Annotated in this window: 48 protein-coding genes (2 of these 48 cut by a window edge); 27 read left to right on the top strand and 21 right to left on the bottom strand. The window is 71.6% G+C overall.

Features of this window, described 5'->3' with window-relative positions; all coding sequences use genetic code 11:
- The 4 genes from B5D66_RS18210 to B5D66_RS18195 form a co-directional block, all read left to right on the top strand.
- On the top strand, positions 1-887 hold the 3' portion of the coding sequence (locus tag B5D66_RS18210; RefSeq protein ID WP_078762969.1) for a SpoIIE family protein phosphatase. It extends 1,210 nt beyond the left edge of the window; 887 of the gene's 2,097 nt are visible here — the last part of the coding sequence; the start codon falls outside the window, past its left edge; its stop codon occupies positions 885-887.
- 422 nt (positions 888-1,309) lie between these two features.
- Complete coding sequence (locus B5D66_RS18205; protein ID WP_235001100.1) at positions 1,310-2,872, top strand: RNA polymerase sigma factor; 1,563 nt, start codon at positions 1,310-1,312, stop codon at positions 2,870-2,872.
- A 350-nt stretch (positions 2,873-3,222) separates the two neighbouring features.
- Positions 3,223-4,242: a hypothetical protein gene (locus B5D66_RS18200; protein WP_078762967.1), complete on the top strand. Its 1,020-nt coding sequence runs from the start codon at positions 3,223-3,225 to the stop codon at positions 4,240-4,242.
- A gap of 111 nt (positions 4,243-4,353) precedes the next feature.
- Positions 4,354-5,331: a hypothetical protein gene (locus B5D66_RS18195; protein ID WP_200813700.1), complete on the top strand. Its 978-nt coding sequence runs from the start codon at positions 4,354-4,356 to the stop codon at positions 5,329-5,331.
- 6 nt (positions 5,332-5,337) lie between these two features.
- On the opposite strand, the gene B5D66_RS25530 is transcribed toward B5D66_RS18195, so the two are convergent.
- The 3 genes from B5D66_RS25530 to B5D66_RS18180 form a co-directional block, all read right to left on the bottom strand.
- A complete protein-coding gene (locus tag B5D66_RS25530) occupies positions 5,338-5,661 on the bottom strand; it encodes a hypothetical protein (protein ID WP_159457288.1) in 324 nt (107 codons plus the stop codon).
- 53 nt (positions 5,662-5,714) lie between these two features.
- Positions 5,715-6,515 (bottom strand): peroxide stress protein YaaA, encoded by an 801-nt coding sequence (gene yaaA, locus B5D66_RS18185; protein ID WP_078762965.1) that lies wholly within the window; start codon positions 6,513-6,515, stop codon positions 5,715-5,717.
- A 198-nt stretch (positions 6,516-6,713) separates the two neighbouring features.
- Complete coding sequence (locus B5D66_RS18180; protein ID WP_078762964.1) at positions 6,714-6,944, bottom strand: DUF7455 domain-containing protein; 231 nt, start codon at positions 6,942-6,944, stop codon at positions 6,714-6,716.
- A gap of 361 nt (positions 6,945-7,305) precedes the next feature.
- On the opposite strand from B5D66_RS18180, the gene B5D66_RS18175 reads away from it, so the two are divergent.
- On the top strand, positions 7,306-9,411 hold the full coding sequence (locus B5D66_RS18175; RefSeq protein ID WP_078762963.1) for a DNA gyrase/topoisomerase IV subunit B: 2,106 nt from the start codon (positions 7,306-7,308) through the stop codon (positions 9,409-9,411).
- 64 nt (positions 9,412-9,475) lie between these two features.
- Here B5D66_RS18175 and cds1 read toward each other — a convergent pair whose 3' ends face one another.
- The 3 genes from cds1 to B5D66_RS18160 form a co-directional block, all read right to left on the bottom strand.
- Positions 9,476-10,594, bottom strand: a complete 1,119-nt coding sequence (cds1, locus tag B5D66_RS18170) for an L-cysteine desulfhydrase Cds1 (protein WP_078762962.1) — start codon at positions 10,592-10,594, stop codon at positions 9,476-9,478.
- Positions 10,595-10,663: 69 nt separating this feature from the next.
- Positions 10,664-10,990 (bottom strand): tetratricopeptide repeat protein, encoded by a 327-nt coding sequence (locus B5D66_RS18165; protein WP_078762961.1) that lies wholly within the window; start codon positions 10,988-10,990, stop codon positions 10,664-10,666.
- A gap of 128 nt (positions 10,991-11,118) precedes the next feature.
- Complete coding sequence (locus tag B5D66_RS18160; RefSeq protein ID WP_078762960.1) at positions 11,119-13,602, bottom strand: DNA gyrase/topoisomerase IV subunit A; 2,484 nt, start codon at positions 13,600-13,602, stop codon at positions 11,119-11,121.
- Between the two features lie 516 nt (positions 13,603-14,118).
- On the opposite strand from B5D66_RS18160, the gene mbhE reads away from it, so the two are divergent.
- The 8 genes from mbhE to B5D66_RS18120 all read left to right on the top strand — a co-directional run bounded on the left by mbhE (position 14,119) and on the right by B5D66_RS18120 (position 22,593).
- Complete coding sequence (mbhE, locus tag B5D66_RS18155; protein WP_078762959.1) at positions 14,119-16,614, top strand: hydrogen gas-evolving membrane-bound hydrogenase subunit E; 2,496 nt, start codon at positions 14,119-14,121, stop codon at positions 16,612-16,614.
- A gap of 2 nt (positions 16,615-16,616) precedes the next feature.
- Entirely contained in the window at positions 16,617-17,243 is a 627-nt protein-coding gene (locus B5D66_RS18150; protein ID WP_078762958.1) for an MnhB domain-containing protein, read from the top strand.
- Positions 17,240-17,614: an NADH-quinone oxidoreductase subunit K gene (locus B5D66_RS18145; protein ID WP_078762957.1), complete on the top strand. Its 375-nt coding sequence runs from the start codon at positions 17,240-17,242 to the stop codon at positions 17,612-17,614. The genes B5D66_RS18150 and B5D66_RS18145 overlap by 4 nt, the downstream gene beginning before the upstream one ends.
- On the top strand, positions 17,611-19,137 hold the full coding sequence (locus B5D66_RS18140; protein WP_144390197.1) for a Na+/H+ antiporter subunit D: 1,527 nt from the start codon (positions 17,611-17,613) through the stop codon (positions 19,135-19,137). The genes B5D66_RS18145 and B5D66_RS18140 overlap by 4 nt, the downstream gene beginning before the upstream one ends.
- Positions 19,134-19,763, top strand: coding sequence for a Na+/H+ antiporter subunit E (locus B5D66_RS18135; protein WP_078762956.1), 630 nt, complete (start codon positions 19,134-19,136; stop codon positions 19,761-19,763). The genes B5D66_RS18140 and B5D66_RS18135 overlap by 4 nt, the downstream gene beginning before the upstream one ends.
- Entirely contained in the window at positions 19,760-20,038 is a 279-nt protein-coding gene (locus B5D66_RS18130) for an MrpF/PhaF family protein (protein ID WP_078762955.1), read from the top strand. The genes B5D66_RS18135 and B5D66_RS18130 overlap by 4 nt, the downstream gene beginning before the upstream one ends.
- Positions 20,025-20,378 carry a monovalent cation/H(+) antiporter subunit G gene (gene mnhG / locus B5D66_RS18125; RefSeq protein WP_078762954.1) on the top strand — a complete coding sequence of 118 codons (354 nt, stop codon included), beginning with the start codon at positions 20,025-20,027 and terminating at the stop codon, positions 20,376-20,378. Before B5D66_RS18130 ends, mnhG begins: the two co-directional genes overlap by 14 nt.
- A 61-nt stretch (positions 20,379-20,439) precedes the next feature.
- On the top strand, positions 20,440-22,593 hold the full coding sequence (locus B5D66_RS18120) for a RecQ family ATP-dependent DNA helicase (RefSeq protein WP_078762953.1): 2,154 nt from the start codon (positions 20,440-20,442) through the stop codon (positions 22,591-22,593).
- A gap of 547 nt (positions 22,594-23,140) precedes the next feature.
- Here B5D66_RS18120 and B5D66_RS18115 read toward each other — a convergent pair.
- A complete protein-coding gene (locus B5D66_RS18115; RefSeq protein ID WP_078762952.1) occupies positions 23,141-24,028 on the bottom strand; it encodes a sugar kinase in 888 nt (295 codons plus the stop codon).
- A gap of 226 nt (positions 24,029-24,254) precedes the next feature.
- On the opposite strand from B5D66_RS18115, the gene B5D66_RS18110 reads away from it, so the two are divergent.
- From B5D66_RS18110 to B5D66_RS18085, 6 genes are all read left to right on the top strand, one after another.
- Positions 24,255-26,981, top strand: coding sequence for a bifunctional acetate--CoA ligase family protein/GNAT family N-acetyltransferase (locus tag B5D66_RS18110; protein ID WP_078762951.1), 2,727 nt, complete (start codon positions 24,255-24,257; stop codon positions 26,979-26,981).
- A 327-nt stretch (positions 26,982-27,308) separates the two neighbouring features.
- On the top strand, positions 27,309-27,884 hold the full coding sequence (locus B5D66_RS18105) for a DUF5998 family protein (RefSeq protein WP_235001083.1): 576 nt from the start codon (positions 27,309-27,311) through the stop codon (positions 27,882-27,884).
- Positions 27,885-27,919: 35 nt separating this feature from the next.
- Entirely contained in the window at positions 27,920-29,059 is a 1,140-nt protein-coding gene (locus B5D66_RS18100; protein ID WP_235001082.1) for an alkaline phosphatase family protein, read from the top strand.
- A 37-nt stretch (positions 29,060-29,096) separates the two neighbouring features.
- The gene (locus B5D66_RS18095; RefSeq protein ID WP_078762948.1) at positions 29,097-29,567 is read left to right on the top strand and encodes a peroxiredoxin; all 471 of its coding nucleotides are present in this window, start codon (positions 29,097-29,099) and stop codon (positions 29,565-29,567) included.
- A gap of 96 nt (positions 29,568-29,663) precedes the next feature.
- Positions 29,664-30,449: an enoyl-CoA hydratase-related protein gene (locus B5D66_RS18090; RefSeq protein ID WP_078762947.1), complete on the top strand. Its 786-nt coding sequence runs from the start codon at positions 29,664-29,666 to the stop codon at positions 30,447-30,449.
- A 79-nt stretch (positions 30,450-30,528) separates the two neighbouring features.
- Complete coding sequence (locus B5D66_RS18085) at positions 30,529-31,182, top strand: MBL fold metallo-hydrolase (RefSeq protein ID WP_078763060.1); 654 nt, start codon at positions 30,529-30,531, stop codon at positions 31,180-31,182.
- Between the two features lie 42 nt (positions 31,183-31,224).
- On the opposite strand, the gene B5D66_RS18080 is transcribed toward B5D66_RS18085, so the two are convergent.
- From B5D66_RS18080 to B5D66_RS18055, 6 genes are all read right to left on the bottom strand, one after another.
- Positions 31,225-31,851: a DUF4291 domain-containing protein gene (locus tag B5D66_RS18080; RefSeq protein WP_078763059.1), complete on the bottom strand. Its 627-nt coding sequence runs from the start codon at positions 31,849-31,851 to the stop codon at positions 31,225-31,227.
- Between the two features lie 35 nt (positions 31,852-31,886).
- Positions 31,887-32,294 carry a DUF5709 domain-containing protein gene (locus tag B5D66_RS18075; protein ID WP_078762946.1) on the bottom strand — a complete coding sequence of 136 codons (408 nt, stop codon included), beginning with the start codon at positions 32,292-32,294 and terminating at the stop codon, positions 31,887-31,889.
- 51 nt (positions 32,295-32,345) lie between these two features.
- On the bottom strand, positions 32,346-32,798 hold the full coding sequence (locus B5D66_RS18070; protein WP_078762945.1) for a DUF2203 domain-containing protein: 453 nt from the start codon (positions 32,796-32,798) through the stop codon (positions 32,346-32,348).
- 56 nt (positions 32,799-32,854) lie between these two features.
- Positions 32,855-35,461: a CHAT domain-containing protein gene (locus B5D66_RS26350; protein WP_078762944.1), complete on the bottom strand. Its 2,607-nt coding sequence runs from the start codon at positions 35,459-35,461 to the stop codon at positions 32,855-32,857.
- A gap of 171 nt (positions 35,462-35,632) precedes the next feature.
- Positions 35,633-36,106, bottom strand: coding sequence for a hypothetical protein (locus tag B5D66_RS18060; RefSeq protein ID WP_078762943.1), 474 nt, complete (start codon positions 36,104-36,106; stop codon positions 35,633-35,635).
- An 87-nt stretch (positions 36,107-36,193) separates the two neighbouring features.
- On the bottom strand, positions 36,194-36,751 hold the full coding sequence (locus B5D66_RS18055; protein ID WP_235001081.1) for an RNA polymerase sigma factor: 558 nt from the start codon (positions 36,749-36,751) through the stop codon (positions 36,194-36,196).
- A gap of 219 nt (positions 36,752-36,970) precedes the next feature.
- Between B5D66_RS18055 and B5D66_RS18050 the strand changes: the two genes are divergently transcribed.
- Complete coding sequence (locus B5D66_RS18050) at positions 36,971-37,465, top strand: DUF3145 domain-containing protein (protein WP_200813699.1); 495 nt, start codon at positions 36,971-36,973, stop codon at positions 37,463-37,465.
- A 30-nt stretch (positions 37,466-37,495) separates the two neighbouring features.
- Here the strand turns inward: B5D66_RS18050 and B5D66_RS18045 are convergent, their stop codons facing one another.
- From B5D66_RS18045 to B5D66_RS18010, 7 genes are all read right to left on the bottom strand, one after another.
- A complete protein-coding gene (locus B5D66_RS18045) occupies positions 37,496-37,930 on the bottom strand; it encodes a DUF1707 SHOCT-like domain-containing protein (RefSeq protein WP_235001080.1) in 435 nt (144 codons plus the stop codon).
- A 98-nt stretch (positions 37,931-38,028) separates the two neighbouring features.
- Positions 38,029-38,847 carry an inositol monophosphatase family protein gene (locus B5D66_RS18040; RefSeq protein WP_078762941.1) on the bottom strand — a complete coding sequence of 273 codons (819 nt, stop codon included), beginning with the start codon at positions 38,845-38,847 and terminating at the stop codon, positions 38,029-38,031.
- A complete protein-coding gene (locus B5D66_RS18035; protein ID WP_235001079.1) occupies positions 38,844-39,884 on the bottom strand; it encodes an ATP-grasp domain-containing protein in 1,041 nt (346 codons plus the stop codon). The genes B5D66_RS18040 and B5D66_RS18035 overlap by 4 nt, the downstream gene beginning before the upstream one ends.
- Before the next feature lie 189 nt (positions 39,885-40,073).
- Positions 40,074-40,703, bottom strand: a complete 630-nt coding sequence (locus B5D66_RS18030; protein ID WP_078762940.1) for an HAD family hydrolase — start codon at positions 40,701-40,703, stop codon at positions 40,074-40,076.
- 106 nt (positions 40,704-40,809) lie between these two features.
- Positions 40,810-41,346 carry a YbhB/YbcL family Raf kinase inhibitor-like protein gene (locus B5D66_RS18025; protein ID WP_078762939.1) on the bottom strand — a complete coding sequence of 179 codons (537 nt, stop codon included), beginning with the start codon at positions 41,344-41,346 and terminating at the stop codon, positions 40,810-40,812.
- A 52-nt stretch (positions 41,347-41,398) separates the two neighbouring features.
- Positions 41,399-42,325, bottom strand: coding sequence for an oxygenase MpaB family protein (locus B5D66_RS18020; protein ID WP_078762938.1), 927 nt, complete (start codon positions 42,323-42,325; stop codon positions 41,399-41,401).
- 736 nt (positions 42,326-43,061) lie between these two features.
- Positions 43,062-44,276, bottom strand: a complete 1,215-nt coding sequence (locus tag B5D66_RS18010; protein ID WP_078762936.1) for an MFS transporter — start codon at positions 44,274-44,276, stop codon at positions 43,062-43,064.
- A 191-nt stretch (positions 44,277-44,467) separates the two neighbouring features.
- On the opposite strand from B5D66_RS18010, the gene B5D66_RS18005 reads away from it, so the two are divergent.
- From B5D66_RS18005 to B5D66_RS17985, 5 genes are all read left to right on the top strand, one after another.
- Positions 44,468-48,211: a nitrate reductase subunit alpha gene (locus B5D66_RS18005; protein WP_078762935.1), complete on the top strand. Its 3,744-nt coding sequence runs from the start codon at positions 44,468-44,470 to the stop codon at positions 48,209-48,211.
- Positions 48,212-48,357: 146 nt separating this feature from the next.
- Positions 48,358-50,079, top strand: coding sequence for a nitrate reductase subunit beta (gene narH / locus B5D66_RS18000; RefSeq protein WP_235001078.1), 1,722 nt, complete (start codon positions 48,358-48,360; stop codon positions 50,077-50,079).
- Positions 50,080-50,122: 43 nt separating this feature from the next.
- On the top strand, positions 50,123-50,794 hold the full coding sequence (gene narJ / locus B5D66_RS17995) for a nitrate reductase molybdenum cofactor assembly chaperone (protein WP_078762934.1): 672 nt from the start codon (positions 50,123-50,125) through the stop codon (positions 50,792-50,794).
- Positions 50,791-51,531: a respiratory nitrate reductase subunit gamma gene (narI, locus tag B5D66_RS17990; protein ID WP_078762933.1), complete on the top strand. Its 741-nt coding sequence runs from the start codon at positions 50,791-50,793 to the stop codon at positions 51,529-51,531. Before narJ ends, narI begins: the two co-directional genes overlap by 4 nt.
- Before the next feature lie 261 nt (positions 51,532-51,792).
- Positions 51,793-53,241, top strand: coding sequence for a phytoene desaturase family protein (locus B5D66_RS17985; RefSeq protein ID WP_078762932.1), 1,449 nt, complete (start codon positions 51,793-51,795; stop codon positions 53,239-53,241).
- Positions 53,242-53,293: 52 nt separating this feature from the next.
- On the opposite strand, the gene B5D66_RS17980 is transcribed toward B5D66_RS17985, so the two are convergent.
- On the bottom strand, positions 53,294-55,231 hold the full coding sequence (locus tag B5D66_RS17980; RefSeq protein ID WP_144390196.1) for a serine hydrolase domain-containing protein: 1,938 nt from the start codon (positions 55,229-55,231) through the stop codon (positions 53,294-53,296).
- Positions 55,232-55,308: 77 nt separating this feature from the next.
- Between B5D66_RS17980 and B5D66_RS17975 the strand changes: the two genes are divergently transcribed.
- Both B5D66_RS17975 and B5D66_RS17970 read left to right on the top strand, forming a co-directional pair.
- Positions 55,309-56,010 carry a TetR/AcrR family transcriptional regulator gene (locus B5D66_RS17975; protein ID WP_078762930.1) on the top strand — a complete coding sequence of 234 codons (702 nt, stop codon included), beginning with the start codon at positions 55,309-55,311 and terminating at the stop codon, positions 56,008-56,010.
- Between the two features lie 349 nt (positions 56,011-56,359).
- Positions 56,360-57,671: the 5' portion of a class I adenylate-forming enzyme family protein gene (locus tag B5D66_RS17970; RefSeq protein WP_144390195.1), read on the top strand. The gene runs 176 nt beyond the window's last position; only the first 1,312 of its 1,488 coding nucleotides appear in the window; it begins with the start codon at positions 56,360-56,362; its stop codon lies off the right edge, out of view.

The following is a 57,671-nucleotide window of genomic DNA, read 5'->3' as shown; positions in this document are numbered from 1 at the left end:
CCCTGATGAGCGCGGGCCGGGCCATCGGGGCGCTGCGTTTCGCCTTCAACGGAACCCGCGACGTCTCCGACGAGGAACGGATCTTCCTTGAGGCGCTGGCCGGCCAGTGCGCGCTCGCGTTGGAGCGGGCAACGCTCTACGAGCGCGAACACCGCACCGCCGAGGCGCTCCAGCAGAGCCTGCTGCCCGAGGACCTTCCCGAGGTGCGCGGCATCCGCTTCGCCTCCCTGTACAACCCCGGCACCAAGTACGTCCAGGTCGGCGGCGACTGGTACGACGCCTTCGAATTGAGCGACGGCAGGGTGGCCGGTGTCCTGGGCGACGTGATGGGCAAGGGCATCAAGGCCGCCACCGGTATGAGCCGGGTGCGCAACGCGCTGCGGGCGCTGGCCTTCAGCATGCCCGAACCCGCCGACGTGCTCACCGGGCTGGACCGGATGTTCGACGCGACCGAACGCGACGACCAGATCACCACACTGGCCTATTTCGTCCTGGAGCCCGGCACGGGACACGGCTACCTCGGCAACGCCGGGCACCTTCCGCCCCTGGTGGTGGCGCCCGACGCCGAGCCGCGGCTGCTCGAGACCGAGCCCGCGACGCCCCTGGGGATGCCCTTCGAACGGGCCCACCACAAAATTTTCGTCCAGCCCGGTAACACCGTGGTGCTCTATTCCGATGGACTAGTAGAGAACCGTAGGCGCTCGGTCGCCTCGGGTCTCGACGAACTCGTAACCGTCGCGTCCCAGGCGCCAGCGGAGGTGGTCGGCGACCCGCAGAAGATGCTCGAATACCTTGTTGAGAACATGCTCGCGGGGTATGAGCAGGACGACGATGTCACGTTGCTCGCCGTCCATGTTCCGGCGATCGAGGCCGAGCCGGAAGATTGAGACTGTACGAAGAACTCTCCGACCTTGCCTAAGGTGGGATGAGGATCCACCGTGGTGGTCTCCGCGCACGCGGGGATGATCCGATGAGGACCCGAACCACTGGATTGAATCCGCGTAGCTGCGGTGAAAATCCTACTGGGCGGGCGTGCCCGAACGCCAGGGACGGCACGTACGCTCGACAGAAAACAACGCCCTCCGCACAAGCGAGGGGCGTCCCGGGCTTGAGTGAGGAAAAGAGCACCACCTTGCCTCCTGACTCTTCGGGCCGCCGGGTCCAGCAATCTCGCCACACGTCCGTTCGAGAGGTGTTTGTGTCACCTGCCAGTTCGACCCGCTCCAAGCAGCAGGAGTCGCTGCACGAGCCTGTCATCCAGCAGCTGATCGAGCGTGGGCGGTCCCAGGGGTACCTTGAGCCCGAGGACGTGCGCCGTGCCTTTGAAGAGGCCGACATTCCCATGTCGAAGGCTCAGGCCGTGCTCCGCAGCCTGACGAAGGAGGGGGTCACCCTCGTCGTCGGCGCGGCGGAGTCCGCACCGACGCGGCGCAAGTCCACACGTCGCAAGACGACCGCTCCCAAGACCACCACGACCAGGGTGAAGCGTGCCGCGGCGGCTCAGGAGCAGCCCGACAGCGTGACCGCCGTGGTCGAGACCGCCAAGGCCGCCACTCCCGCCAAGAAGCGGGCCACGGGTGCCGCCACGGGCGAGGGGGGAACCAAGCGGACGGCGAAGGCCGCGACCGCCAAGAGCGCGCCGGCCAAGCGCACCACGGCCAAGAAGGCGGCCGTCAAGACCACGACGAAGAAGACCGACGAGGTCAACCTCGAGGACGAGGAGATCGATCTCGAGGTCACCGACTTCGACGACGCCGAGGAGACCGGCGCCGAGCTGGAGCTGGTCGAGGACACCGACGACGAGGTCGAGGTCGTCGACGGTCCGGTGGCCGGGTCGGGGCTCAAGCCCGAGACCGCGGGCATCCCGGAGAAGGCCACCGCCAACACCTCCGAGGACGAGGCGTTCGTCCTCTACGACGATGACGACGACGCCCCCGCGGCGCAGGTCGTCGCCGCGGGCGCCACCGCCGACCCGGTCAAGGACTACCTCAAGCAGATCGGCAAGGTTCCGCTGCTCAACGCGGAGCAGGAGGTCGAGCTCGCCAAGCGTATCGAGGCGGGGTTGTTCGCCGAGGAGAAGCTGGCCGAAGAGGGCGACTCGCTGCCGTTCGAGTTCCGCGACGAGCTCGAGTGGATCGCCGAGGACGGCAGCCGGGCCAAGAAGCACCTGCTCGAGGCGAACCTGCGCCTGGTGGTCTCGCTGGCCAAGCGCTACACCGGACGCGGCATGCTCTTCCTGGACCTCATCCAGGAGGGCAACCTGGGTCTGATCCGCGCGGTCGAGAAGTTCGACTACACCAAGGGTTACAAGTTCTCCACCTACGCCACCTGGTGGATCCGTCAGGCGATCACCCGGGCGATGGCCGACCAGGCCCGGACCATCCGCATCCCGGTGCACATGGTCGAGGTCATCAACAAGCTGGCCCGCGTCCAGCGGCAGATGTTGCAGGACCTCGGTCGCGAGCCCACTCCCGAAGAGCTCGCCAAGGAACTCGACATGACCCCCGAGAAGGTCGTCGAGGTTCAAAAGTACGGCCGTGAGCCGATCTCGCTGCACACCCCGTTGGGCGAGGACGGAGACAGCGAGTTCGGCGACCTCATCGAGGACTCCGAGGCGATCCAGCCGGGCGAGGCGGTCAGCTTCACGCTCCTGCAGGAGCAGCTGCACTCGGTCCTCGACACGCTGTCGGAGCGCGAGGCGGGTGTGGTCTCGATGCGTTTCGGGCTCACCGACGGTCAGCCCAAGACGCTGGACGAGATCGGCAAGGTCTACGGTGTGACCCGCGAGCGGATCCGTCAGATAGAGAGCAAGACGATGTCGAAGCTTCGGCATCCGTCGCGCTCCCAGGTTCTCCGCGACTACCTGGACTGACCCGTCTTCGTGCCGGCCGCCCCGAGAGGCCGGGCCGAAGAGGCGGGCCGACGGGCTGCCACCCCGAGCAGGGGCGGCAGCCCGTCGGCATCGCCGGCGTTCTCTACCACGGCGGTTCGCTCCACGGATGTGGCGAGGTCCGTGCAGCGTCGTGGCGAGGGTGCTTGCGATGACTCCCTCCATCCGGTATGCCGATCATCCCGCGGGCGATGTATGGGCGAGATAAAAAACCGAGACCGGTTTGTTATCTCGAATCACAGTTGATCACACCATTTACGGCGATAAGGCCGGTTTGCCGCTTGTGGCGGAAAAGAGGTGTTCGTGTTCTTAGGAGCCGCTAATCTCGCTCCATGAGGCTCTTCGGGCGCCGTAAGCGCGTCGACCATGGCAAACCCCAGGTCACCTACATCCCCGGCCGTTGCTGGAAGGATCCCGCCCTGGACGCGGGCGTCGACGCGGTCGAGGAGGGGCACCTCCTGGCCGGAACGGCGCTGTTGCGGGAGTGCCGCGACGATCCGGAAAAGCGCGCCCAGCGGGTCGAGGCCCTGGGAGGAGCCGCGGTCGGGCACAGCGGGCACATCGCCGGTCTCCTGGAGGAGGAGACCGATCCCCGGGACGCGGCCGACATCCTGCTGTGGTTGGGGTCCACCCTCATCAGGGAGGCGTGGAAGATCCGTGGTGGCGGCTGGGCCGAAACCGTGGGCCGTGACCGGTTCAAACTGTTCTTCGCCACCCTCGCCGAGGCGCGGGAACCCCTCCTGGCCTCCGCGCACCTGTTCCCCGAGGACCCGGTGCCCTGGGTGTGCCTCCAGTCCTTCGCGATGGGCTCTCAGCTCGACCGGGCGGACAAGGACGAGATCTGGCGCAACATCATCGAGCGCTGCCCGACGATCTTCCCCGGGCACTGGGGGCGTCTCCAGATCCTCTCCGACAAGTGGGGCGGCTCCCATGAGGAGATGTTCGACTTCGCCCGGACCACGGCGCGTACGGCGCCTTCGGGGCATCCCCTCGTCGCGATGCTGCCGCTGGCCCACGCCGAGTACCTGCTGCGTGAGCGCATGCCCCTGCTGGACGAGGGAAGCTACAAGGCGTTCGTGCGCTTCTCCGTCGACCATTACTCGGTGGAGACGGTTGCGGAGCTGAAGGAGGCGTCGGAGCGATGGCTCTCGGGGGGAGAGGAGCACCCGCGTGACATCGAGGCCCACCATCTCTTCGGTGGGGTCTTCGCCGACTGCGGGGACGACGACGCCGCCCGTCTCCACCTGGGCCGGATCGGGGACCGCTTCATGGCGGTCCCCTGGGACTACTTCGGTACGGGAACCGCGATGGAGGAGTTCCGCGAGACGATGGAACGCCTTGAGCTGGGCTGAGCGGGCTTAGAAAGTTATCTCAACCCCGCTTTCGGGCTATTTCGGCGCTATCCTCCCATGCTCATGGGCTTGTTCGGAGGGGGCCACAGGGCCGGTCGGGTGGAAACGGTCATGAGCGGGATCGTCGCCGACCGTTGTTGGAACGATCCCGCCCTGGATGCGGGCGTCGACGCGGTGCGAGAGGGCCATCTGCGGGCGGGGTTGGTCCTCCTGGCGGAGACACGAGGGAATCCGGAGACGCGCGCGCTGCGCGTCGACGCGCTCGGCGCCGCCGCGGTCGGCCTCAGCCGTGAGATCCACGCTCTGCTCACCCGGGAGACGCCTCCGCAGGAAGCCGCCGACATCCTGGTGTGGCTGGGACGGACGCTGATCGTCGAGGCGTGGCGGATCCGAGGCGGCGGTTTCGCGGACACCGTCGGCACGGACCGCTTCAAACTGTTCCACCGCACCCTCGCCGACGCGCGAGACCCCCTCCTGGCCGCCGCCGAGCTCTTCCCCGACGACCCGGTGCCCTGGTCGTGCCTCCAATGGGTGGGGCTCGGTCTGCAGTTCGACCGGAACGACAGCGACACGATCTGGCAGCGGGTCGTCGAACGCTGCCCCACCCTCTTCTCCGGTCACTGGGCGCGGTTGCAGCTCCTCTCGGAGAAGTGGGGCGGCAGCCACGAGGAGATGATGGACTTCGCCCGTGCGACGGTGGCCAACGCCCCACACGGCCATCCGGTGGTCTCGATGATCGCGTTGGCCCACATCGAGCGGTTCCTCGGACGGCAGCGCGGGCTGCTGAAGTCCAAGAGGTACCTCGCCGCGATGAGGCAGGAGGTCACCTACTTCAACGGGAGGACCCTGGACGAGGTCGCCGCCGCAGCGGACAAGTGGTGCATGAGCGCCTTACCGCATCCGCGCGACCTCGAAGCCCACCACCTCATGGGGTGGGTGTTCCACGCGGGGGAGGAGAAGGTCCGCGCGCGGTGGCACTTCTACCAGGTGGGGCACCGTCTGCACAGGGCACCATGGTCCTACACGGCGGGGGACGAGGAGGGGAAGCGGGCCTTCGCCAACGCCCTGATCGAGCTGCACCTGGCGTGAGAGGGCTCAGCCCCAGGGCAGGGCGGTGAGCATCCCGCCCAGCGAGCCGGCCACCAGCCCCCACCCCAGGGCGCGCAGGGCGCGGGGACGGCGCGGCGGCGCGAGGTAGCCGCCGACGCCCAGCAGGGCGTAGAACACCACCTGGAAGGGGGCCGCGTCCTGAGCCCCGGTCGCCGTCACCAGCAGGGTGGCGAGGAACCACACCGAGAACAGGCCGACGCAGAAGTACAGGGGCGAGGTGCCGGCCGTGACCGCGGTGCCGGTCGCGGGGGCGGACGGGCGGACCGGGCCGGGGGAGGGGCGGGAGGCGGGCAGGCGAGACGAGGACATGGGCACCACCAACGAGGACGGGGCGTGGAGCACGTCGTGTCGCGTGTCACATCCTAGTCTCGCACGACCACGTCCATCCGATAGGGCTGTCCCGTCCGCGCGGGCGGGGCGAGTTCGACGTCGTGGTCGAGGTCGCGCAGCGCTTCGCGCAGTTCGTGAGGGGTCCGCGCGGTGACGCGCGCGCTCAAGAGCGCGTGCGCGATCACTCCGCGGGTGGCCTTGGCCATGTGGCTGACGACGGTGCGCCGCGGTTCACCGGCCACGATGGTCTCGCGCAGGACCCGAAGGGTGACGGTGCGTTCGGCGGTCGCGCCCGTGGGACGGAACGCCGCCGCGTAGGTCGCGGAGCGGCAGTCCACGACGAGCCGCTCCTCCGCCCGTTTGGTCAGCAGGTCCGTCAGGTGGGCGCGCCAGAACGCGCCGAGCGCTCCCAGCGCCGGCAGCCGCACCCCCATCGACAGACGGTACGGGGGGATCGGGTCATCGGGGCCGACCACGCCCCACAGGCCCGAGAAGATCAGGACGGAGTCTCGGGTGAGCTGCGCGGAGTCGCCCGTGAGCAGGTCGGGCAGGCGCAGGGCGTCGTAGAGGACGCCCGTGTAGAGGTCGGCGGCGCGCAGAGTCGGAGCGGTGCGCAGCGCGCGGTTGCGTTCGAGCGCGGTGGCGGCCTGTCCCGGGGACAGGTCCAGCGCCTTGCGCGCCTCCTCGGCGGGGCCCGCGCACACCCGCTCCAGCTCCGCCAGCACGCTCTCGCGGGCGGAGCTCACCTCGGGCAGGGTGAGCGCGCCGAGGTCGAGCAGGGCGCCGCGCCCCTCGTCGGCCTTGCCCTCCGATGGCGGCAGCAGGATGAGCATGGGTCCTCCACTCCCGGGTCGTGCGACCGTGGCGCCGACCGCGGGCCGCGGTGGCCGCCTCCCAAGCTACCCAGGGTGGAAAGTCGGGGGGCCCGTTCGGGCACGTGTCCACGATCACTCGGCCGCGCAAAGGGGGCCGGAAAAGACTTCGGCGGCGGCCTCCGGGTGAGGAGGCCGCCGCCGCACGTCTCTTGTGGGTCAGCGCTCGCCGTCGGACGCGGCGGCGGGGGTGGAGTGGAGCCGGTCGGTCTCGTCCTGGATGTCCGACGCGATCTTGCGGATCGATTCGTCGTGCTTACGCATGTGGTGGGCGCAGAACAGCAGTTCGCCACCGGAGTTGAGAACCACTCGGACATACGCCTGCGCGCCGCAACGGTCGCAACGGTCAGCAGCCGTCAGCGGCTGGGTGGGGGCAAGAGTTCCAGTCACTTCGCCTTCCTCAATACTCGGCGCTAGTCACTCAGGACAACATCTAACCGGACGCAGACCTTCCCAACCAGGTCTGTTGTACGCCGACAGCGGAATCCGCCCGGTTTGTGACCTACCTCTCCGGTTCGGCGGAACATCCTGTCCGTGTCATACCCGGCGACACGCTCCGCTACGCGGATGTCGTAGGGTGCCGCTACCCTGCAATTCGAACTACTGTGCCTATGGCACGAAGATGACGAGCACGCACGGACGGCTTCGACGGCAGACGGGCGCGCTCGTCCAGTGCCCGCCCCTGTACCTCCGCGCCCCGGTCCGCCGGCCGCGGCGCGCTCGAAAACCCTCGATTCGCAGGAGAGTCCACGTGACCGCCCTCACCGCAGCCGTCCATGACCCCGAGGATTATTCCGCGCGGCACCTTTCGGTCTTGGAAGGTCTTGAGGCGGTCCGCAAGCGGCCCGGCATGTACATCGGCTCCACCGACAGCCGGGGCCTGACCCACTGCATGTGGGAGATCATCGACAACGCCGTCGACGAGGCGCTCGGCGGCTTCTGCACACGTATCGACGTGGTGCTGCACGCCGACGGGTCGGTCGAGGTGCGCGACAACGGACGCGGCATCCCGGTCGACGTCGAACCGAAGAGCGGCCTGTCCGGCGTCGAGCTGGTCATGACCAAACTGCACGCCGGAGGCAAGTTCGGCACCGGCTCCTACACCGCCTCGGGTGGTCTGCACGGTGTCGGCGCCTCCGTCGTCAACGCCCTGTCGGCGCGTCTGGACGTCGAGGTCGACCGCGAGGGACACACCAACGCCATCAGCTTCCGGCGCGGCATTCCCGGACGCTTCGACGCCGCCGGCCCCGACGCGGGCTTCACCCCCGAGTCCGGCCTCGTCCGCACCCGCAGAGTGGCCCGCAAGGTCACCGGTACCCGGGTGCGGTTCTGGGCCGACCGTCAGATCTTCCTGAAGGACGCCGACATCGCCCGCGAGGCGCTCCTCGAACGCGCCCGTCAGACGGCCTTCCTCATTCCGGGACTGACGATCTCGGTGCGTGATGAGCGGACCGAGGGCGAGGAGCCCTACGAGGAGGAGTTCCGCTTCGACGGCGGGATCGGCGAGTTCTGCACCTTCCTCGCCCCCGACGAGCCCGTCAGCGACGTGCTGCGCATCCAGGGCACCGGCCAGTTCAAGGAGACCGTCCCGGTCCTCGACGAGAACGGCCACATGACGCCGACCGAGGTCGAGCGCCAGCTGGAGGTCGACGTCGCCCTGCGCTGGGGCACGGGGTACGACACCACGGTGCGGTCCTTCGTCAACGTCATCGCCACCCCCAAGGGGGGCACCCACCTCGCCGGTTTCGACCGGGCCCTGGTGCGCGTGATCAACGACCAGCTGCGCAGCACGAAGCTGCTCAAGGCCAGTGACGACCCGGTCGTCAAGGAGGACGTGCTGGAGGGCCTCACCGCGGTGGTGACGGTCCGGCTTCCCGAACCGCAGTTCGAGGGCCAGACCAAGGAGATCCTGGGCACCTCGGCCGCCAGCCGCATCGTCTCCCAGGTGGTGGGCAAGGAGCTACGGCACTTCCTGACCTCCACCAAGCGGGCCGAGAAGCAGCAGGCGCGCGCCGTCTTGGAGAAGGTCGCCAACGCGGCCAAGGCGCGCCTTGCGGCCCGGCAGCAGCGCGAGACCCAGCGCCGCAAGAACGCCCTGGAGAACTCCGCGCTGCCCGCCAAGCTGGTCGACTGCCGCAGCGAGGGGCTGGAGCGCAGCGAGCTGTTCATCGTGGAGGGCGACTCCGCCCTGGGAACCGCCAAGCTCGCCCGCGACTCCGAGTTCCAGGCCCTGCTGCCCATCCGCGGCAAGATCCTCAACGTCCAGAAGTCGTCCGTGGCCGACATGCTGAAGAACGCCGAGTGCGCCGCGATCATCCAGGTCATCGGGGCCGGGTCGGGACGCACCTTCGACGTCGAGGCGGCGCGTTATGGCCGGGTCATCCTCATGGCCGACGCCGACGTCGACGGCGCGCACATCCGCTGCCTGCTGCTGACGCTGTTCTACCGCTACATGCGGCCCATGCTGGAGGCCGGCCGGGTCTACGCGGCCGTGCCCCCGCTGCACCGCATCGAGCTGACCAACGTCCGCAAGAAGCGCGGGGCCCGTCCCGAGGACAAGTACATCTACACCTACTCCGACGCCGAGCTGCACCGCACGCTCGCCGAGTTGGAGAAGAAGGGCAAGACCTGGAAGGAACCGGTCCAGCGCTACAAGGGCCTGGGCGAGATGGACGCCGACCAGCTCGCCGAGACCACCATGGACCCGCGTTACCGCACGCTGCGCCGGATCCGGGTGGAGCAGGCCGAGGAGGCCGCGGCGGTGTTCAGCCTCCTCATGGGCAACGAGGTCGCGCCTCGACGCGAGTTCATCGCCAAGGGCGCCCGCGAGCTCGACCTCTCCAGGATCGACGCCTAAGACGCGGACGGTCCCGGCCGCCACGTTCCCACGGGACCGCGGCGGCCGGGACCGGGCCCGCCGGCTATTCCTCCACCCACGCGCCGGTGGCGAGGAAGCGCTCCAGCGTGGCGGTGTAGGGGCGCAGGTCCAAGCCCTGGGCGGCGACCCACTCGTCGTCGTAGTAGCTGTGCCGGTACCGTTCGCCGCCGTCGCAGATCAGCGTGACGACACTGCCACGCCGTCCGCTCTCGAGCATCCGCGCCACGAGCCGCCACACCCCCCACAGGTTCGTACCGGTGGAACCGCCCGCGCACAGCCCGGTGACGTCGTTGAGATGGCGCATCGCGGCGATGCTCGCCGCGTCCGGCACCGGGATCATCACGTCGATGACCGAGGGGACGAAGCTGGGCTCCACGCGAGGACGGCCGATGCCCTCGATACGCGAGGGCATGCCGGTGGCGTAGTCGGGCGCGCCGGTGACCCAACTGGGAAAGAACGCGGAGTTCTCCGGGTCCACGACGGCCAGCCGGGTGTGGTGGCGACGGTAACGCAGGTAACGGCCGATCGTGGCCGAGGTCCCGCCGGTGCCCGCGCCCACCACGATCCAGTCGGGGATCGGGTGCCGTTCCAGGGTGAGCTGGGAGAAGATCGATTCGGCGATGTTGTTGTTACCGCGCCAGTCCGTGGCCCGCTCGGCGTAGGTGAACTGGTCCATGTAGTGACCGCCGCTCTCGGCGGCGAGCCGCTCGGCCTCGGTGTACATCTCGGCGGGGACGTCCACGAAGTGGCAGCGACCGCCGTAACGCTCGATCAGCGCGATCTTCTCCGGGCTGGTCCGGCGTGGTACGACGGTGATGAATTCCAGGCCGAGCAGCCGCGCGAAGTAGGCCTCGGAGACCGCGGTCGACCCGGAGCTCGCCTCGACGATCGTGGTCCCCTCGTCGATCCAGCCGTTGGCCAGCCCGTACAGGAACAGCGACCGGGCCAGCCGGTGCTTGAGACTGCCGGTGGGGTGGACCGACTCGTCCTTGAGGTACAGGTCGATGCCCCACTCCTCGGGCAGGGGGAAGACGTGCAGGTGGGTGTCTGCGGAGCGGGCGGCGTCGGCGGTGATCCTGCGGACGGCCTCGTCACTCCAGGAGCGGTTGCGGGAGCACGAGCGGTCGATCCACGGGTCGGGGGTGTCTGGCGAGGCTGACATGGGACGAAGCGTATACGCGGGCGGGCCGCCCCCAAGGGGAGCGGCCCGTCGCCGTCGTCGTCGCCCGGGTCAGTCGAGGGAACCTCCGGACATCACCCCGTGCATCCGGCGGTGCGGGGCGGCCTCGGATTCGCGGTTCTGCCGTTCCAGGGTCCGGGCGAGCGCGATGTGCGCCCACGCGTCACAGGGGTCGAGTTCGACCAGCCGGCGGAACGTCTCCTCCGCCTTGGCGAGCTGGGCCGAATGGAAGTAGGACCGGCCGAGGAGCTCCAGGACCGAGCGGCTGTTGGGCTCGGCCTCCGCCAGCGGGGCCAGGACCCGGGCCGCGCCGATCGGATCGCCGAGGTTGAAGAAGCGGCGGCCACGGGCAAAGGTGTCGTACGACGTCTCCGCCATGCGTACTCCTTTCGTCGGGCGTTCCAACAGAGGGGAAGCCGTGAGCATTCCCGTTCCAGCGGCCGGGTGCGGTCGCCGCGAACCCCGCCCCGTTCCCGGAAGGGCGGGGTGCCCCGCCGCCCCGGGGATCAGGAGCCCGAGGCCGGTGCGGTCACCCCGGTGTCGGTCTGGCCGCTTCCGACGAAGGCGATGGGGCGGGGAAGCGCCTCACCGGAGCCGTCGCGACGTCCGTCCAGGTCGGGCAGGCGGACCGGTCCGCCGTCCGCGCGCGAGGCCCGCGCCGGGGCGCGGCCCACCCAGGCGAAGAGCAAGGTGTCCTCGCCCTTGAGGAACCGGTGGCAGCGAACACCCCCGGTCGCGCGCCCCTTGACCGGATAGACCTCGAAGGGGGTCACCTTCGCCGCGCCGGCCTGGGATCCGGGCAGCGCGGCGGAGGTTCCGGCCACGGTGAGCACGACGGAGTCCTCGGGGACGGGAACCGCCCCGAACCACAGGGCGCGGGCGCCCTCGCCCAGCCGGACACCGGCCACGCCACCGGCCGGACGCCCCTGGGGACGCACCGACGAGGCGGGGAAGCGCAGCAGCTGGGCCTCGGAGGTGATGAAGACCAGGTCCTCCTCGCCGGTCGACAGCTGTGTCGCGCCGACGAGCCGGTCGCCCTCCTTGAGGCCGATGACCTCGAAGTCGTCCTTGTTCTGCGGATAGTCGGTGACCCGCTTGACCACGCCCTGCTCGGTGCCCACGACCAGCCCCGGTCCGTCGCCTGCGAGGCTGGCCAGCGAGATCACCCGCTCGCCGTCGGCCAGCTCCACGAACTCCGTCACCGGGGAGCCGGAGGCCAGCGGCGGCACGTCCGCCCCCTCGTCGGGCACCTCGGGCAGCTCCAGCACCGGGATCCGGATCAACCGGCCCAGGTCGGTGACGATCGCGATCTCACCGCGCACCGTCGCCGGGACCGAGGCGGTGATCGCGTCGTGGCGGACCCGCAGCCCCTCGAACATCCGCGGAAGCCGGGCCCCCACGCTGCGGCCGAGCATCCCGCTGGAGCTCAGCAGGACGTGGCAGGGGTCGTCGCCGACCTCCAGCGGGACCGCGGCGGTGCGGGTGGCGCCGGAGCTCTCCTTGAGGACGGTGCGGCGCGGCGTGGCGTACTGCTTGGCGACCTCGGCGAGCTCCTTGGAGACGACCCGGCGCAGTTTGGCGTCGGACTCCAGGATCGCGGTGAGCTCGGCGATCTCGGAGTCGAGGCGGTCACGCTCGCCCTCCAGCTCCAGCCGGTCGTACTTGGTGAGCCGGCGCAGCGGCGTGTCCAGGATGTAGCGGGCCTGGACGTCGGAGAGCCCGAAGCGGTCCATGAGACGCTCCCGCGCCTGCCCGGAGTCCTCGGATTCGCGGATCAACGCGATGACCTCGTCGATACCGAGCAGCGCGACCAGCAGGCCCGCGACCAGGTGCAGGCGCTCCTGCCGCTTGGCCCTGCGGAACTCGCAGCGACGCCGGACCACCTCGAGGCGGTGGTCGACGTAGACCGAGAGGAGCTCGCGCAGGCCCAGCGTCTGCGGCTGTCCGTCGACCAGGGCCACGTTGTTGATGCCGAAGGACTCCTCCATCGGCGTGAGGCGGTACAGCTCCTCCAGGACGGCCTCGGGGTTGAAGCCGTTCTTCAGCTCGATCACCAGCCGCAGGCCCTGGTTGCGGTCGGTGAGGTCCTTCAGGTCGGAGATGCCCTGGATCTTCTTGGCCTGCACCAGTTCCTTGATGCGGCTGACGACCTTCTCGGGGCCGACGTTGTAGGGCAGCTCGGTGACGACCAGGCCGGTGCGCCGCGGGGTGACCTTCTCGATCGACACGGTGGCGCGGGTGCGGAAGGTGCCGCGGCCCTTCACATAGGCGTCGCGGATGCCGTCGAGGCCCACGATGGTGCCGCCGGTGGGCAGGTCGGGGCCGGGGACGAACTCCATGAGGTCGTCCAGGGTGGCGTCGGGGTGTGCGATGAGGTGACGCGCGGCGGAGATGACCTCACCGAGGTTGTGCGGCGCCATGTTGGTCGCCATGCCCACCGCGATACCGGAGGCCCCGTTGACCAGCAGGTTGGGGAACGCGGCCGGCAGGACCTCGGGTTCCTGCTCCTGGCCGTCGTAGTTGGGGCGGAAGTCCACGACGTTCTCGTCGATGGAGGCGACCATCAGCTCGGCGGGGGAGGCCAGGCGCGCCTCGGTGTAGCGCATGGCCGCGGGTGCGTCGTCGCCGCCCAGAGAACCGAAGTTGCCGTGTCCGTCGACGAGCGGGACGCGCATGGCGAAGGGCTGGCTGAGCCGGACCAGCGCGTCGTAGATGGAGCCGTCGCCGTGCGGGTGCAGCTTTCCCATGACCTCGCCGACCACGCGGGCGCACTTGACGTGCGCGCGGTCGGGCCGCAGGCCCATTTCGTTCATCTGGTAGAGGATGCGCCGCTGAACGGGCTTGAGCCCGTCGCGGGCGTCCGGCAGCGCGCGCTGGTAGATGACCGAGTAGGCGTACTCCAGGAAGCTGCCGCGCATTTCCTCGGAGACGTCGATGTCGATGATCTTCTCAGCGAGTTCCGCCGGAGGTTGGGACGTAGTTCGGGCCATGACCGTAATTCTGGCCCGACCCAGTGACCACCGCGAACCGGATCGCGGGGTGAAATACCGTGCCGTCCCCGTGCCGCCGGCCGTCTCCGGCCGGAGACGGGGAGTGAGGCGTTTCATGTCATCCCCGAGAACAGGCCATACGAGGGGTGGAGACGCTGCGTAACCGGACACGGTGCTTCGGGCGGCCCGTGACGACGCGCTGTAAGTGGGACGCCGTGTCTCATCTTTCTTGTTGTATGAGATCAAACACGGTGAAATTGGGAATTCGAGCCGGTGGCGTTCCGGAGAAGGACCTGATTTTCCCGCCCTACCAGTATAAATACGGAGAGTGACGATCGTCCGTGGTCGGTCGGGGGGCGGCAAATAGTACACCTCGGCGCGGTGACGTCAAGATGGGAAGGAGGAGTGCGGTTACCCTTTGGGGTGTTCCGTCCGTTCGACACCTCGCCCCGCCCGCCCGCCGTCCGGTGGTGAGAAAGGTTGCGCCTCCGGTCCTGACCATCGATAACGTCACTTATGCTGCTGCCCTTCATCATCGCGATCCACGCCCTGGCTGCGGTCGCGATACCGCCGTTGGTACGGCTCCTGGGACCTCGCGCCTTCCTGGTGGCGAGCCTGCCGCCGATCCTGTCCGCGGTCTGGGCGCTCTCCCAGGCACCGGAGATCGTCGCCGGCCGGGCCGTTTCCGCGTCCATCCCCTGGGTGCCCGCCCTCGACATCAACCTCGACTTCCGGCTCGACGCGCTCGCCCTCGCGATGGTGCTGCTGGTCTCCGGCGTGGGCGCCGTCATCTTCTGCTACAGCGCCGCCTACTTCTCCTCCGGCGAGCGCGCGCTCGGTCGACTCGCCTCGGTGATGGTGCTGTTCGCCGGATCGATGCTCGGGGTCGTCACCACCGACAACCTGTTCGCGCTCTATGTCTTCTGGGAACTGACCTCGGTCACCTCGTTCCTGCTCGTCGGCCATGACGACCGCAAGGAGAACTCCCGGCGCGCGGCCACCCAGGCCCTGGTCACCACCGCGGGCTTCGGCCTGCTCATGCTCATCGGCTTCATCATCCTGGGCACCATCGGCGGGACCTACAGCATCTCCGCCCTGCTGGCCGACCCGCCCACCGACAGCCCCTGGTTGCCGGCGGCCCTGGTCCTCATCCTGGCCGGCGCCTTCGCCAAGTCCGCCCAGGCCCCCCTGCACTACTGGCTCCCGGGCGCGATGGTCGCCCCGACCCCGGTCAGCGGCTACCTGCACGCGGCGGCGATGGTCAAGGGCGGCGTCTACCTCATCGCCCGGCTGTCCCCCGGTTTCGCCGACGTCGATCCCTGGCGCGTCCTCGTGCTCGGCTTCGGTCTGGCCACGATGGTCGTCGGCGGGTGGCGAGCACTGCGCCAAGACGACCTGAAACTCCTCCTCGCCTACGGCACCGTCAGCCAGCTCGGTTTCCTCACCCTGCTGGCCGGGGCGGGCACCCACACCGCCGCGATCGCCACCATCGGGGTGCTGCTGTCCCACGGCCTGTTCAAGTCCACGCTGTTTTTGACCGTGGGGATCGTCGACCACCAGACGGGGACGCGCAGCATCAGCCGGCTCAGCGGCCTGGGGCGGCGGATGCCGGTGCTCGCGGTGGCGGCCGGTCTCGCGGCGGCCTCCATGGCGGGCCTGCCGCCGTTGCTCGGCTTCGTCGGCAAGGAGGCGGCGCTGGAGGCGTTCGTCCCCGGCCACGCCGGCGAACTCCCCCAGGGGGTCGCCTGGACCGTGCTGGTCGGCCTGGTGTTCGGCTCGGTGCTCACCTTCGCCTACAGCGCCAGGTTCGTCTGGGGGGCCTTCGCGGACAAGGCCACCGTCTCCGCGCGCCGCTTCAAAGCGCCCTCGGCCCCGTTCGTGGCGGCCCCGGTCCTGCTGTCGGCGGCCGGCCTGGTCCTGGGGGTCGCCTCGCCCCTCCTCGACCCGATCGCCCAGTCCTACGCCGCCGCCTACGACGACGGCGGGTACCCCTACCACCTCGCCCTGTGGCACGGCCTCACCCCGGCGCTCGGACTGTCGGCGCTGGTCATCGTCTTGGGCGCGGCGATGTTCTGGTGGCGTCGCCCCGTCGCCAGGCTGCAGAACTCGATGCCGCGCTGGCCGGACGCCGACGCGGGCTACCACCTGTTCATCCACACCGTCTACTCCAGCGCGCTGAGCGTCACGCGCCGCTCGCAGAGCGGCTCCCTGCCGGTCTACCTCGGCATCATCCTGGCCACGATGCTCGCGCTGCCGGGACTGCGCATGCTCGCGGCCCTGATCACCGGTGAGCTGGCGCTACCCCTGGGCGGAGAGCACCTGCGCCTGTGGGACAGCCCCCTTGAGGCGGTCGTCGCCCTGGTCATCATCGTCACCGCGGTCGCGACCGTGCGCGAACACCGCAGGTTCCCCGCCCTCATCCTCCTCAGCGCGATGGGATTCGGCATCGCGGGTCTGTTCGTCCTGCACGGGGCGCCCGACCTGGCGCTCACGCTGGTGCTCGTCGAAACGCTGACGACCATCATCCTGGTGTTCGTCCTGCGCCTGCTGCCGACGACCTTCCACACCCGGCCCAACGGGTGGGCCAAACGACTGACCCTCCTCCTGTGCTCGGCCGCGGGCACCTTCATCGCGGTGGCGCTGTGGCTGACGACGAGCGCGCGCACCGCCGAACCCATCTCGCGTGAGTTCGCCGGCTACGCCGAGCAGGCCGGGGGGCACAACCTCGTCAACGTGATCCTCGCCGACTTCCGCGCGCTGGACACCTTCGGTGAGGTCGTCGTCCTGGCCACCGCGGCCGTCGCGGTCGCCTCGCTGGTCCTGCTCAACCGCCGTGACCGGATCGTGGACGAGCCCGACGTCGACATCAACGAGGAGGAGATCGAACTGGCGATGCGCGCCCCCGGATCCCCCGTCAGCGAGAACGCCGACCTCGGCACGCGCGGCGAGGAGGGGGCCGACCTGCGAATCTCCCGTTCCCGAACCGGCGACAAGCCCAAGGAGGGAAGCTGACCATGGCCCTCGAAGGCAGTGGCGCCCCGCGCCCTCGTGCCACGGCCGGCGGGAGCTCCGCGGGACCGCCCGAAGGCTGGGAGGCACCGCGTGAACGGTGGCTGAGCACGGTCGTCCGTCCCGCGTTCGGTCCTCGCTCGGTCCTGCTGGAGGTCGCGGCGCGGCTGCTGATCCCCGCCATCCTCACCCTGTCGGTCTTCCTCCTGGTGTCCGGACACGACCGTCCCGGCGGAGGGTTCGCCGGAGGGCTCGTGGCGAGCATGGCCTACGTGCTGCGCTACATCGCGGGCGGTCGCCATGAACTCGCCGCGGGACTGCCGATGCGGCCCAACACCCTGCTCGCGCTGGGCATGATCGTCGCCTGCGGCGCGGCCGGTGTTCCGCTGCTGTTCGGCCGGCCCATCCTCGACACCGTCAAGTGGGAGTTCACCCTCCCGGTCTTCGGTGACGTCAAACTGCTCAGTGCGCTGATCTTCGAAACGGGGGTCTTCCTGATCGTCGTCGGTCTCGTCCTGTCCGTTGTCGCCGCGCTCGGCGCCCGCATGGAGGCGGAGGAGGCGGAGGCCCGCCAGGAGCGGGCCGCAGAGCAGGCGCGCGCCGCCCGCAGGCGAGGGGGTGAGAAGGCGTGAACACGCCCGGACTCATCCTCGTCGTGTGCGTCGCGGTCCTCTACTCCAGCGGCTTCTACCTGCTCCTCCAGCGCTCCCTGATGCGCGTCGTGTTCGGCATCCTCATCCTGGGCCACGCCGCGAACCTGTCCCTGCTCCTGACCGACGAGGCCATCACCCTGCCCCCGCTGCTGGGCGGCCCGTCGGGGGAGATGTCGGACCCGCTGCCCCACGCCATGGCGCTGACCGCGATCGTCATCACCTTCGGTGTCACCACCTTCCTGCTCGCACTCGCCTACCGGGTGTGGCTGGGAGACGAGAACGACGAAGTCCCCGACGACGTCGAGGACCGCCGCATCAGCCGGCTGACCGAGCCGGAGGACTCCTCGTGAACATGCTGCTCGCCATCCCCCTCGTGGTGCCGTTGCTGGGCGCCGCCGTGACGCTGCTGCTGCGCGGCGTTCCCCGGGCCCAGCAGATCGTCGGCGCGCTGACCCTGTCGGTGGTCATCGTCGACGCAGCGCTGCTGCTGGCGCGCACCGCCGACGGCACGGTCGTGACCACCCAGGCCGGGGCCTGGGCGGCGCCGCTGGGGATCACCCTGGTCGCCGACCCCATGGCCGCGCTGCTCCTGCTCGTCTCCTCGGTGGTCCTGCTGATCGTCCTGCTCTACGCGATCGGGCAGGACATCGGCGGGCTCAGCCGGGCCACGCCGCAGGTGTTCCACCCGACCTACCTCGTGCTGACCGCGGGCGTGTGCCTCAGCTTCATCGCCGGCGACCTGTTCAACCTGTTCGTCGGGTTCGAGATCATGCTGACCGCGAGCTACGCCCTCATCACCCAGGCGCCCACCAGGGCGCGGGTCCGCGCGAGCATGATCTACACCGTCGTCAGCCTGACCTCATCGATCCTCTTCCTCACCGGGATCGCCCTGGTCTACGCCCTGACGGGCACCGTCAACATGGCCGACATCGCCGAGAAGCTCGGTGCCGCCCCTCCGGAGCTGCGGATGGTGCTGGCCCTGCTGTTCTTCGTGGTGTTCGGGATCAAGGCCGCCATCGTGCCCATGCACTTCTGGCTGCCCGACAGCTATCCGGTGGCCCTCACCCGCATCTCGGCGATCTTCGCCGCGCTGCTGACCAAGGTCGCGGTGTATGCGATCATCCGCACCCAGACGCTGCTGTTCTTCCGCGACGACATCTCCGACGTACTGCTGTGGGTGGCGATCGCGACCATGGTCGTGGGGATCCTCGGCGCCCTGGTCCAAGACGACGTCAACCGGGTCATGTCCTTCGCCCTGGTCAGCCACATCGGTTTCATGATCTTCGGGCTGGGCGTGGGAACGGCCGCGGGTCTGGCCGGGGCGGTGTTCTACCTCGTGCACCACATCATCGTCCAGGCCACGCTCTTCCTGGTGAACGGGCTGATGCGGCAGTACGTGGGGCACACCTCGCTGCGCGCCATCCGCGGGCTGACCACGGTGTCCCCGGCGCTGGCGCTCTTCTTCTTCCTGCCGGCGCTCAGCCTGGCCGGGCTGCCGCCGATGTCGGGCTTCGTCGCCAAGGTCGCGCTGTTCGAGGCTGGTTTCGCCGAGGGAAGCCCGCTCGTCCTGGCCGGCATCGTCGCGGGTCTGTTGACCAGCCTGCTCACGCTGATCGCGGTCTTTCGGATCTGGACCCGGGCGTTTTGGGGCACTCCGCTGCCGGACATGGTCGAGGCGAAGGAGCGGCTGCGCAACGGCGCCAACCTCGGCGGTCTGCGTTTCATGACCACGATGACCGGGGTCATGGTCGCCGTCGGGCTGTTCGTGGCGGTCGCGGCCGGACCGTTGGCCTCGATCGGCTTCACCGCGGCCGAGGGGCTGGTCAACGGCGACGCCTACATCGAGGCCGTACTGGGAGAGGGGGCGCGATGACCGCGGCGGACGAGAGCGGCGCGGTGCGTCCCGTGGAGGCGCCCGCCGACGAGCGGAGCTGGCTCCAGCGTCTCCTGGGGCGCCTGCCCACGGTCGTCTGGCTCACGGTGATGTGGGTCATCCTGTGGGGGGACCCGTCCCCGGGAACGATCCTGGCCGGTCTGCTCGTGGCCTCGCTGGGCTACTCGGCCGCGCGTCTCCCGCACCTGCCGGTCCGGCTGGGATTTCACCCGATCGCGGTGTTGCGGCTGGCCTCGCGCATCGGCTACGACCTTTTCGCCTCCAGCGTCAGAGTGGCCTTCCACGTTCTGTGGCGGCCGGAGCGGACCCGCGGCGCGATCGTCGCGGTCCCCATGCGCACCGACTCCGACTTCCTGCTCGCCCTGGTCAGCGGAGGTCTGTCCCTGGTCACCGGGAGCCTGGTGATCGAACTCAACCGTGACCAAGGGGTCATCTACGTGCACGGTATCCCCGTGGCCTCGCCCGAGGCGGTGGAGGGGCTGCGCCGCCAGGTGCGCCGTACCGAGGAACTGATCGTCCGCGCGTTCGGCAACGCCGAGGACATCGCGGAGTTCGAACGCGCCGAACGCGAGTACGCCACGACCACGCGGAAGGAGACGTCGTGAACGTCTTGGAACACGTCTACACCGCGACGTTCGCCATGCTGGGCGCGGGCGTGCTGTTCACGCTCGTCCGCCTGGTGCGCGGGCCGTCGGTGCTCGACCGCATCATCTGCCTCAACGCGCTGTCGGTGCTGGTGGTCAGCTCGATCGCGGTGGAGGTCGCGGTCCGCGGCGACACCGCCTACATCGGCCTCATGGTGACGATCGCGCTGCTGGGCTTCGTCGGCACGTTGACGGCGGCCCGGTTCGCGGAGAGGCGGGCCCATGACCGTGGCTGACTGGGCGACCGCGGTGCTGCTGCCGCTCGGTGCGCTGTTCGCGCTCATCGGCACCTTCGGCCTGGTGCGGTTCCCCACGCTGTTGGGGCGCCTGCACGCGGCGACCAAGCCGGACACGGTGGGGCTGGTCCTGCTCCTACTCGGAGCCGCGTTCCAGCTGCCCGACGTCGGTTCGGCCGTGCCGCTGGCCCTGGTGGGCCTGTTCCAGTTCCTGACGGTCCCGGTTCTGGCCCAGACGATCGGGCGTGTCGCCTACAGCCGTGGCGAGAGCGACCGCGCCCACCTGGTGACCGACGAACTGCGGCAGGCGCTGCGCGAATCGCGCGACGACGGGGAGTGACCCGCGGCCGGTTGCCGGGACCGGGCGGCGCCGCGGCGCGGGCTCTGATAGCAAGGAGGACATGGTGACTTCAGCACCGTCCGAAACCGCGGCCCCGGCCTCGGACGAATCGGCCCTGCGCGAGGCGGCCGAGCGCCACCTCCGCGCGCTCGCCGGCCCGTCCGCCCGGCTGCGCGAGGACCAGTGGCGGGCCATCCACGCCCTTGTCGCCGAACGGCGCCGGGCCCTCGTCGTGCAGCGCACCGGGTGGGGCAAGTCGGCGGTCTACTTCGTGGCCACCGCGCTGCGCCGGGCCGAGGGGGCGGGCCCGACCGTCATCATCTCGCCGTTGCTCGCCCTGATGCGCAACCAGATCGCCGCGGCCGAACGGGCCGGGATCTCGGCCCGTACCATCAACAGCGCCAACCTCGACGAGTGGGAGCGGATCTACGCCGACATCGCGGCCGGCTCCGTGGACGTGCTGCTGGTCAGTCCCGAGCGGCTCAACAACCCCGACTTCCGCGACCAGGTCCTCCCCCGTCTCGCCGAGGGCGCCGGCCTGGTCGTCGTGGACGAGGCCCACTGCGTCTCCGACTGGGGGCACGACTTCCGCCCCGACTACCGGCGCATCCGCACGCTGCTGGCCGGGCTTCCGCGGGGCGTTCCGGTCCTCGCCACCACGGCCACGGCCAACGAGCGCGTCACCCGCGACGTCGCCGAACAGCTCGACATCGGCGACGGCGCGGGGACCCTGGTGCTGCGCGGCGCCCTCGACCGCGAGAGCCTGCGGCTGGCGGTGGTACGGCTTCCCGACAGCACCGCGCGGCTGAGCTGGCTGGCCCAGCACCTGGGCGAACTGCCCGGCTCCGGCATCGTCTACACGCTGACCGTCGCCGCGGCCGTGGAGACCGCGGCCTTCCTTGGTGAACGCGGTTACGACGTGCGCGCCTACACCGGGCAGACCGACCCCGAGGAACGCCGCAGGGCCGAGGACGACCTGCTCGCCAACCGCACCAAGGCGCTGGTGGCCACCAGCGCCCTGGGGATGGGGTTCGACAAACCCGACCTCGGATTCGTCGTCCACCTCGGCGCGCCCCAGTCGCCCATCTCCTACTACCAGCAGGTGGGCCGGGCGGGCCGTGGCGTCGAGCGCGCCGAGGCCATCCTGCTCCCCGGCCGCGAGGACCGCGAGATCTGGGCCTATTTCGCCAGTCTCGCCTTCCCGCCGGAGGAGATCGTGCGCCGCACCCTCGACGCCCTCGCCGAGGCGGACGGCCCGGTGTCGTTGCCGCGGCTGGAGGCCCGCGTCGACCTGGGCCGCAGCCGGCTGGAGCAGATGCTCAAGGTGCTCGACGTCGACGGCGCGGTGCGCCGGGTCCGTGGTGGCTGGACCGCCACCGGACGTCCCTGGAGCTACGACGCCGACCGTTACGCCGCGGTCGCCGCGGCGCGCGAGATCGAGCAGCGGGCGATGCTCGACTACGCCGACACCACCGGGTGCCGGATGGAGTTCCTGCGCCGTCAGCTCGACGACGCCGACGCGGGGCCCTGCGGCCGGTGCGACAACTGCACGGGGGGCCGCTGGCCCGTGGACGTCGATCCCGCGCAGCGGCAGGCCGCGGCCGAGCATCTGGATCGTCCCGGTACCGTCATCTCCCCCCGCAAGCAGTGGCCCACCGGCATGGACGCGCTGGGGGTCGGCCTTTCCGGCAACATCCGCCCCGAGCACCGAGCGGAGGAGGGACGCGCCCTCGCCCGCCTGACCGACATCGGCTGGGGGACCACCCTGCGCCGTCTCCTCGCCGAGGAGGCCCCAGACGAACCGGTCGCGGATCGGGTGTTCCAGGGGCTCGTCCGGGTTCTGGCGGCCTGGCCGTGGCAACAGCGGCCGGTCGGCGTCGTCGCCATGCCCTCACGCGGCAGGCCGGTCATGATCACCGACCTCGCCGCGCGGATCGCGCGGGTCGGCCGGCTGGCCCCGCTGGGGACGCTCGCATACACCGGGCCCGACGGCCCCGGGGCGCGCCGTCACAACAGCGCCCAGCGGCTCGCCTCGGTGTGGCACGCGCTCACCGTGCCCGACCCCCTGCGCGCGGCCCTGGCCGGGGTCGACGGGCCGGTTCTGCTGGTCGACGACTTCACCGACACCGGGTGGAGCCTGACCGTGGCGGCCCGGCTGCTGCGTGAGGCCGGCTCGGGCCCGGTCCTGCCCCTGACCCTGGCCTCCCGGTCCTGAGCCGTCAGGGCGCGTTCTCCGGCCGGGAGGGCGCCGAGTGAGGATGTTCGACGGCCCCCTCCGGTGACCTCGTGTGGCCCGCATCGATGGGCGGCGCGGGAGGAGATCGGGAGGGGCCTTCCCGGTTCGCGTCCGCCACCGCCTCGTCTCGCGCAAGGCGAGGCGGCGTCGCCTCGTGGCCCCGGCCGCCGGCGCGTGGTCGCGGGAGGCGCCGGATGGGTGGTCTGGGGGGCGATCGGTGTCCGCGCGCCGAAGGGCGCGCCCGGCCGCTCCCTCGGACGTCGGCCGACCGGCGTGTTCGCCCGACCGCGCGGAGCAGCGGGGACGGGGATGGGAACGTCGGGCGGCGCGCGGGATCCCGGTCCGGGGGAGCTCGGCGAGGCCGCTGCCATCGTCCCGCCGAGGAGGAGGCGCGGACCCGCGGGGCCGAGCCCGTCCGGAGGTCCCGAACCTGAGGAGGGGCACGACCGGAGGGTCCGCCCCGGACCCGTGGCGGGTTTCGGGGCCCACGGAGGGGAGGCGGACCCCGCGCCGGTCCGCGACGGGGTCAGCCGAGGTCGGGGCGGGCTCCCGGCTGGTGGAGGGCACGCGCGGCCAGGCGCTGCGCGGAGGCCAGCGCGTCCCTGGGGTGCTTGCCGGCCAGCCACGGTGGGAGGAAGCCGGCGATGAAGGCGTCGCCCGCGCCGATCGACCCGGGAGAGGGCTCGACGGGCTCGGCGGGGAGCACGATGATGTCGTCCCGGTTCCGCGACGCCCACAGGGCGCCCGCGTCACCGAGCTTGATCACCACGTTGGGGTACCAGGCGATGAGGACCTTGGCCGCGGCCTCGGCCTCCTCCCGCCCGGTGAGCACGGTGGCCTGCTCCTTGTTGGCGAACAGCAGCCGCGCGTCCGTGGTCCACTCCAGGAAGTCCTCGGCGCCGGCGCGCTCCAGCGGGGCGTGGGAGCCGCCGTCCACCGAGATGGACATGCCCGTGGACCTGGCCATGCGCAGCGCCGCGCGCGCGGCGCGCCGGGACCCCTCGTTGAGGAGGGTGTAGCCGGACAGGTGCAGATGACCGTCGGGCCCGAACACGTCGCGGGGGAGGTCCTCGGGCTGGAGCGCGGCGTTGGCGCCGGGGTCGCTCAGCATCGTGCGGTCGCCGCGGTGGGTGATCATCACCACGCAGGTGCCGGTGGGACGCTCGGGGTCCATGACCATGCGCGCGTCGATGCCGTACCCCATGAGCTCCATCTCGCGGGTACGGCCGGTGATGTCGGAGCCGCGCCGGCCGACGAGCGTGGTGTCGGTCCCCTCGACGGCGAGCCAGGCGGCCACGTTGGCGCCGGATCCGCCGCCGTACATGATCACCGAGGCGGGGGTGTCACTTCCTCTGGCCAATGGGTGGAAAGCCCGCGCGACAGCGTCGGTCATCAGATCGCCGATCACGACCACTCGCGTCATACCGTCACCGCCTTGCCGACCGAGCTGCGAGCCTGCCCCGCCCTGTTTTTCGAATGCGCTCCTGACGTTAACAGGTCCTGGGGAGACCGTGGGTAACGAAGTGACGGAGGGGAAGGTGAGATCGGTCCAACGGAAGCGTCACTACTTCTGTCCGAAACGCCCGAATCGCCGGCGTGCTGCCTCCAGCGCGTAGGAAAACTCGTTTACTCTCAAAACCGTGCAGCCTTACCCGAAACACTGGGAAGCCGACGTCGTCCTCACCGATGGCGGTACCGCGCATATCCGTCCCATCACCCCCCAGGACGCCGGCCTGCTCCAGGAGTTCCACTCCCGCCTGTCACCCGAGACCATCTACTACCGGTTTTTCGCGCCCTATCCGAAACTGTCGCGACGCGATGTCGAACGGTTCACCACGGTGGACTACGAGGACCGGGTGGCCCTGATCGCGACCATCGGCGATCCCATGGTCGCGGTGGTCCGCTACGACAAGGTGGGGCCCGACGAGGCGGAGGTCGCCTTCGTCGTCGAGGACGCCCACCAGGGGCGCGGTCTGGCCTCGGTACTGCTGGAGCACATCGGTGAGGCCGCGCGCGAGCGCGGGGTGCGCCGCTTCATCGCCGATGTCCTCCCGGAGAACCGGCGCATGATCAACGTCTTCCGGGAAGCCGGATACACGGCCCAGCAGACCTTCGACGAAGGCGTCATCCGGCTCACCCTCGACCTGGAGCCCACCGAGGAGTCCCGCGAGGTCATGCGCGCGAGGGAACAGCGCGCGGAGTCCCGGTCCATCGCACGGCTGCTCTTCCCGGAGTCGGTCGCGGTGATCGGCGCCAGCCGTACCGCCCACACCATCGGGCAGACCGCCCTGCGCAACCTCATCGCCGGCGACTTCCGCGGCCCGGTCTTCCCCGTGCACCCCGAGGCCAAGGCCGTGGCGGGCGTGCGCGCCTACCCCAGTGTCCTCGACATCCCCGACCCGGTGGACCTCGCGGTCGTCGCGGTACGCGCCGACATGGTCGCCGACGTCGTGGACCAGTGCGCCCGCAAGGGGGTGCACGGTCTGGTCGTGGTCAGCTCCGGCTTCGGCGAGGCCGGACCCGAGGGACGGGCCCGCCAGGACGAACTGGTGCTGACCGCGCGTGCCGCGGGGATGCGCGTCGTCGGCCCCAACTGCCTGGGGATCGCCAACACCGACCCCGCGGTCTCGCTCAACGCCACGCTCTCACCCGACGTGCCCCCGCGCGGCCCCATCGGCTTCTTCTCCCAGTCGGGCGCGCTCGGCCGGGCGATCCTGCAACGGGTGGCCCAGCGTGGCATGGGCCTGTCGACCTTCGTCTCCGCGGGCAACCGCGCCGACGTCTCGGGCAACGACCTCATGCAGTACTGGGAGGAGGATCCCGCCACCGAGGTGGTCCTCCAGTACCTGGAGTCGCTGGGCAACCCGCGCAAGTTCACCCGGCTGGCCCGCCGGCTGGCCCGGCACAAACCGGTCGTCGCCGTGCGCAGTGGCGGATCCTCCCAGGGGGTTCCCACCGGGCACGCCGCCAACGCCCTCGCGCTGCCGGACTACGCGGTCACCTCTCTGTTCCAGCAGGCCGGCGTGGTGCGGGTCGACGACATCACGCAGATGTTCGACGTCGCCCAACTGTTCGCCTACCAGCCGCTTCCCGCGGGGCCGCGGGTCGGCATCCTCGGTAACTCCGACTCCCTCGGCCTGCTCGTCAAGGACGCCTGCGTACGCTCCGGCCTGCGCCCCCACGATCCGGTCGACCTCGGCCCGACCGCCACCGCCGAGGACTTCGACGCGGCGCTCGGCGCCGCGCTGGCCGACGATTCGGTCCACTCGGTCGTGGTGGTGTTCATCCCCGCCCTGAACCCGATCTCCGACGACGTGGCCGAGGTCCTGCGGACCCGGGCGGCCACCGCGTCCAAGCCGATCGTGACCACCTACCTGGGCTACCAGGGGCTGCCCGAAGAGCTGCGTCGGGTCGGTCCCGACGGGGAGACCATCCGCGGGTCGATCCCCTCCTACCCGGCGCCCGAGGACGCGGTGCGCGCGCTGGCCCACGCCACCCGCTACGCGATGTGGCGCGAACGCGACCTCGGCCGCCACCCGGAGCTGGCCGACATCGACCGGGCCGCGGCGCGGGAACTGATCAGCGAGGCGCTGGCCGACGCCGAGGTGTCCGGCGAGCCGTCCCACTCGGTCTGGTTCACCAGTGAGCCGGTGCACGACGAGGAGAGCGCGGTCGCGCCCGAGATCGCCCGGCGGCTGCTGGCCTGCTATGGCATCGACGTCTGGCGCGACATCCCGGTGGCCTCCGCGGCCGAGGCGGTCGCCGCGGCCGAGGAACTGGGGTATCCGGTGGTCGTCAAGGCCAACGCCCCCGATCTGCGGCTGCGTTCGGGCGGCGGTGGGATCCGGGCGGATCTGCACACCGCCGAGGACGTGCGCGGGGCCTACACCGCGTTGCACGACCGTCTCGGCGAGGAGGCGATGCTGGTCGTCCAGCGGATGGCCGTCCTGCCGGGGGTGCCCACGGTGGTACGGGCGGGGGAGAACCCCTCGTTCGGTTCGGTGGTCGCCTTCGGACTCGCCGACGCCACCGCCGAACTGCTGGACGACCGGGCCTACCGTCTCGCCCCGCTCACCGACTCCGACGCCGCCGACCTGGTCCGCGCCGTCCGTTCCTCGGCCCTGCTGTTCGGGCTTCCCGCGGGCGCCTCGTCCCTGGCCGACCAGCCCGACGTCGACGCGCTGGAGGACCTGCTGGTGCGGGTGTCACGCCTGGTCGACGCGCTGCCCGAGGTCGCCCACGTCGACTTGGACCCGGTCGTCGTCAACGCCAGCGGCGCCCACGTGCTGGGGGCGCGCGTCTGGCTGCGCGAGGCCCCCGAGGTCCGCCTCGACTATGGCCCGCGGCGGTTGCGCGTTCCCTTCTGAGGGCGTGCGGCCCGCGCCCCACGGCGCGGGCCGCCCTCACGCCGGTTCCGGCTGGGGCTCGGGCTCCGGTGGCGGCGCCGGCGGTTCGGGGGGAAGGGGACTGGGCTCCGGCGGCACCGGGTCGGGGCCGGGCATGGGCGGTCCCGGGGGCTGGGGGGTCGGTATCGGTGGGACGGTCATCACATACATAATCGACCCCTACCCGCCCGCCCGGCCGCTATCCGTGCTCCCGCGTCCCTCCCTTGAGCCTCCTCCGCCCGGGTCGTCGTCCGGGTGCGTGCGGTCATCAGGAGAGGGCAGGATGGGGGCATGAGGAAAACGCGTGCTGTGTCCACTGACTGGCGCTCGGAGATCGAGCGCAGTGGGTACTACCCCGGGCTCGTGGCCGACGCCGTGGCCACCACCCTCGGCACTGAGACCGCCGAAGCCTTCGTGGTCCACCACGAGGCCACGTTCGACCCCGGAATGGAAGTGCGGCGGCACATCACCGTCCTGCTGCTCACGCCCACCCGCCTGGTCGTCTGCCACACCGACGAGCACCCGCCCGCGGGCCCGGGTGAGCGCCCGCACGCCTCCACGACCACCGACGCCATCAAGCTCGGCAACATCCAGTCCGTCGCGCTCACCCGCGTCGTGCCCGACCCCGCCGCCTACGTGCCGGGCACCCCGCCCAGCGAGGTCGTCTTGAGCATCAACCTCGCGGTCAACTGGGGGGCCATCGCCCACATCGATCTCGAACCCGCCGCGTGCGCCGACGAGTCGTGCGACCTCGACCACGGTTACACCGGCGCGATCACCGCCGAGCCGCTGACCCTGCGCGTCAGCCAGGCCGCTGACGGAGCCGACGCCGTCGCCAACCTGCTCGGGTTCGCCCGCGCGCTGACCGAGGCCACCACCGGCTGACGTCCCGCCCTCTCGCAACGACCCAGGAGAACCCCGTGTCCCCCGCCCCCGCCGTCTTCGACACACCCCGCTACGGTGCGGCGTCCCTGGCCGACCTCGCCCCCTCCGTGCTGGCCTCCCTCGGCGTCCCGGGGGAACCCAACGTGCTCGGCCTCGTCCCGTCCCGGCGCGCGTGCGTGCTCCTCGTCGACGGCATGGGCTGGGAGGCACTGCGCGCCAACCGGGAGCACGCCCCCTTCCTGGCGTCGCTGCTGGAGGGCGGCGGGCCGTTGACGGCGGGTTTCCCCACCACCACGGCGACCAGTCTCACCTCCTTCGGCACCGGCGCCGCGCCCGGCCACCACGGCATCCTGGGCTACCAGGTCGCCGTGCCCGGCCACGACCGCGTCATGAACTCGCTGAGCTGGGACCCCGGGATCGAGCCGGAGGAGTGGCAGCCCCGGCGGACCGTCTACCAAAGGGCCGAGGCCGCAGGGGTGCACGCCTCTTATGTGGCGGCGGGGATGTTCGAAGGGAGCGGCTTCAGCCGCGCCTCGGCACGGGGCAGCCGCTACGTCGCGGCCGACGGGATCACCGCGCTCCTGGCGCAGGCCGAGGCGCAGCTGCACGCGGCCCAACGCTGTTTCGTGTTCGTCTACCACAGCGCGCTGGACTCCAACGGCCACCACTACGGGGTCGACTCCTCGCACTGGCGCCACCACCTCGCGCTGGTCGACCGGTTCGCCGAACGGCTCGCCGCGGTGCTGCCGCCCGACGCCGCCCTGTACATCACCGCCGACCACGGCATGGTCGACATCGGCGCGGACGCCCGCGTCGACGTGGAGAGCGATCCGGAGCTGAACGCCGGGGTGCGCGTGCTGGCGGGCGAGGCCCGGGCCCGTCAGGTCTACACGCGCCCCGGCGCCACCCCGGACGTCCTCGCCGCCTGGCGGGAGCGCCTGGAGGGACGGGCGGTGGTGGTCAGCCGTGAGGAGGCGATCGCCGAAGGCTGGTTCGGACCGGTCGGCGAGGAGTTCCTGCCCCGCATCGGCGACGTGCTGGCCCTCGCGCACGGCGACACCGCGCTGGTCGCGCCGGAGGCGGAGCGGATCGAGTCGGCGCTCGCCGGACACCACGGTTCGCTCACCCCGGCCGAACTGCGCGTCCCCCTGCTCCGCTTTTCGCCCGAGGGGTGAGCACCGACCACATTCGACGGCCCGAGGAGGACAAGGCGTGCATGTAGGCGACGAGGTACCCGACTTCGAGCTGCCCGACCAGGAGGGCAGGCCCCGCCGGCTCAGCGCCCTGCTGGCCGATGGGCCGGTGGTGCTGTTCTTCTATCCGGCCGCGATGACCCCCGGGTGCACGGCCGAGAGCTGCCACTTCCGCGACCTCGGCGCGGAGTTCGCCGCGCTGGGCGCCCAGCGGGTCGGTATCAGCGCGGATCCGGTCGACCGGCAGCTCCGGTTCGCCCAGGCCAACGGGTTCGACTATCCGCTGCTCTCCGACGCCGACGGCGAGGTGGCCGCCGCGCTGGGGGTGCGCCGGGGAGGGCCGATGGCGGTCGTGGCGCCGACACGCCGGCGCACGTTCGTGATCGACACCGACCGCCGGATCCTCGCCGTCATCAGCGGCGAGATCCGCATGCGGGCGCACGCCGACGGCGCGCTGGAGGCGCTGCGCAGGCGAAGGGGCGAGGGCTGAGCCCGAACCGACACGAGGCCCCGGGTGTACCCGGGCGGGGCGGAACGGGCAGGATCGGGTCAGCATCCCGGAATCCGACCGGAAAGGGGGCCCTTGATGTCGCAGGCCACCGAGCAACTGGTGCGCGGCACCCTCGACCGGGGCGTCATGACGCTCACCCTCGACTCCCCGCGCAACCGTAACGCCCTGTCGGCGCGGTTGCGCACCGAGCTCGCGGCGGGTCTGGCCGCGGCGATGGCCGATCCGGAGGTGCGCGCCGTCGTCCTCACCGCCACCGGCCCCGCCTTCTGCGCCGGGGCCGACCTCAAGGAGGTCGCCGCGGAACTCGCCGGACAGGCCCCCGCCGCCGACGCGCCGGGCATGCCCGAACTCTTCTCGGCGATCATGGACGCGCCCAAGCCCGTGGTCGCCAAGCTCAACGGCCCGGCGCGGGCCGGCGGTATCGGGCTGGTCGCGGCCGCCGACATCGCGATCGCCCCGCAGGACGCCACCTTCGCCTTCACCGAGGTGCGCATCGGCGTCGTCCCGGCGATCATCTCCGTCCCGGTCGCGCTCCGCATGCACGACCGGCAACTCAACCGCTACTTCCTCACCGGCGAGACCTTCGACGCCGCGACGGCCGCGGCCGCCGGTCTGATCACCGCGGCGGTGCCCACCGACCGGGTGGACGCCGAGACCGAGGCGGTCCTCGACGGACTGCGCCGGGGGGCGCCCCGCGCGCTGGCCCGCACCAAGGAGCTCCTCGGCGCCTCGGAGCGGGAGGAACGGCGCCGCCGCTTCGACGAGATGGGGCGGGTCTCCCGGGAGTTCTTCGCCAGCGAGGACGCGGCGGAGGGGCGGGCGGCCTTCTTCGAGAAGCGTCCGCCGCGCTGGGTTCCCTGACCCTCCTCCGCCGACCACGCGCCGGGCGGATCCGGCCTGTCCATGGCGTGCCCACGAGACGCCCACCACAATGGGGGACGTGAACTACTCCGGAGACACGCGGGTCGGCGGACCCGCCGACGTACGCGAACTGTCCGAGCTGACCATCAGCAAGCTCGCGGTGGGCCCGATGGACAACAACGCCTACCTGCTGCGTTGCCGACGCAGCTCTGAGGCGGTCCTCATCGACGCCGCCGACGAGGCCGATCGCCTCCTCGACCTCGTCGATGGGGCGGGACTCGACCGGATCATCACCACCCACCGCCACCAGGACCACTGGCGGGCGCTGGCCGAGGTGGCCGGGGCGACCGGCGCGCGCACGGTCGCCCACCCCCTCGACGGCGGGGAGCTGCCGGTCTCGGTCGACGAGCCGGTCGAACACGGCGCCCGCGTCAAGGTCGGGGAGTGCGAGCTGGAGGTCATCCACCTGCGCGGTCACACCCCCGGCTCGATCGCGCTGTGCTACGAGGACCCCCACGGGGGAACCCACCTGTTCACCGGCGACAGCCTCTTCCCCGGGGGAGTGGGCAAGACCTGGAGCGACGCGGACTTCCGGTCCCTGCTCGCCGACGTCGAGGAGCGGATCTTCGCCCGCTTCGACGACGACACCTGGGTCTACCCCGGCCACGGCCGCGACACCACGCTGGGCGCCGAGCGCCCCCACCTGGACGAATGGCGCGAACGGGGGTGGTGACCCCCGCCCCGGGAGGGTGGGGAGCCGTCCCGGGGCTCCGCGCTAGGCGTCGGCGGCCGAGGCGCGAACCGCCGCCGCGGCCTCGGGGGACAGGGGCAGCACACGCTCGTCGGGCAGGAGCGCGAGGGCCTGCTCACTTCGGCCGGCGTCCAGGAGCTCCCGCATCCGCAGGGCCCGCGCGGTGACGTCGGCGATGCCGGTGATCCACTCCCCGGTGTAGCGCCGGACGGCCTCACCCGACAGGCCCACCTGGATCGAGCGGTGCGCCAGCGGGGCGCCGCGCACGTCGCGTTCGGGGTCCCACTGGACGCGCACCGGGGAACGCCCCAGCGCCGCGCGCCACTCCTCGTGGGTGTCGTGCAGGGCGCGGTCGAAGTGACTCGGGCAGGAGTGGCGCAGCGCCCATTCGAAGCCCTCGCGCCGGATCCGCACGGCCAGGACCCGTTCCTGGCCGGGCTTGGCGGCGTAACCGCAGCGGTACATCATCCACAGGAAGGAGGGCTTGATCCAGGTCATCCGCTCGTGTTTGAACGGCGGGACGAAGGTCCCCGCGGCCAGGGCCGCGTCCGCGATCGGGGCGGGATAGGCCTGGTAGACGACGAGCGTGGTGTCGTCGTGGTCGGCGCGGACCTCGCGGGCGGCGGGGACTCGGGAGGGCGTGGCTCGCATGGCCTCCATCATCCCGAGGAGGACAAGCGGTTTTTTCAGGGGAGGTCGGGGTCCTCGCGTTCCCGCACCGCCTGTTCCTCGGCGCTGTAGGCCCCCCGGTCGAATCCCGCGTCCCCGGCCACCAGTTCGTCCTCGTCGTCCTCGCGGACCCCCTCGTCCTCGGCGACCAGGCGCTCGGCCGCGGGGTCGGCGTCGATGTCCCCCTCGGGGTCCGGGCGCGTCTCGCCGAAGTCGGGCTCCTCACGCGACAGCGCGACGTCGAGAGGTTCGCCGGCCTCCTTCTCGGTGCCGGTCGTCCCGAACTCGTCCATCGCCTGGGGGCGCTCGTTCGGCAGGATCAGGTCCTCGGTGCTGTCCTCCTGGGCGGGCAGGGCGTCGTTCTCCCAGTCCGCGGCGGTGTTGTTGATCGGTTCCGTGCGCTGATCCGGTTGCTTCTCGGTCATGGGGATCCCCTACCACCGCCTCGTGCGGTCATGCGCGGGACGGGCCGGTGATCAACTCGGCGGGGGATAGGCGCGCTCGGTCGGCGGAAGCGGACGACGGCCGGCGAAACCGAGGTCGATCCGGTGGTACCAGGCGATCTCGGTCTCGCCCTCGAGCCAGCACAGCCGTACGGGGGTCCCGCTGAGGAGGACGGGGAAGTCGAGGAGCAGGGGCGCCACCCCCTTGACCTCGATCCCCGCCTCGCCGAGCTCCGCGGGGATCTCGGCGAGGCGCGCCTCCAGCGCCTTCAACTCGGCCATCCCGCCCAGTGGGGACATGCCGCCGGTGTTCAGGTCGGCGGCGAGCTGGACGAGGTCCGCGCGGACGGCCACCAACTCGTCGGTCAGCTCGCGGACCCACGGTAGGAGCGCGTGCGCTTCGGCGGTGGAGAACAGCCGCCGAGCCCCGTCCCCGCCGCCCTGGTGGGGGACAGGGCCGGGGGTGTCGTCTTTGCTGTGACCCATGCCCGTACGCTATCCACTCCGACGCCGGGAGGGGGCGCAATCCAGCTCGTCGCAGGTCATCCGGCGCCAAAACAGACGAATCCCGCCTCGGAGAGGTGGTCGGCGACCGCCTGGGCCGGTGGCGTTCCGGCGAGAAGCGCGGCGTACAGGGCGGCCATGGACCGTCCGGCTCCCCTGTCGCGCACCGGCAGCATGCTTGCGATGACCGTCCGTCCGCCGCGCGCCAGCACGGTGCTCACCAACCCGAGGGGGACCCCGGTGGGGGAGGAGACCGACTGGCCCAACCCGCAGGAGGACAGGACCGTCAACCAGGGGAGGCGCGCCGGCCGCTCCATGTCGTAGGCGAACAACGGGCCGCCGTTCAGGAGGAGCCCCGAACGCATGGGCGCGTCCATCGGAACCATCCCGTGCGCGCCGAGGTGGGCGATGTCGGCGGCTCCCAGCTCGCGCAGCACGGCGTCGGCGGTCGCGGCCGCGCCGGAGAGCACGGTCGCCCCGGGCAGGAGCCGGGAGAGCGCGCGAATCTCGTCCTCGGCGCCGGCCAGCCCCGGTCCCGCCACGATGAGGGGGCGTCCCGGCGGGGACGGGGCCGGCCGCGATCGGCAGGCGAGCCAGGTCCGGGCGGAGGGGACGACGCTCACCGGGAGTCCGCGCAGACCCGGCAGCACCCCCCAGGGCAGGGCGTGGGCCTCGGGAGGGGGGACCACCACCAGGGGCCGGCCGCCGATCGCGTCGCCGATGGGGTCGACCAATAACCGTTGCACCAGGGCCGCCCGCGCCTCGGTGAGCGCGTCCGCGGCCGTGGAGGGGGTCACGACGCCCAGCCGCGCGGCGTGCAGCAGTTTGGCCACGGCGTCGGCGCGGTCGGGCGAGTCCGGCAGCCGGTGGGCGCGTACCCGACCCGCCACGAGGGTGATCGCCACGGGTCCCCTCCCGTCCTCCGCGTAGCGGACGAAGGCCCGCGAACCCAGCTCGCCGGCGAGCCGGGCCACCAGGGTGCCGGACGCCCAGGGGGAGGCGAGCGGGCGGGCGGCGCAGGCGGCGTGCCACCGGGCCAGGCCCAGCCTCAGGGAGAGCCGACCCAGTTCCCGGCGGGCCGAGACGTCCCCGGCCGTGGCCTGGTCGTGGGCCGAACGGTAGCGGTCCAGCAGGGCGGCCCAGCCGGTGTCGTGGCAACGGGAGTCGGGGGAGGAGGCCGGCCGCCACTCCAGGAACTCCAGCGCGGTGGCGGCGTCGCCGTCCTCCAGCGAGATCCGCGCCCCGAGCCCGGCCAGCTCGTGCCCGGCCGGCCGGGCGTGGGCCACCAGCTCGACATGGCCGCATCCGAGGGGAGGCCCGGCCTCCCGCGACAGGCCCCTCTCCAGCACCTGGCGTGCCACCTCGCGCCGGTCCTCGGCCAGCGCACGCAGCGCCGCGGCGTGAAAGGGACCGGGAGCCGGATCCCCGCCCAGCGGCGTGGTGGCGATCCGCAGCGCGAGCGCCCGGCCGGCGTCCGCCGTGGCCGGCAGGTCGCGGGGCCATTCCGGAGGCGGCGCCTCTGAGAGGACGGGACCGTCCCCATGGGTGTCCGGGCGCGGTCCGGACACCGCGGGTGCCTCCGTCCGCACCGCGTCGGCGGGCTGGGTTTGGCTCCGCAGGCCGGTGCGGCCGGTCGGCCCCGGACGGGGCGCGTGCGGCGTCCCGATACGCCGGGAGGGGGCGAAGCGCGCGGCCCACTCCACCTGACGGGCGATCCCGGCCCACGACGAATGGGGTGGGAACGCCTCGCGCACCCGCCGGGCGCGTTCCACCGCCGTGTCCCGGTCGCCCATGTTCAGGTGGACCTTGGCCTCCAGGAGGCGGCGAACGGCGAACTCGGAGTCGCGGTGTTCGGTCTCGCAGGACGCCGCCGCGCGGCGGATCAGCGTCGCGGCGTCGCGGAACAGCCCGGCCGCCACCAGCGCGTTGGCGCGGTCCAGCGCCAACGCGCCGAGCCGGCTGCCGGGCAGCAGGGGAGAGGCGGCGGCGAAGCGGTTCATCGCGGCGCCGACGTCCCCCCGGACGACCTCGACACAGCCGAGGTTGTGCAGGACGAGACCGCCCAGGTAGTCCAGCCCGTGTTCGCGGGTGAGCGCCAGGGCCTGCTCCAGGTCGTCGGCCGCGGCGGAGAGCCTCCCGGCGTGCATCAGCGCCAGTCCCCGGTTGCTCAGCAACCCGGACAGCAACCGTCCGTCGGGCCAGGAACGCATGTGGCGCGCCGCGGCGTCGAAGCTGTCGAGCGCGTCTGAGAACAGGCCCTGTTGGCAGGCGGCCACCCCACGGTTGAGCAGGGCCAGCGCGCGCGCCGAGGGGTCGGGGCGAGCGGCCCGGTCCAGCCGGAGGTCCAGACCGCGTCCGCCACCCCGCCGGGCCAGCAGGCCCAGCCGGGTGACGTGCGCCTGGGCGGCGAGGGCGCGCGCCCCCGAGCGGCGGGCGATCGTGACGGCCCGCAGGAGAGACCGCTGGGCCGCGGCGGGATCCCCCATCTCGTGCTGGGCCAGACCCAGGGCGCGCAGGGCGATCGAGTGGATCCGGGGATCGGCCTGTTCGGCCAGCAGCCGTGTGGCGTGCCGGTGGGCGCGCGCGGGATCGCGGCCCACCAACGCCACCACCCGCGTGACCTCGTCGTCGATCCGGAGAACCACTACGCCATCGCCTTTCCGTCGCCGGCGGACGTGCGGGAACGCGGCACAACGGTCGTCGTCGCCGACGGTCACGCGCCGCTCACAGTGATAACAGCTCGCCGTCCCGCCGGGGGAGGAAACGACGAGGAAAGGCGGCGTCCCGTGGGGCCGCGTCGCCGCCTCCGCTGTGGCTCACACGCCGATCCAGCGCGTGGCCACCGGCGGACCCGAGCCGAGATGACACAGCAGGCTCACCGGCCCCCCGGGAACACCGCGCACGACGAACGCGCCGGTCCCGTCGACGCCCTCGGTCCGCCGTCCGCGTGGCCAGCGGACGACGACGGAGACGGCGCGCGGGGGGTCGAACTGCCCGACCAGGTCGCGTCGGCTGTCCTGGGAGGTGACCTCGAGCCGGAGGAGCAGGTCGCCGACCCCGAAGGTCAGGTAGCGGGGGTCCAGGCCGAAGCCCACGGCATCGCGCAGGTCCTCAGGAGGGGTGTCCGCCGAGTCGTCGAGGACGTCGGCGAGCAGTTCGCCCGGACACAGCATCGCGTGAGCGGCGCGGGCGGCGGCGAGCACCTCCGCGGGCATGGGATCCACGACCGGCGGGTCGCCGCGCAGCGACGCGAAGAACCGCCGGTCGTCAATGGGCTCGTCCAGGGACATGCCTGGTCTTCCTTCCTGTGGACTCTGGTGCGCCGGTGGCGGGGGCCGCGCCCGCGTCCGCCGCCGCGCGCTGCCGGGGGCGCGGGGTCAGCCGTCCTCGCGGAGCAGACGTTGCAACCGGCGGCGGGTCCGCCGTCGGACGGTGCGCAGCCGGTCCAGGGGGACGCCCGTCACCCGGGACACCTCCTCGGCGGGCAGGTCGGGTTCGGTGACGGCCAACAGCGCCACGAGCCGGTCCGGCAGGTCCAGCCGGGCGATGGCGGCCCGGACACCGTGCGCCCCTTCGGCGGCGATGTGCAGCGACTCGGGGCTGCGGTGGTCGGGCTCGTCGAACAGGCCCGGATCATGGGGTGCGGTCCGCCGTAGGCGCTTCAGCTGGAGACGGCACTCGTTGTGCGCCGTCGTGGCCAGCCAGGCGCCGATGCTCGAGGGGTCGCGCAACCGGGAGAGATGCTGGGTGAGCGCGCACAGGACCGTCTGCGCGACGTCCTGGGCGTCGTGGTGGGAGAGGGGGTAGGACCTGATGACCACCCACAACCGGCCCGAGTAGCGCTCCAGCAGCCTCTCCCAGGCCTCGCGGTCCCCGTTCGCGGCCCGTTCCACCAGTTCCACGACGAACGCCGCTCCACCGGGCTGGTCACCCACCCGCACCCCCAGTAAAATCGCACATCCGGCAACGCGCGGGGCAACACGCTAACCGCTCACCGTGGCCGGCGCGTGGTTACCGCTGTTTTCGGCCGACGGAGACCCTGGTGCTGCTGATGCCCATGGGGCACAATAGAGTGAGGAGACTACCTATCACGGACATCTCCTCCGCGGATACGAGGGCGTCGGGGAAGCGCACTCGTTCGTATAGGAGGTTCGGTGTCCGCACGTGGCGTCTTGTACGTCCACTCCGCGCCGGCGGCGCTGTGCCCACACGTCGAGTGGGCGGTCGCCGGTGTAGTCGGCGTGCCTGTCAAACTCGACTGGGAGGCCCAGCCCGCGGCTCCCGGGTCCTACCGCGCCGAACTCAACTGGCAGGGTGCCCCGGGAACGTCCGGTGCCATCGCCTCGGCTCTCAACGGCTGGCAACGGCTGCGTTTCGAGATCACCGAGGAGGCCACCCCCGGATGTGACGGGGTGCGCTACAGCTACACCCCCACACTCGGCGTCTTCACGGCGGTGATCAGCGCCTCGGGCGAGGTCCTCGTTCCCGAAGCGCGGTTGCGCAACGCGATGGAGCGGGCGGCGGTCCAGCAGGTCGACCTCGCCGAGGAGCTCGACCGTCTCACCGGGCGGGCCTGGGACGACGAGCTGGAGCCCTTCCGCTACGCGGGCGACGGCGCCCCCGTCCGCTGGCTGCACGCCGCGGGGTGAGGGCCGGACGGCGGCGGAGGGAGGAACGGGCTAATCGGGCCACACCGCCGCGGCGATCAGGATCGCGGCCCAGATCCCCAGGGGGACCAGGGGCCAAAACGGCAGCATCACGCCGCCGATGAGGCTGGTCACGCCCCAGATGCCGGTCATGATGATCGCCCCGCCCAACCACCAGCGCCACTCGTCGACCCAATCCCTCCAGGGAGACGAGGAGCAGGACGGACGGCTCGAACCCGGCACGGCCGCGGGCGGGTTCGAGACGGCGGGGCGTGGTTCGGGCAGGTCGGCGACCAGCTTGCTGAGATCTCCCATGACCACCGCGCGCATGGCGAGATCGAGGCGGCGGTTGTACTCCGCCAGGTCCAGCCGACCCTCGGTGTAGGCGGTTCCCAGACGCGCGGCGACGAGGTCGCGATCCTCGTCCGAAGCGCGCATGAGCCGTTCCGGGAGACGCTCCTCCTCCATCGCCCACCCCCTCCCTGGCACGTGAAGCCGATGGGGAGATTTCACGATACGCCGTGGCGACGCGGGTGAAAACCTCCAACGGTTGACCTGCGAGTTCCTCAGTCGTCGGTCGCCCGCTGACACCAGTCCGCCACGGTGTCCGCGGTGACGGGATCGGCCGCCGCGATCAACCCGGTGTGTTCGAACCCGTCACGGTAGCCGAACGGAGTGCCGTCCAGCCGGAGCAGCGCGCCCCCGGTCTCCCGCAACAGCAGTTCCGGGGCGGCCACGTCCCAATCGCGCACGGGGACGTCCTTGACGAACAGGTGCGCCGACCCCTCGGCGATCTTGCACAGCTTCAGCGAGATGCTGCCGCACTCAAGGTAACCGCGGTACCCGAAGCGGTCACGCACCCTGCGTGCGATGCCCTGTGGTTCGGCGGTGTTGTCGGTCAGGACGCCGACCCCCGGAGGCGCCGAGCGGCAGGGCGGCAGGGGACGCCCGTTGGCGTGGGCGCCCAACCCGCGCACCGCCGTGTACATCACGTCCACCTCGGGCGCGTAGACCGCGGCCAGGACCGGATCGGTCCCGGCCAGCAGGGCGGCCTGCGTGACATACCCCGGAAAACCGTGCGCGTAGCTCGCCGTCCCATCGATCGGATCGATCAGCCAGTAGCGCTCCGGACGGGAGGCGAGCAGCGAATCCGGGTCCTCCTCGCTGAGGACGGGCAGACCCGGGGTGAGCGCGCGCAACCGGCGGGCCAGGGCGTCATGGGCCAGCGCGTCGGCCCGCGCCTTGAACTGCCGCCCCTCCCAGGAACCGTCGGTGTTGCGCGGATCGGTGCGCCACTCCCGCAGCAGGACCCCCACCTCCAGCATGAGGCGGGCCAGTTCGTCCACGAGCACCGGGGCCGGCTGCTCCAGCGGACCGACGCTCATCGCTCTGCCTGCATGATCGGGCCGATGTAGTCGGGGGAGATCCGCGCGGGCTCGAAGCCGTGCGAACCGAACGTCGCCGTGTCCACGAACTCGTCGGCCCAGCGCCGCACCATCACCAGCCCCTCACGCCAGGTGTCCGACAGGGCGGAGGCATCGCCCAGGGCCTGACGCAACAGCCCGCCGATCTCGTCGACCCCGGAGGCGATGGTCAGCGGAGCGGTCGAGGAGAAACGCGGGTTGATCTCGAAGATCCGCGGCAGGCCCGAGGAGTCGAGCGCGAGCTGGACGTTGAACGGGCCGTCCGCCCGCAGGACCCGCTGTACCTCGCGGCAGACCTCGGACACGCGCTCGTCGCGCCGGGTGACGGCGAACTTGGTGACGCCGCGCTTGAGGATCACCTCCTTGGAGACCACGGCCTGGACGCGCCCGTCGCGCCACACCACCACCGAGACCGTGTACTCCGGTCCGGTGATGCGCTCCTGGATGATGAGGTCGCCCGCGGAGTAGGGGCCGTCGTTGATGAGCCGGCGCACCTCGGCGGCGGATCCGCACACGGCGACACCACGGCTGCCGCGCCCCGAACGGGGTTTGACCACGACGGGAAACTCCAGGTCGTCGGTCCACTCGGTGGCCGTGCGCGTCGCGGGTATCGGGATGCCGGCGGCCTCCAGCCGTTCCATCAGCACCAGCTTGTCCAGGCAGGTGGAGATGAAGTCCCGTCGTGGGGCGAGGACCGCGACGCCCTCGTCCTCCAGCTCGGTGACGGTGATCAGCTCCTCGTCCACGAGCGGGATGAGGGCGGCGGCGTTCTCCTTGAGGCAGATGCCGCGGATCTCGGGAAGGTAGTCGTCGGTGTCTCCCGGTGGGACGAGGTAACCCCGATCCGACAGGTACAGACCCGGTGCCGAGGGATCGATATCGGTGGCGACGACCCGATAGCCCTGGCGCCGCAGGTGCAGGATGGTTCCGGACGTGGGAGCCGAACCCGCGGTCGTGACGACGATGGTCGGCTGTTCGGAGCGCTCTTCAACGGACACCGGGGAACCTTTCCGATCGGTACGGGCGGTGAGCGGTGACCGGCTCGGATCCGCGCCGAAGAGCAGATCCGCCAGAGCCGATGATCTCCCTTCCCCGAGGGTAAGCCCCTGCTCAGCGCACTCCGAGGGGCTGGCCGGTTCCGGTTTCCAAGACAACCGGTCGGCCCGCTCGCGCGTGCGCCCCTCGGCTCAGAAGGTTCCGATTCGATCGATGAGGAAGGACTCCAGGTCGGTGATGCCGCCGAAGTGGTGTGCGTCGATGCCGATTCGCTTGGCCGCTAGCACGTTCTCCTCGCGGTCGTCGATGAACGCGACCTCCGCGGGATCGGCGTCGAGGTCGGCGAGGACGCGATGGTAGACCTCCGGATCCGGCTTGCACATGCCGAGATCGCAGCTGAAGAACAGGGCGTCGAAACGTTCCAGCAGGGGGGAGGCGCGCAGCGCACCGGCGATGTCGGAGGGGGCGTTGGACAACAGCGCGAGCCGGACCCCGCGGTCGGCGAGCCGGTGGATCAGCGCCACACTGGGCGGGAAGGCGTACAGCCAGCCACCGACGTCGGTCGCCCACAGCTCCTGGCGGCGCGCCGCGTCCCAGTCGGCGCCGATCCGGGCGGCGACCCGGTCCCAGTACTCCGCGGAGGACAGGCCGGCGTCATAGGGCCGCCGTTCGGCCCAGTAGGCCGCCCAGAAGTCCTCGGCCGTGGCGCCACTGAGGCGCTCCAACGCGGACCGGACCTCGGGCGGGGGCGGAACGGAAATGACCTCGCCGTAGTCGAACAGCACCGTGGTGATGGAGCCGTCTTCGGCCGGGACGCCCATATGATCTCCTGCCTCGTCCAAGGGTGGGGCGGGACCAGCTTAGGGCGCCGTGTCCGGACGGCAGGGGGAGGGACCCGTCGGGACGGGAACCCTCCCCGCGACGGCCTCAGGACTGTTCGTAGACCGGGGTCACGATCGCCCGGCCGAGGGTGTGGAAGAAGAGGTTGAAGCCGAGATAGGCGGGCGTGGCGGTCTCGTCGATGCCCAGCGACTCGACGTCGAGCGCGTGCACCGCGAAGAAGTACCGGTGCGGGCCGTGGCCGGCCGGCGGCGCGGCACCGATGTAGCGCCTGCTCCCGGCGTCGTTGCGCAGCGTGATCGCGCTCTCGGGCAGACCGGCGCGGTCCTCGCCGCCGGCGCCCGCGGGCAGCTCCGTGACCCCCACGGGGATGTCGCAGACCGCCCAGTGCCAAAAACCGCTGCCCGTCGGCGCGTCGGGGTCGAAGCAGGTGACGGCGAAGCTCTTGGTGCCCTCGGGGAAACCGCTCCACGTCAGATGGGGGGAGACGTCCTCGCCTCCGGCCCCCATGATCCCGCTGACCTGGGCCTTGGGCAGGGTCGTTCCGTCGGAGACGTCCGTGCTGGTCACGGTGAACGACGGAACCTCAGGTAGGAAGTCGTACGGGGATGGCGCCTTGGCCACGAAATACCTCCCGATCGGGTGAGTGCGTCCGCTGCTCGGTCCTACCCCACGATTATCGTGTGACGCCCCTGTCGCGTGGGACCCGGGCGGTGCGGCCGCGACGAGGACGGGACGCGGCGCCCAACGCGCGAGGGGAACGGAGACGTCGCCCGGTGACGGCCGGCGGGCGACGCCGACCGCTGGGGCGGACGTAGAGACGGTTGCGCGCGATCTGACGGCGCATGTCCCACAGGCACAGGTCCTTGGGGAGGTGACGGAGCGCGCGTGGCAGCCGGGGGTAGACCACACGGGTCACATAGACGAGCCGGTCGAACCGCCGTTGCTGGGTCGCCCCCCACTCCAGGCCGAGGGCGTCGCGGATCCGGGGTGGCAGCAGGCCCGCGGCGAGGAAGCGCTGTGCCCGCGCGGCGGCGCGGAGCAGCGGGTTCGGCGGGTTGAACAGGGAACGGGTGATGTGCCGCGCGGCGTCGGTGACCTCGACCGTGTCGACCGTGTGCCGCCAGTACTCGGTGAAGGCGTCGAGGTCCTTGGGCCAGTGCTCGGCCGGACAGCCCAGCGCCGTCGCGAAGATCGACGCCTGCGCGCAGGCGACCTCCTTCTCCGCGGCGGAGAGGGGACCCACGAGTAGTTCGTACATCCGCAGCGAGCCCTCATAGAGGGTGGCGGCCACCCACACCTGGAGGTCGGGGTCGAGGGCCCGGTAGCCGTCGCCGTTGACCCGGACGTGCCGGGCGCGGACGATCCGGGAGACGCGTTCGGCCTCGTCGGCCGTTCCGAAGACCGTGCCGTAGACGAAGGTGAGCGTTCCCCGGAGCCGGTCCAGGGGGCGTTCGGCGAAGTCGCTGTGCTCGTGTACGCCCCGCCCGACGGACGGGTGCGCCACCTGGAGCAGGATCGCGTATCCCGCCGCGCCCAGGACGGCGGCCTCGCGGTTGATCTGGAGGAGAGGGGAGTCGTCGGGGAAGAGTCCTGCGCCCATGTGACAAGGGTAAAGGGGAGTTGGGGAAACCATTGACGGGTTTCGACCTCCTTGTTAAGGAGGACTGATCCGGTGGTGGCGGACGCGCGCCTGTTCCCCGGTCGGGCGATCGCCCGTGGGAGACGGCGAAGTGGCGTGGCCGCGAGCCGAACCGACGCGGATGGGCGTGGCCGCGAGCGTCCCCGCCACGGGGCCCGCGAGACGTTCGCCACGCAGAACGGCCGCCTCCCCCACACCGGCCGCGGCCCCTCGTCGACCCTCTTCCGCAGGGCGGCAGAGGGCGGGCCCCGGCCACCGGGGCCGGCACGCCGGCCTCGTCCGAAGAGGCGGGGGTCTCGCCCACGCTCCGACGCGGTTGTGGCGGGCCGTCCCCGGATCGCTCCTCCCAGCGGCGGCCATCGTCCGGCGCGGCATCGGCGAGGAGGCCGGGGCCTCCTGGAGGACCGCGGCCGCCTCCCCGTCCACGTCGACATGCACACCGCCGTCCACGGAGCCGCCCGCGCCGGGGCAGGTCGTGGAGAGCGCGTCCCGTGGCCGGCGAAGGCCGGACGGTGGGATCGGGAGGACGGCCCCCACCTGGCTGGGGCGCTCACGGAGGAGGCAGGAGGCCGTTGCCCAGCGCGCCCGTCACCTCGGTGACGCCATCGGCCGAATCCGCGCGCGGTCCGGAGACCACGGAGCCCTCTCGGGGGTGCCGAGAGGGCTCCGATCCTGGGACGTCGCCTGAGGCGAGGGGTCAGGTGTTCCCCACCTCGACACGGCGGAAGGTCCGGGCGGTGTAGACGGCGGTGGCGAGGGCGACGGCGGCCAAGAGGGCGAAACCGATGGTGTAGGCACCGGTGGCCTGGTAGACGACGCCCATGACCAGGGGCGGGAAGTAACCGCCGAGGCCGCCGGCGGCGCCGACGAGGCCGGTGACGGTGCCGACCTGGGTGGAGGGGACCAGGCGGGGCAGCAGCGCGAAGATGCCACCGGTGCCCAGCCCCAGGACGAAGGCGGTGAGGACGAAGGCGATGCCGGCGGGCAGCTCGGCCGGTGGGTGCAGGGCCAAGACGATGGCGAGCAGGGCGGTGCCGACGAAGGAGACGAGGCAGACGCGGACGGGGCCGATGCGGTCGGCGAGGACGCCGCCGAGCGGCCGGGCGGCGACGGCGGCGATGGAGAAACCGGCGGTGCGCAGGCCGGCGTCGGTCTGGGCGAAGTGGTAGGCGGTCTGCAGGAGGGTGGGCAGGTAGGTGGAGAAGGCGACGAAGCCGCCGAAGGCGAGGGCGTAGAGGGCGGAGGTCTGCCAGGTGGCGGGGAGACGGAGGGCGTCCTTGAGACGGGGGGTGAGGGGAGCGGTGTTGGGGGTCCAGGTGGGAGCGTCGCGGGCGAAGAGATAGGTGGCCAGGGCGGTGAGGGCGAGCAGGGCGGCGATGAGCAGGTGGGTGGCGGTGGTGCCGAGCGTGTTGGCGAGATGGGGGGTGAGGAAGGCGGAGACGGCGGTGCCGCCCATCCCGGCGCCGAAGACCCCGGTGGCGTAACCGCGGCGGTGGGGCGGGTGCCAGGCGTTGACGAAGGGGATGCCGATGGCGAAGGTCGTGCCGGCGATGCCGAGGAGAAGTCCCCAGGTGAGCAGCAGGGGATAGGAGGTGATGGGCAGGGCGAGGAGGAGGACGGGAACGATGCTGACGAGGGTGGTGGCGGTGAACATCACGCGTCCGCCGTAGCGGTCGGTGAGAGCCCCGACGGGGATGCGGCCGAGGGAGCCGACCAGGACGGGGATGGCGATGAGGAGGGAGGTCTGGGTGGGGGAGAGGTCCAGACGCCGGGTGTAGGTGCCGGCGAGGGGGCCGATGAGGTTCCAGGCCCAGAAGGTGATGGCGAAAGCCAGCGTCGCCACCGCCAGATTGCCCCCGGCAGAACCCCGCCGATAGACGGGGTTCTTCGTTTCCCGTGACTTCCTCGGCATCGGTAACCCCCTAAGTAATCGGTCGAGGCTTACTCTAGACCTGTATTCGCGAGGGAAGTGATCACCCCCCAAATGCGAGTCTCCGTGTTCGGGGAGTAGTTTGTGAGCGAGACCGGTCGTCTTCTTCTTTGAGAACTGCTTGCGGCCTGTTTACCGTTGCCTTCCGTCTGCCGAGAAACGGGGAAAGCCTTATGCGTGGAACCGGTAAAGAACCAGGACAGAGCGGTGATCCTGCGGATCTTCTGCTCAAGGCCGGGGTTTATCTGACAAGGTCGAAGTCATCAAGGGACCTTCGGGTCGTTTTTAAGGACGGAGGTCGCGAGGGTGACGTTTTCTATCGTGATCGATGGAGCCATGACAAGGTCGTGCGGTCGACGCATGGGGTGAATTGCACGGGGTCGTGTTCGTGGAATGTATATGTGAAGGACGGGATTATCACGTGGGAGACGCAGGCCACGGATTATCCGTCGGTGGGGCCGGACCGCCCGGAGTATGAGCCGCGGGGGTGCCCGCGGGGGGCGGCGTTCTCCTGGTACACGTACTCGCCGACGCGGGTGCGCTATCCGTATGCGCGCGGGGTGCTGGTGGAGATGTTCCGGGAGGCGCGGGCGCGGTCGGGGGACCCGGTGGCGGCGTGGGCGGAGATCACGGCCGATCCGGTACGGCGCCGGCGCTACCAGGGGGCGCGGGGCAAGGGGGGACTGGTCCGGGTCTCCTGGGAGGAGGCCGTGGAGATGGTGGCGGCGGCCCATGTGCACACGATCCGGGAGTTCGGTCCGGACCGGGTGGCGGGGTTCTCACCGATTCCGGCGATGTCGCAGGTGTCGCAGGGGGTGGGGGCGCGGTTCGTGAACCTGCTGGGCGGGTCGATGTTGTCGTTCTATGACTGGTACGCGGATCTGCCGGTGGCGTCGCCGCAGGTGTTCGGGGACCAGACGGACGTGCCGGAGTCGGGCGACTGGTGGGACGCGGCCTATCTGGTGGTGTGGGGGTCCAACGTGCCGGTGACGCGCACGCCGGATGCGCACTGGATGGCCGAGGCGCGGTATCGGGGGCAGAAGGTCGTGGTGGTGTCGCCGGATTACAGCGACGCGTCGAAGTTCGCCGACGAGTGGCTGGCGCCACATCCGGGGACCGACGGGGCGCTGGCGATGGCGATGGGGCACGTGGTGCTGCGGGAGCGGTTCGTGGAGAAGCGGACCCCGGCATTCGAGTCGTATGTGAAGAAGTACACCGACCTGCCGTTCCTGGTGGCCCTGGACGAGCAGGACGGGAGGTGGGTGCCCGGACGGTTCGTGACGGCGGCGGATGTGGAAGGGGTGGCCGGGGCGCCGCCCGGGGACCCGGACGGGACGTGGAAGCCGGTGTTCGTGGACGAGGCGTCGGGGGAGGTGGTGGCGCCGAACGGGACGTTGGGACACCGGTGGGGGGAGGCCGGGCGGGGGCGGTGGAATCTGGACCTGCAGGGACGGGACCCACTGCTGAGCTTCCATGGCCGGGAGGGGGCCGAGGCGGTGGAGGTGCTCCTCCCCCGATTCGACCTCGACGAGGCCGACGAGACCACGGGCGCGTCGACACCGCCGGGAGCCGGGCGGGTCATCGCCCGGGGCGTCCCGATCCGCCGGATCGGCGGAAAAGCGGTGACCACGGTGTTCGATCTGCTGCTGGCCCAGTACGGGGTGGGGCGCGCGGGGCTGCCGGGGGAGTGGCCACGGGACTACGACGACGCCTCGCTGCCCTACACGCCGGCGTGGCAGGAGGAGATCACCTCGGTTCCGGCGGCCACGGCGGTGCGGATCGCGCGGGAGTTCGCCGACACGGCCGAGCGGTCGGGCGGGCGGGCGATGATCATCCTGGGCGCCGGGGTGAACCAGTGGTTCCACGGCGACACGATGTATCGGGCGTTCCTCACGTTGCTGCTGCTGACCGGCTGTCAGGGGGTGAACGGAGGAGGGTGGGCGCACTACGTGGGCCAGGAGAAGTGCCGCACCCACACCGGCTGGGCCACCTATGCCGCGGCCTCCGACTGGACCCGGCCGCCGCGCTTCATGCCGGGCACGGCCTACTGGTACATGCACACCGACCAGTGGCGTTACGACGCCTATGACGCCGACGCCCTGACCGCGCCGACCGGGCCGGGCAGGCTCGCGGGCAGGCACACCGCCGATCTGGTGGCGGCCTCGGCGCGGATGGGCTGGATGCCCTCCTACCCCACCTTCGACCGCAACCCCATCGAGCTCGGGAAGGAGGCCAAGGCCGCGGGACGCGATCCCGCCGAGTACGTGGTGGACCAGCTCGGTTCCGGGAAACTGCGGTTCGCGGCGGAGGACCCGGACGCGCCGGAGAACTGGCCGCGGGTGTTGACGGTGTGGCGGGCGAACCTGCTGGGATCCTCGGCCAAGGGCAACGAGTACTTCCTGCGGCACCTGCTGGGCGCGGATTCGGCGGTGCAGGGGGCCGAGGCGGGACCGGGGTCACGGCCCTCGGAAGTGGTGTGGCGGGACGAGGCGCCCCAGGGCAAGTTGGACCTGCTGGTCTCGTTGGACTTCCGGATGACCAGCACGACGCTGTTGTCCGACGTCGTGCTGCCGGCGGCGACCTGGTACGAGAAGTACGACCTGTCGACCACGGACATGCACCCGTTCGTGCACGCGTTCGCCCCGGCGATCGACCCGCCCTGGCAGGCGCGCACCGACTTCGACGCCTTCCACGCGATCGCCAAGCGGTTCAGCGAGCTGGCGGAGCGGCATCTGGGCGTGGTGACCGATGTGGTGGCGGTGCCGCCCCAGCACGACACCCCGGGCGAGCTGGCCCAACCCGGCGGAACCGCCCCCGACTGGAAACGGGACGGGCAGATCCCCGTTCCCGGCCGGACCATGCCCGACCTGATCCCGGTCGAGCGCGACTACCCGGCCGTCGCGGAGAAGATGGCGGCCGTCGGCCCATTGGCCGAGACCAAGGGGCTCCCGGTGAAGGGGGTGTCGTTCACCCCCGACAAGGAGATCGCCTGGCTGGGGCAGCGCAACGGCGTCGTCAGCGGTGGTGTCGCCGATGGGCGCCCGCTGCTGGACACCGACGTCAAGGTGTGCGAAATGATCCTGGCGTTGTCGGGGACGAGCAACGGCCGGCTGGCGTCGCAGGGGTTCGAGCGGCTGGCCGAGCGCACCGGGACCGACCTGTCGGAGTTGATCGAGGGCGGACGGGAGCGGAGGGTGGTGTTCGCCGACACCCGGACCCGGCCCACGCCGGTGGGGGCCAGTCCGGAGTGGTCGGGCAAGGAGGCGGTGGATCGGCGATACGCGCCGTTCACCATCAACGTCGAGCACGACAAGCCGTGGCACACCCTGACCGGACGCCAGCACTTCTACCTGGACCACGAGTGGATGCGCGAGTTCGGTGAGGTGCTGCCGGTGTACCGGCCGCCGTTGGACGCCCACCGGCTGTTCGGGGAGCCGGAGCTGGGGCCGCGGGGGCAGCGCGAGGTGACGGTGCGCTACCTGACCCCGCATTCGAAGTGGTCGATCCATTCGGAGTACCAGGACAACCTGTTGATGCTGACGTTGTCACGGGGCGGGCCGACGATCTGGATGAGCCCGGCCGACGCCGAGGTGATCGGGGCCCGTGACAACGACTGGGTCGAGGCGGTCAACCGCAACGGGGTGGTCGCGGCCCGTCTCGTGGTCTCCCACCGCATGCCCGCCGGAACCGTCTACATGTACCACGCCCAGGAACGGCTGGTCGCGGTGCCGAAGACCGAGACGACCGGCCGGCGCGGCGGCATCCACAACTCCCTCACCCGCCTCCTCGTCAAACCGACCCATCTCATCGGCGGCTACGCCCAGTTCGCCTACGGGTTCAACTACATCGGCCCCACCGGCAACCAGCGCGACGAAGTGACGGTCGTGCGTAAGCGGGTCGCCGAGGTGAGGTACTGACGCCGGTCCGGAGCAGACCAGAGCGGCGGTCGGAAAGAGGACACGGGGCGCGACGGTGACACGCGGTCGGTGTGTCGCCGATCCACGGCACGGCCGTGTGGCGGGATGCCGGCCGACCACGAACGAGCTGACGAGGTGAGGAGACGATGGAGATTCGCGATGGCGCGGGGCGGCCGATCGGGCGGGTGATGGCCCAGGTCGCGATGGTGATGAATCTGGACAAGTGCATCGGGTGCCACACGTGTTCGGTGACGTGCAAGCAGGCGTGGACCAACCGCAGTGGTGTGGAGTACGTGTGGTTCAACAACGTGGAGACCCGGCCCGGGCAGGGCTATCCGCGCCAGTACGAGGACCAGGAGCGGTGGCGGGGCGGGTGGCGGCGCACGGGATCGGGCCGACTGGTGCCCAGAGCGGGGGGCCGGTTGCACAAGCTGGCCACGATCTTCGCCAATCCGTTGATGCCGTCGATTCAGGACTACTACGAGCCGTGGACCTACGACTACGAGAACCTGATCGTGGCACCGTTGGGCGATGACATGCCGGTGGCCCGGCCGCGGTCGTTGATCAGCGGCGAGCCGATGAACATCGAGTGGAGCGCCAACTGGGACGACAACCTCGGCGGTGGGCCGGAGGTGGCGGGCGGGGACCCGTTGGCGCGGCGGTTGGGGGAGAAGGTGCGGTTCTCCTTCGAGGAGTCCTTCATGTTCTACCTGCCGCGGATCTGTGAGCACTGCCTGAATCCGTCGTGTGTGGCCTCGTGTCCCAGTGGGGCGCTGTACAAGCGCAGCGAGGACGGCATCGTCCTAGTCGATCAGGACCGGTGCCGAGGGTGGCGGATGTGCGTGACGGGCTGTCCGTACAAGAAGGTGTACTTCAACCACAAGACCGGCAAGGCCGAGAAGTGCACGTTGTGTTATCCGCGGGTGGAGGTGGGGCTGCCCACGGTCTGCTCGGAGACGTGCGTGGGCCGGCTGCGGTATTTGGGCGTGGTGCTCTATGACGCCGAGCGGGTCGGACAGGCCGCGGCGGTGGCCGACGAGCGGGATCTGTACCCGGCGCAGCTGGACGTGATGTTGGACCCAGAGGACGAGGGGGTGCGCGCGGCGGCGCGGCGGGACGGGATCGCGGAGCGGTGGGTGGAGTCGGCGCGGCGCTCACCGGTGTACACGTTGGCGGCGCGGTACCGGGTGGCGCTGCCGTTGCACCCGGAGTATCGGACGTTGCCGATGGTGTGGTACGTGCCGCCGTTGTCACCGGTGGTGGACGCGCTGGTGGAGACCGGCCACGACGGGGAGGCGGCCGGAAACCTGTTCGGGGCGATCGAGGCGTTGCGGATCCCGGTGGAGTACCTGGCCGAGCTGTTCACGGCGGGGGACGTGGAGCCGGTGGTGGGCGCGTTGCGGCGGTTGGCGGCGATGCGGTCGCACATGCGGCGGGTGAACCTCGGGGAGCCGGTGGACGAGGGGATCGCGGAGGCGGTGGGGATGCGGACCGCCGAGATCGAGGCGATGTACCGGCTGTTGGCGGTGGCCAAGTACGACGAGCGGTATGTGATTCCGACGGCCTACGGGGTGGACGAGGCGGATCGCGGGGTGATCGAGGAGGTCGGGTGCAGCCTGGACTTCGAGGGAGGCCCAGGAACGGGGGGAATGGGCGGCGCGGCGCCGTGGGGAGAAGCGTCGGGGCGTGCGCGTCCGGCGACGGTGGAGAACTTCCACGCGCTGCGTGTCCGCCAATCCGGTGAGAAACCGTCGGGATCGGCGAAACGGGTGAACCTGCTGAACTGGGACGGCAGGGGCCGCCCCGAAGGACTCTTCCCCAAGAAACGCAAGGACGGCGCCGAAGCGGCCGAGGAGGGGACGGAATGAGAAGGGTGAGGGCCGCGCCAAGAGGGCCGAGAAGGAACGGGCCATCGGGACGGCGCGGGACACGGCGGTCCTGCGCCAGGCGGCGTCGCTGCTGCTGGCCTACCCCGACGCCGACTTCCGCGAGCGGCTGCCGCTGGTCGAACAGGGACTGCGGGCGCTGCCCGGGAGCCAGGCGCGCGATGCGCTGCTCGGCCTGTGCCGTCACACCGCCACGGAGTCCCCGCTGGATCTGGGGATGCACTACGTCGAGGCGTTCGACATGCGCGGGAAACGGACCCCGCACATGACCTTCTACCTCGACGGCGACACCCGCCGGCGGGGGCACACGCTCGCGGCGATCAAGGAGATCTACACCGGATGCGGCTGGGAGCTCTCCCCGCGTGAGCTGCCCGACCACCTCGCCGTGATCCTGGAGTTCGCCGCCCGCGGCGACGCCGAATGGGGCGAGACCCTGTTGCACTACTTCCGGCCCGGACTGGACCTGCTGGGCGCCGCCCTGCACGAGTACGCCACCCCCTACGCGGCCGTCCTCGACGCGGTCCGCGCCACCCTGCCGCCACCCGGCCCCGAGCAGGAGGAGGCCGTTCGCAGGCTGGCCCGCCTCGGCCCGCCCGCCGAGGCGGTCGGTCTCGACGGCTACGGCGGGCCCGTCGACCTCGGCATGCCGGGCGTCGGGTCCCCGGTGAACAGCGGAATCCTCGGGGGTGCGCGATGACCTGGCTGGACTACGCCCTGTGGGGAGTGCTGCCCTACCTGGTGCTCCTCGTCCTGGTCGGCGGGACCGTGTGGCGTTACCGCTACGACCGGTTCGGTTGGACCACGCGCTCCTCGCAGCTGTACGAGTCGCGGCTGCTGCGGATCGCCAGCCCGATGTTCCACTTCGGCCTGCTCGTCGTGATCGTCGGCCACGTGATCGGCCTGCTCATCCCCAAGAGCTGGACCGAGGCGGTCGGCATCCCCGAGTCCGCCTACCACCTCACGGCGCTGTCGCTGGGCATCGTCGCCGGGGTGTGCACCCTGGGCGGCATCGCGCTGCTGATCTGGCGGCGCCGCACCACCGGACCGGTGTTCAGCGCCACCACCGTCAACGACAAGATCATGTACCTGGTGCTGACCATGGCCATCGTCGCGGGGCTGGCCACCACCCTGCTGTCGGCCGGGGCCGATCTGACCGGCGGCCACGGCCACGACTACCGCGAGACCGTGTCGGTGTGGTTCCGCAGCATCTGGATCCTGCAACCCGACGTGGCGGCCATGGCGGCGTCGACCTTCGCCTTCAAACTCCACGTGGTGATCGGCCTGGCCCTGTTCACGCTCCTCCCGTTCACCCGGCTGGTGCACGCCTTCACCGCGCCGGTGGGCTACCTCTTCCGGCCCTACGTCGTCTACCGGGCCAGGGACCCGCGTTCCACCACCCGGACCTCCCGTCCGATCCGCCGGGGCTGGGGGTGAGGAAGGCTCCCGGGCCCCTGACGGGATGAACCCGATGACGGCCCTCACCGGCGCGAGTGGGCTCGGGCCGGTGAGGGGCGGTCGGACACCGGGCGCGCCGGGGCCCTCCCCTCCGCGGGCGGGGGCGTCCATACTCTGAGGGGAGCGATACGAGGCGCGCCGGTCCGCGGAGGCGACCCCGTGGAGCCGTCCGGCCCCTCGCCTCGGTGCCCACCCGCGTCGGCGCCGGGCCGGGGCTCACACCCGGCGGGAGGGGGCGAGATGGGAGACATCGACGCGGTGGTCGTGGGGACCGGTCCCAACGGTCTCGCCGCGGCGGTGACGCTCGCCCGGGCCGGACTCAAGGTCGAGCTGTACGAACGGCACGACGTGATCGGCGGGGGACTGCGCACCGTCCCGCTCTTCGACTCCGACGTCGTGCACGACGTGTGCGCCGCGGTCCACCCGATGGCCGCGGCCTCACGCTTCTTCCGGGAGTTCGACCTGGTCGCGCGCGGGGTGGACCTGCTCCGGCCGGCCGTCTCCTACGCCCACCCCCTGCCCCACGGGCGCGCGGCGCTCGCGGCGGCCGACCTGGACGCCACCTGCGCCGGGCTGGGCGAGGACGCCCGGCGCTGGCGCCGTCTCATGGCGCCGCTCGTCGCGCGCAGCGGGGCCGTGGTCGACCTCCTCCTCTCGGACCTGAGGCGCCTGCCCGCCGACCCGGTCGCCGCCCTCTCCTTCGCCCGCCGCGTCCTCCAACACGGTCGGGGAACCGGCCCCTTCGTCACGGACGGCGCCAGGGCCCTCCTCGCCGGGGTCGCGGGGCACGTGGTCGGTGCCCTGCCGTCGCTGCCGGGCGCCGCCGTCGCCCTCCTCCTGGGGCACCTGGCGCACACCGATGCCGGATGGCCCCTGCCCCGGGGAGGGAGCGGAGTCATCGCCGAGGCGCTCGCCGCCGACATCACCGCGCACGGCGGTGTCCTGCGCACCGGCCACGAGATCAGGGACCTCGGCGACCTGCCGCCGGCGCGCTCGGTGCTCCTCGACGTCGCCCCGCGGGGGTTCCTGCGCCTCGCGGGCGACCGGCTCCCTCCCCGCTACCGCAGGGCACTGCGCCGCTTCCGCTACGCCCCGGGTGTGGCCAAGGCGGACTTCCTCGTCAGCGAGCCCATCCCCTGGACGGCCCGGGAGGTCGCCGGGGCGGGCACCGTGCACCTGGGCGGCACGCAGGAGCAGGTCTTCCGCGTCGAGACGGCGACCGCGCGCGGCCGGCGGACCGACGAGCCGTTCGTTCTCCTCGTCGATCCCGCGGTCACCGACCCGAGCCGGGCCTCGGGGGGCAGACGCCCGGTGTGGGCCTACGCCCACGTGCCCAACGGGGACACCCGGGATCCGGTCGACATGATCCGCCGGCGGATCGAGACCTACGCCCCCGGGTTCAGCGACACGATCATCGCCTCACGAGGGGTCTCCGCCGCGGAGATGGAGGCGTACAACCCCAACTACGTCGGCGGGGACATCGCGTCCGGGGCGATGACCCTGCGCCAGGCCCTCATACGGCCCACGCCGAGGATCGATCCCTACCGGACGCCGTTGCCGGGGGTGTACCTCTGTTCGGCCTCGGTCCCTCCCGGCCCCGGCGTGCACGCAATGTCGGGATACCTCGCCGCGCTGTCGGCGCTCCGCAACGACCACGGCGTGACCGTCCCCCCGTCCCTGTCCCCCTGACCGCCTCGCCGGGGCCGCCGCCGCGCCTTGGACGGCCACGATGGGACGCGGGTCAGGAGGGAAGCGCCCAGGTGAGCAGTGTGAGCTGGGCGATGGCCCCGGCCAGGAACGCGGCCACGGCCGCGACGCGCCGAGGCGCCCCGGCCCCGCGCCAGCGGACGACGACCGTCACCGCCCAGCCGACGCCGACGGCGAGGCCGGCCGCCGTCGCGAGCCGCAGGACCCATACCGCCGCTCCGCCGGCCGGCACCCACGCGCCGCCGGTGACGAGGGGGGACAGCGCCATCATGGGCGCGGCGACCGCCACACCCACCGCGAGGAGGACCCAGGCCAGGCCCAGGCGGCGGGACGCGCGGGCCGCCGTGCCACGGCGTCCGCGCGCCCGCGCGCGCACGACGGCGCACACGGCGGCGACGGAGAGCACGAGCACACCGGCCAGGGCGGTCACGGTGAACCCCCGACGGGCCCACCACGGTGCCGGGGCCAGCGTCTGTTCGAGCATCTTGCGGTCGCCGCGGAGCAGGAACACCGCGCCGTCGGCCGAACGGACGCCCGCGATGCAGCCGTGGGGGTCGCACCAGCGACCGGGCGCCGCGGGGGCGAACCGCCGTTCCCCGAGGAGCAGATCCTCCCCGTCCCGGGTGACGGTCACCTGACCCGTCAGGCTGCGCAGCGCGAGTTCGGGCCCGCGGCCCGCGAAGAGACGCTCGTGGAAGGTGCCGACCGGGACCGCGGGGGCGAGGTCACCGGCCCAGGGCGGCACCACCGTGGGGCGTCCCGCCTGCGGCTCCGGGGCCGCCGCGACCCGGCCGGTGGCCACCGCCCACCTGGCGACGGCGTCCACGACGGCGGGGGCGAAGGGCATGGCGTCCGCGGTGTCGGAGGTGACGGCCGCGAAGACGCCGAGTCCGGCCTCGGGCAGCAGGGCGAGCCAGGCGACGCCGTTCCCACCGGCGTGCTCGAGTACGCGGACCCCCTCCCGCCACGTCTCGAAGAAGACCTGGGTGTGGCCGTCACCACCGTGCGCCGGGCGGACGGCGGTGGTCGTGGCCTCGGCGACGACCTCGGGGGAGAGCCGCCCGTTGTCGGCGAGGAGGGCGTGCAGCAATGCGGCGGCGTCGCGGGTGGACCAGGTCAGTGACGCGGAGGGGGCCTCGTGCACGGCCGGCCAGGGCGAGGCGGTCCAACCGGTGTCGTCGGGCGCGGTCAGCACGACGTCGCCGTCGGCCGGTTCCGTCGCGCCGAATCCGGCGTCTCGGGCGCCCACCGGCTCCAGCACGTGTTCCCTCGCGGCCTGGTCGAAGGGCCGGCCCGTGGCCTGCTCGATGGCGGCGCCGATCAGGGTGTAGCCCTGGAGGGGGGAGTAGTGGAGCCCGACGTCGGCGGGGTGGCGCAGGGTCGGGGGATGCTCGTCCAGCCACGATCGCAGGGAGCGCGCGACCTGGTTCGCGTCGTCGGGCGGATCGGGGTGGAGGAGCAGGGGCTCCTCCAGGCCGGAGTGGTGGGTGAGCAGGTGTCTCCCGGTCACCGGGGTGCGCGCGGCCGGGGCGCGGCGGTCGCGAAGCGTGACCCCTGCGAGGGAGCCGATCTCGGCGTCGAGGTCGAGGGAACCTTGATGGTGCAGGGACAACGCGGTCAGCGCGGTCACGACCTTGGACACGGACGCGACCGGTGTGCGCGAGTCGACCGTCAGCGGGACGCCGCGCATGGGATCGGCCTGGCCCCGCGCGTCGAGCACCAGCGGGCCGTCCGCGTCGACGACGGCGATCATCGCCCCGGGGGTGGTGTGTCCCACGTGTCCGCGCGCCAGGTCGTCGATCAGTTCCTCCAGGGCGGCGCGGTCCTCCGGTCCCGTCGTCGCCGGCGGGTGCGCGTGGCCTCCCCCTTGCGCGGTGGCGGCGTTCGCGTCGCCGGCCGCTCCACCGAGCACGCTTCCGCAGACGAGCGCGACGCACAGGACGCCGAGCGCCACGTCACGTGTTCGAGGCACGGCTCCCCCTGCTATGTAATACGGGCGTGTTGGAAAGAAGCTAACACAGCTGTACTACTAAACGGTATGGAGGACTCATGCCGCACAGGGTCGACCACGACGCCCGAAGGAGCCGGCTCGTCGAGGCGGCGATGCGCGTCGTCGCAACGGACGGCTTCGCCGCGGTCTCCGTGCGCCGGGTCGCGGCCGAGGCCGGCCACTCTCCCGGCTCGCTCAGATACTTCTTCCCCACCCAGGAGTCGCTCATCGAAGCCGCGCTCGCCCACGTCACCGAACTCGCGGCCGAGCGACTGGTCGGGCGGATCGTCGCGTTCGAGAACGCCGACGCCGGCCGCGTGGTCGACGCGGCGTGCGCGCTGATCGAGGAGCTGCTCCCCCTCGACGAGACGCGCCGCGCCGAGTGGCGCATCTACGGAGCGCTCAGCGAGCCCTCTGTCGCGACGAGCGCACTCGCCCGTTGGCGGAAGGCGGGCTGGGCCGGCACGCGCCACCAGTGCCGGCGCGTCGTGCGCGGCCTCACCGGGGGCGGCGTCAACGGCGCCGCCGCGCGCGTAGCCGACCCGCCGCCGGACGCCGAGGCGATCCTGGCCGCAGCCGAGCGACTCGCGGCGTCGCCGGACGACACCGTCGAGCAGCGCGCCGCCGGACTGCACGCCCTCATCGACGGGCTCGGAGCGCAACTCGTCCAGTTCCCCGACATGGTCACGGAGCGGGCCGCGCGGGCGACGGTGCGCCGGGCCGTCACCGACCTCGCCCGGGTCCTCTCCCCGGACCTCTAGGGGGTGTGCCGTCCACCGGCGTGCTCGCCCCGCGGACCGGTCCCGCGACGCTCCCGGCGTCGCCGTCCTCGTGAGGGGAACCGGCGGAGGTCCGCCCCGCTTGACGCGCACGGGCTGACTTGGACGTCCAGGGAGGAGCGCCATCGAAGCCGTGGAAGGGCCGTCGGCGGACCTCGCCGCCGTTCCCGGACGTCTCGTTTTCCCTATTCAGGCGGGGTATCTGAGGAGTCGGGGCGGTCGTGGCGACATCCGCCCCGGGAAGCCTCCATCGACCGATGTGACGCTTTGTGTTCACGTGCGCGCGCGGCGTGGTAAGAATTCGCTGGGCACATCGGGGAGGAGGTGACGGGTGGGATACGCGCGACGGGTCATGGACGGGATCGGCGAGGTGGCCGTGACCGGGGCCGGCGGCTCCGTCACCGGGGCACGGCTGCGGCATCAGGTCCGCCTGCTGGCCCACGCCCTCACCGAGGCCGGGATCCCTCCGGGACGCGGGGTGGCCTGCCTCCACGCGAACACCTGGCGGGCGATAGCGCTGAGGCTGGCGGTCCAGGCCATCGGCTGTCACTACGTGGGCCTGCGTCCGACGGCGGCCGTCACCGAACAGGCCAGGGCGATCGCCGCGGCGGACAGCGCCGCCCTCGTGTTCGAGCCCTCGGTCGAGGCGAGGGCCGCCGACCTGCTGGAACGTGTGTCGGTGCCCGTGGTCCTCTCCCTGGGGCCGACCTCACGCGGGCGAGACATCCTGGCGGCCTCCGTCCCCGAGGGGACACCGCTCCGTTACCGGGAGCACCCCGAGGGGATCGCCGTGGTGGCGTTCACCAGCGGCACCACCGGGACGCCCAAGGGGGTCGCCCACAGCAGCACGGCCATGTCCGCCTGCGTGGACGCCGCCGTCTCCATGTACGGCAGGGGGCCGTGGCGTTTCCTGATCCCCATCCCGCTGTCGGACCTGGGCGGTGAACTCGCGCAGTGCACGCTCGCCACCGGCGGCACCGTGGTGCTGCTGGAGGAATTCCAGCCCGACGCCGTCCTGGAGGCGATCGAGCGTGAACGGGCCACCCATGTCTTCCTCGCGCCGAACTGGCTCTACCAGCTCGCCGAACACCCGGCGCTGCCGCGCAGCGACCTGTCCAGCCTCCGCAGGGTCGTCTACGGTGGGGCGCCGGCCGTCCCCTCGCGTGTCGCGGCGGCCCGCGAGCGGATGGGCGCGGTCCTGATGCAGAACTACGGCACGCAGGAGGCCGCCTTCATCGCGGCGCTCACACCGGACGACCACGCGCGCCGCGAGCTGTTGACGGCGGTGGGCCGGCCCCTGCCGCACGTCGAGGTCGAGATCCGCGACGACAGCGGGGGCACGTTGCCACGGGGCGCGGTCGGCGAGGTCTGGGTGCGGTCCCCCATGACGATGAGCGGGTACTGGCGCGACCCCGAACGCACCGCGCAGGTACTGAGCGGCGGCTGGCTGCGCACCGGAGACGTCGGGACGTTCGACGAAGACGGCCATCTCCACCTGACCGACCGCCTCCAGGACATCATCATCGTCGAGGCCTACAACGTCTACTCACGCCGGGTCGAGCACGTGCTCACCGAGCACCCCGACGTTCGCGCCGCGGCCGTCGTCGGGGTCCCCGATCCCGACAGCGGGGAGGCCGTCTGCG

The sequence above is a fragment of the Marinactinospora thermotolerans DSM 45154 genome (assembly GCF_900167435.1).
Lineage (GTDB): Bacteria > Actinomycetota > Actinomycetes > Streptosporangiales > Streptosporangiaceae > Marinactinospora > Marinactinospora thermotolerans.
Note: the sequence above shows the minus strand (reverse complement) of the source record. Positions and strands in the feature narration are given on the sequence as shown.

What these genes read in the sequence shown, in the direction of transcription:
- B5D66_RS18165 (WP_078762961.1), bottom strand. Translation starts at nt 10,990, where the DNA reads ATGGCGGAGACGTCGTACGACACCTTTGCCCGTGGCCGCCGCTTCTTC.
- B5D66_RS18200 (WP_078762967.1), top strand. Translation starts at nt 3,223, where the DNA reads ATGAGGCTCTTCGGGCGCCGTAAGCGCGTCGACCATGGCAAACCCCAG.
- B5D66_RS18080 (WP_078763059.1), bottom strand. Translation starts at nt 31,851, where the DNA reads ATGCGAGCCACGCCCTCCCGAGTCCCCGCCGCCCGCGAGGTCCGCGCC.
- mnhG (WP_078762954.1), top strand. Translation starts at nt 20,025, where the DNA reads ATGACCGTGGCTGACTGGGCGACCGCGGTGCTGCTGCCGCTCGGTGCG.
- B5D66_RS18120 (WP_078762953.1), top strand. Translation starts at nt 20,440, where the DNA reads ATGGTGACTTCAGCACCGTCCGAAACCGCGGCCCCGGCCTCGGACGAA.
- B5D66_RS18005 (WP_078762935.1), top strand. Translation starts at nt 44,468, where the DNA reads ATGCGTGGAACCGGTAAAGAACCAGGACAGAGCGGTGATCCTGCGGAT.
- B5D66_RS18135 (WP_078762956.1), top strand. Translation starts at nt 19,134, where the DNA reads ATGACCGCGGCGGACGAGAGCGGCGCGGTGCGTCCCGTGGAGGCGCCC.
- narH (WP_235001078.1), top strand. Translation starts at nt 48,358, where the DNA reads ATGGAGATTCGCGATGGCGCGGGGCGGCCGATCGGGCGGGTGATGGCC.
- cds1 (WP_078762962.1), bottom strand. Translation starts at nt 10,594, where the DNA reads ATGTCAGCCTCGCCAGACACCCCCGACCCGTGGATCGACCGCTCGTGC.
- B5D66_RS18160 (WP_078762960.1), bottom strand. Translation starts at nt 13,602, where the DNA reads ATGGCCCGAACTACGTCCCAACCTCCGGCGGAACTCGCTGAGAAGATC.
- B5D66_RS18020 (WP_078762938.1), bottom strand. Translation starts at nt 42,325, where the DNA reads ATGGGCGCAGGACTCTTCCCCGACGACTCCCCTCTCCTCCAGATCAAC.
- narI (WP_078762933.1), top strand. Translation starts at nt 50,791, where the DNA reads ATGACCTGGCTGGACTACGCCCTGTGGGGAGTGCTGCCCTACCTGGTG.
- B5D66_RS18150 (WP_078762958.1), top strand. Translation starts at nt 16,617, where the DNA reads ATGGCCCTCGAAGGCAGTGGCGCCCCGCGCCCTCGTGCCACGGCCGGC.
- B5D66_RS18195 (WP_200813700.1), top strand. Translation starts at nt 4,354, where the DNA reads ATGAGCGGGATCGTCGCCGACCGTTGTTGGAACGATCCCGCCCTGGAT.
- B5D66_RS18045 (WP_235001080.1), bottom strand. Translation starts at nt 37,930, where the DNA reads ATGGAGGAGGAGCGTCTCCCGGAACGGCTCATGCGCGCTTCGGACGAG.
- B5D66_RS18075 (WP_078762946.1), bottom strand. Translation starts at nt 32,294, where the DNA reads ATGACCGAGAAGCAACCGGATCAGCGCACGGAACCGATCAACAACACC.
- B5D66_RS25530 (WP_159457288.1), bottom strand. Translation starts at nt 5,661, where the DNA reads ATGTCCTCGTCTCGCCTGCCCGCCTCCCGCCCCTCCCCCGGCCCGGTC.
- yaaA (WP_078762965.1), bottom strand. Translation starts at nt 6,515, where the DNA reads ATGCTCATCCTGCTGCCGCCATCGGAGGGCAAGGCCGACGAGGGGCGC.
- B5D66_RS17985 (WP_078762932.1), top strand. Translation starts at nt 51,793, where the DNA reads ATGGGAGACATCGACGCGGTGGTCGTGGGGACCGGTCCCAACGGTCTC.
- B5D66_RS18070 (WP_078762945.1), bottom strand. Translation starts at nt 32,798, where the DNA reads ATGGGTCACAGCAAAGACGACACCCCCGGCCCTGTCCCCCACCAGGGC.
- B5D66_RS18090 (WP_078762947.1), top strand. Translation starts at nt 29,664, where the DNA reads ATGTCGCAGGCCACCGAGCAACTGGTGCGCGGCACCCTCGACCGGGGC.
- B5D66_RS17975 (WP_078762930.1), top strand. Translation starts at nt 55,309, where the DNA reads ATGCCGCACAGGGTCGACCACGACGCCCGAAGGAGCCGGCTCGTCGAG.
- mbhE (WP_078762959.1), top strand. Translation starts at nt 14,119, where the DNA reads ATGCTGCTGCCCTTCATCATCGCGATCCACGCCCTGGCTGCGGTCGCG.
- B5D66_RS18060 (WP_078762943.1), bottom strand. Translation starts at nt 36,106, where the DNA reads ATGTCCCTGGACGAGCCCATTGACGACCGGCGGTTCTTCGCGTCGCTG.
- B5D66_RS18040 (WP_078762941.1), bottom strand. Translation starts at nt 38,847, where the DNA reads ATGAGCGTCGGTCCGCTGGAGCAGCCGGCCCCGGTGCTCGTGGACGAA.
- B5D66_RS18030 (WP_078762940.1), bottom strand. Translation starts at nt 40,703, where the DNA reads ATGGGCGTCCCGGCCGAAGACGGCTCCATCACCACGGTGCTGTTCGAC.
- B5D66_RS18010 (WP_078762936.1), bottom strand. Translation starts at nt 44,276, where the DNA reads ATGCCGAGGAAGTCACGGGAAACGAAGAACCCCGTCTATCGGCGGGGT.